Genomic DNA, 57,671 nt, shown 5'->3' with positions numbered 1-57,671 from the left:
GGAGACGGAAAAGTAAAAATTCTTGTTATGGACATTCGGGATGGAGCTACAGCAAACAGTGCTTATGTGGCAGGATACTTTGATCCTATGAACTATTTCCCTGACAATTTATTTTCCCGAGTTCGTTCCAATTATGCAGAAGTATTGTATTTGGATGGCAAAGAACTCATAATCGCTCTCACACGCGACCCAAATGCTTTTGCTTCCACCGCAGCCCATGAATTCCAACACTTACTTCGATACCCAAGAATGCGTGCAGCCAACCAAACTGACGAAATTTGGATCAACGAAGGAACAAGTGAAGTCGCAAGTGATATAGCAGGGTATGGTCCTCAAATCAGTCGATTGGATTGTTATTCGGGAGTGAATGATTCACGCTGTTCTGATGGAATCAATGGAGTTTCACTACTCGACTGGGATAGTAGCGGATCGGACATTCTAAAACAATATTCCTATGCTTATGTATTTATGCGGTATCTCTATGATATCTCAGGAATTACAGAGACAGAAAGGCAAAACTTTTTTAGAAACACAGTGATTGGTGCCGGCGGCACTAGAGCAAACTCCACGGGTAATTTAATCAACTTGTTTAAAACTTCTGCTAATTTTGATTCCACTGCACTAGGCTCTCAAAATTCTGATGTACTCTTTCGATTATTTGCCTTACTCAGTGCCCAAAGTTTTGGAATCGCTAATCTTACTTCAGTAGAACAAGTTACAGCTGATGGAGCATCACCTACAACCATCAACCTTTCTGCTGCTTTTGTAAAATACCCCTTACCTACAAATCTAGCAAGAATTGTCACAAACCCAGTGAATCCAACCACACCAAAGGGCACAATCAAACAAGGATCAACAAACTTCTATTATACGAGTACGCCAACTATCTCTGCAGCAATATCGCGGAAAAACTATGGAAGGATTGTCACAGCTCCTTCGAAAGGAGTGTTTTTTTGGGCTGATTCTCCAGCAGGAATCAATGTTAGCGTTAAGTATGTGCAAACAAACGAAGATGGAACAATGATGATTCCTAAAAAACCTCGTTCGTTAAAATCGGTGATCGAAGGGAACCCTAATTCAGGACCAATCCCCATTTGTGGAATAGAATTTACAGATGATTCGGTTCAAACTTCCGAAAGTAATCCAATAGAATAGAACGCATCAAACTTCGATAACAATCCTTTGCCACATGACCACCATCTGCAAACGCATTACAAGTGTATGATGGGTCATTCTTTAATTTGAGAATGGAAAGATTATGATTTGATGTGATTTCATCGATTTCTTTCTCCCAAGTTTTGACGAGAGGTTCTTTTTCCATCAGTGCTTCAAAGTCAGGTGATGAAAGAGGCCAGATAATCACCGTTTTGATTTTTTCTGTTTGCAGACGATCTAAAATCTTTTCATAAAATCCAAACTGCATGGGACTTCGAACATAGGATGCAAATAACCAATCCAATGTTCTATGGCTCGTCATTTGTAAAGAATTGGAATCCTTTTCCATATAATTGTCGATTGGAGAAAGACCATTTCCATTATGGGTGAGGATATAATCGTAAGTTGCCTGATGCATTCCAATGGCATTATCCAAATATGGATTTTTATAGTTTTTCCACATCTGGTCTAAGTAGGGTTTGTATGTTCCCACAGCAAAAAGTTTGCGACCTAAATAAAAGGACACATGGTCTTTTCCAAATAATCCTAAGTTTGAAAGTACATAAGATAAATCAAAACTATAAGTTAAGTTAGAACTTTTGAAAACCGAGTTCTGGTTAAATTGGTTTGGATCGGTTTCCATAATGACTAAGTCTGGCCTAATCCCCGCATCCAATACCTTTGTCAGTTGGAAGTCATAATAAGCAGGTGTGGTTACAGCAGAAGATAAATTATAAATATCCCAATCTGGATAAAAAGAAACAAGCTCATCATGATCGAAATAAAGGAGCCGGGAAGAGCCCAGAATTAACATGATTTTTTTTGTTTTTGGAGAATGGACCCCTGGTTTTTCAGTAACCAGCTTTTCTAAAAAATCTGATTTTGCTTTATAGTTAACAGCCGTTAAATCTATTTTGGTAATTGTCTGAATATAGGGGATTCGAAATAAAGAATCAACTAAAAACAAAAATAGTAAAAGGATAAGCGGGTAAAAAAGAAACCGTGCCTTGAGCATATCTGAAAGGAGAAAGGAAATGGATTTAATTGTAAAGCGAATTGAGGTGACTCTCCCTTGGTTTCCACCGAGGGAGAGAAAAGTTTAAGCGACTTGTGTACGAGCGAGTTTGCGTTTCTTTTTAAGATTTACAAACCAGTCATCCGCATTACGAACATGGCTTACAAGTTTCTTAACATACTCCCGGTTTTCCGGGTTCAGAATCTCACGTGCTTCTTGAATGATTTCTTCCACAGTTTTTACATGAAAAGTAAAATAACTAGTAAAGAGTTCATAATACTCTCTATCCGTATTCTCCCAATCCTTTGACTGAATGTCAGCAGAAAACTCAGATAACTGTGGTATGTCGATTTCAGGTGTCGCATCAAAATGATTGTTCATCATTGCGATACGGTCTGTTATATCAGTTAATTTCTGGAAATACGTTTCCAATTCGGGATATTCCATCTTCCAACCCTCCTTAACAACCCTTACTTTTACCAGGATTTTAGAAAGGCCTTAGAGATCAAGTCTTTTTAAAAAATTTTGTGATATCTGGATTTTCATTCAGAAAGCCTTTTAAGTGAATGGCTTGCCCATCCCATGCCTCTTTTGCTCCTTCAATCCACACATCCGAACCCTCTCCCTCAGGAAATCCCCCATTAACAATCGTTAATTGAGATTTGTTTGGACCCAAAGATTCAAATAATAATTGTAAATAAATGTTTCCGGTAGGATCTGCAGGATGGTCTTTCCATTCCATAACCAATTCTTTGAGTGGTTCGATTTTTTTATAAACTCCATGAGTAGTGAAATCACCCTCAAGTCCCAGTTTCCATGTCCAAGAGAATTCACCACCAACCTTTGGCCTTCCTCTTACCTCATCGGCCAACCAATGGACTAACACCTCGTAGACGGTGATTCCCGACCACAATCGTTCTATTGGTTCATCAAAGGTAAATACTGACTTCGTTTCTCTCATAGACAGAGTAGTAAAGATTAAGGTTTCCCTTGGCAAGATGTTTTTTGGATAGGAAACTACCAGTTTAACTTCGGCACTGGTAGTTTCCGACTGAATCGATTTAGATTGTTAGGTTGTTTGGCCTAACGTAAACTGATTGAACGACACTGATATTTCTCATCTGGAAAGCAGCGGCACAATATGCTAAGTAGTATCTCCACTTTCTGATAAAAGTTTCGCTATAACCTTGATTTCTTACTTCCGTTAAATTCTCTTCAAAACTCGTTAGCCAAATTCTTAAAGTCTTCGCATAACTTAGACCCATATCTTCTAGATGGAAAAGATACATATCTCCTGTACGATTGATGGCTTGGTTCATTCGGCCAATTGAAGGCAAAAGAGAACCAGGGAAAATATGTTTCTGAATGAAATCGATTCCATTTTTAAAGGAAGTAAATCTAGAATCGGGACAAGTGATGACTTGGAGAGCCATAATTCCATCTCTTGTGAGAAGGTCTTGGCATTTCTGAAAGAAGGTTTCGTAATAAGCGTCCCCTACTGCCTCTAACATCTCCACAGAAACGATCTTAGTAAACTGTCCTTCTATTTTACGATAGTCTTGAATCCGAATTTCGATTTTTTCTGAAAGTCCTTCTTTCTCAATTCTAGCCTTTGCAAAAGCATATTGTTCTTCAGAAAGAGTGACTGTAGTGACACGACATCCATAATTTTTTGCAGCATGAATGGATAAAAAACCCCAACCACTTCCAATTTCTAAAAGATGGTCACCTGGATTTAGTTTCAACTTTTGACAGAGTTTGTCAACTTTTCGAGTTTGTGCCTCTTCGAGTGTGTCCTCAATTGCTTCAAAATAAGCAGAACTATAAGTCATCGTCGGATCTAAAAACAATTTATAAAATTTGTTCCCTAAATCATAATGTTCCACTATATTTTTTTTACTACCTGTTAGGGTGTTTTTACGTAAAAAATGTAGGAATTTATTGCCTAAATTAAACAAATCCAAATGAAATAATTTTTTTTTGGCACCTGATAGACTAGGACTGTCATCCACGTTTAATATAAACCATGAGATCACATTTTCAATAGAGTCAGTATCCCAATCACCAGTTAAATAGGATTCTGAAAACCCAATATCACCATATAACACTGATTTCTTGAAGAAAACAGGATTTTTTATGTGTACAAGTGCCGAATGAAATTTCGGATCAAAGTTAGAATTGGGATCTCCAATGATCACTTGCTCTCCATCCGGAAGAATCATTCTTAATGATCCTCGTTTCATGGAACTCATTGCTTTAAAAAATATTTTCCTATAAATAGGAAACTGTTCGAAGGTAGACTTGTTCTTTAATTCGGTAAAAAGTTCTGAATCAATCGTTTCTTGTAAGAGGGACTGGTTCTGTGATTTTTCCAAGGGGAACTCCTGTTTGTTTCTCTAAGTTTTGGCCTTTCTTTATATACGGAATTTTTTTCATCCATAACTTGAAAGCTTGCCAATGAATCAATGTTATTATTTTGACGGTGATGAATGGAAATTGGGTAAAAAGTTTTAATAAGTATTTAGAATGAAATGGAATTTTTTTTCCAAGAAAGGAAGTTGTCAAAATTCGTTTTCCATTTTCAAAGGAGTCGACACCAATCTGCAATTGATCGTTGGGTACGTTCAATCGAAACTCAAATTCGGAATCTAAAGGAATGAAAGGAGAGACATAAAAATTCTTTTGTTCTCGAATGTACACTTCTGGATTTGCAATTGTACCTTTCATATTCTGAAAGTATCCAAGGTAGGGTTTGATTTCTCCAAACGTGTTTCCTACTTCTGCCATTGATACTAGGGGTTGTCCTGATTTGTCATAACAAAAATAAAAGCTTACCGGATTGAACACATATCCGAGTACCCTTAGGTTGGTTAATAGAAATATCTTTCCAATATTGGTTACCCCCGATGCTTCCAGAAATGCCTTCACATTTTCATAAATGTTCTCTTTTCCAAATTGGAGGTGGTCTTTGTCATAAAACGAAAACAAGTTCCAACGATTTCTTGAGAACCAAAAACTTTTGTAGGACAACTGGTCTATTTCTGACAAATCCAAATAAAAATTGAAAATTCGATATTGGAATTTGTTGGGTGTGGGAGCGGTTCGTGCATGGAACACGTCCGCTTCATATATACAGGAATTTAAGTCCATGGATCCCTTTTTAAAATGCTTCGAGAGACATTGACAGCAGACAAAAACCCATCCTCATGGAACCCATACCGAAAGTAAGCTCCTGCATAGTAGATTGGCCCCGATTCGTTTAACTCTGGCAGACGACTTTGTCCGAGAGAAGCATCGACAGAAAAAAGCGGATGTTCATAACCAATTTTTTTTATGATTTTGTCCTTTGCCACACGGTCCGGGTCATTGATGGTCACAAAATAATTTTGTTTTTTGGATACATTTTGCAATCGGTTCATCCAATAGATGGTATAAGGATCCTGTTTTCCACTTTTCCCTTCGATGATTTTGTAATTCCAACTCGACCAACAAGAAGAAATTTTTGGCATATCACTGGCATCTGTATGAAGGGTTGCGGTATTGTGTTGGTAGCGGTAGAGAGGGAGTAATTCACTTTCCAATTTCGTCGGATTTCCCAGCAATTTTGCAGAAATATGGCCATGAGTGGCTAGTAAAACTTTATCAAAGACCTCTCTCTTCCCTTCGCCAAACACTAGTTCTACCTTACCATCTTGTGTCCGATTTACTTGTTTCACAGCTGTGTTCAGACGGAAACGGTCCTTAATGGGTGCTATGATTCGTTTGCTATATTCATGAGAGCCCCCATCCACTGTATACCATTGGTGTTGGGTATTTAGCCCCAAAAATCCATGGTTGTAAAAAAAACGAATGAGCGACTTAGCCGGAAATGCTAACATCAAATCGGGTGGAGTGGACCAAACTGCCGAACTCATCGGGATTAAATAAAAATTGAGAATGTCTTTTCCATAACCAAAAGTTTCCATATACCGACCCAAATCCCAATCATCATACTTTGGATCTTCCAATATCTTTGGAGCCGATTTGTTGAACCGGTCAATCTCAAGTAACATTTTCAAATACCTAGGTCGAAAAATGTTTTTTTTCTGCGCAAAAAGTCCTGCCAGTCCCGATCCACTAAACTCTAGTTTGGTGGGGTCGTGTTGGACACTAAAGGACATGTCCGATTTTTTTGTAGGGACATTCAATGTTTGGAAAAGTCTAAGTAAGTTTGGATATGTGACATGGTTAAATACAATAAAACCGGTATCAATCGGAATGGATCCTCCATCCTCTTCCACCATGACTGTATTGGTATGACCACCGATATAATCGGCACTATCAAATATGGTTAAATCAAAATCATTTTTTAAGAAGTAAGCAGAACCGAGTCCTGCGATTCCTGTACCTACAATGGCTAATGTTGCTTTCACTTGTTTCCCTGGTGCTGATTAGACAGTCAGAGAAAGAGTTGGTTCATTTGTAAGTGTACTTCCTCTGCTTTCTTTTTTGCGACTTGTCCGAAATTTTCATCCAAAGTACTAAGTGTAATCCCTCTTGAGGAATTGATCAGTGAACGTTTCCCTGATGTTTGGACGATGGAATTTAAATCCCCACCTTGAGCACCAAACCCAGGAATGAGAAAATACATTTCTGGATGCCGTTTCCGTAAGGACTGAATTTCTGATGGATGGGTTCCTCCCACCACAAGCCCCACTTGGTTTGGATACTCTTCGCCGAGCCTTGCCATTTGGTCACTCACCTCTTCATATAGGAAGATATCTTTACCCACTAGTTTCTGTTTTTGAAAGTCAGAAGAGCTGGGATTGGAAGTTAGGCCCAAAACAAAAATGTATCCACCTAAATCCAAATAAGGCACCAAACTATCCCTACCCATGTACGGATTTACTGTCAGAGCATCTACTTGGAGAGTTTGGAAAAAGTATTTTGCATATTCCTTCGAGGTATTGGCAAGATCTCCTCGTTTTGCATCCATTACAATAGGTACGTCAGGAGAAACTTCCTTCATCACTTGTACCATATGTTCTAAGGCAAAGTATCCCTCTGCTCCCAATCGTTCAAAGAAAGCCACATTTGGTTTCCAAGCAGTTGCATAAGAATGGGTGTATCGAATGATGGTTTCTGTAAAATGAACTAATGGTGCCTTCGATTCCAAACTTACCTTGGGTAATTTATCTAATTCGGGATCAAGACCGATACAAAGTAAAGACTGAAGAGAGTCTCTTCTTAAATTGAATTTTTGAATGAACTCGGATCTATGATTCACTTGGGTTCCTTAAATTGGATCTTTTGTTTTCTCTTCTCTATTTCCAGATCAATGTCTCTTTTTTTATAACGACCATAGATATGTCCCGGTATGACTGCTACCGCAGTGATAGGATTGGCCACAACATCCCCAATGGCTCCTCCAACATAAGTAGAATAAGCAGGAGTAAGTAGTTCATAAGAAGATTCCAATTGTTCTTTGTCATCTTTTTCAGCAAAATAATTTAATGCATCATCGGAGGCCCTTGCTTCATGGTAAAGGGCACCTACGACAGGAATGGCGTAAACGGCAGCATAGAAAGTTCTTTTTTCTCTTTGCGCAAAGTCTTTGGCATGCCCACCTTCATGGATGACAACAGGAGGTAAATCAGAGTATACATTGATTGTGTTTGTAAAAGAATTATAATGATCTCCACCAATGGTTCCTGCAAACAACCGACCAGGAAGAAAAGTATAAGCAAGTAATGAAATCGATCCAAAAAAATACCGGACTACAGGATTGATATTTTTATTTTTCGGAAGTCGTTTCCATTCAGAAAGAGGTGCATATTGATTGAAACGTACCTTCACATCACGCAAATTATTTTCTTTAATATAACGGATCAAATAGTCTTTTGTCTCTTTTGAAATGTAATGGTTGTCTGCTTTTAAATTCCAAAGTACTAACTTGGAAGGAAGAGAAAAAATCCAATTTCCTGTTTGGTCCAAAATCCAAACCGGTTCCCCTTCTTCAAATTGTGGGTCGTCTTCTGTAAATTCAGGGCTCGGTAGGTATGGGTTTCCATAATTGTATGGTTTCTCCAAAGAATAACAGTTTGTGAGGTTTAACCCAATCCAAAATAGAATGACAAGAGTTTGGAATTTCATAGACTCTCGAGAATTTCCTTTAGTTTTGGATCCACTGGTTCTTGTTTGGTGGGAATTTGTTTTGGTTTCACAGGTTGTGGTTCTAGCGGTTGATTCTCCTCGATCGGGGAACTACCGTTATACCCTGATAAAACCTCCAACTTAGTAAAAAATTCTGAAAGTGAATTTCTACCCAGTTGATTCAATTGGTCTTCTCTGTTTCCTCGAAATCCGTTGTATGGCACATACCAAAGAAGTGGGACTACCGTTAAGACACTCCCTGTGAGATAACAATTGGTTACCCTAGAATCGATCTCGTCATAGTAAGAAAACTGTTCTTCTCCATTGTTTGCGATTTGGATTCTTACTTTCAATTTAACAAAACTTAAGTTTTTAGAACACCTGTCAAGAGAGACTAATTGAAATTCGTCGACAAAAATCTTCCCTCCTCTATCGAGTAACAAAGGATAACGGTTCCCTCGCATAGAAAGTTCCTTTCGAATCAAATAAGATAAGGGACCATATTCATTGGGAAGTCCTTCTGGGTTAAAAAAATACCCATCATAAACCCCCATTTTCATTCGGTTCTCTTCTTTCACAAAGATTTGAATATGATCCATTTTTTTAACATATTCAAAAGCTGTTTCCTTAGGAAAAGGTCTGTAAACTCGAAGGGAAATCCCACAGCCCAAGGTAAAAAAACAAACCGACAAAAGAGATATCGTAGAAATACAAACTCTAAAATACATAAGTATATCCGATGAAAAAATTCGAAATGGCATAAACCCGAGAAGAACGTTTGTCTGTTCCATCTGCTTCATAGAAAGCCGAACTTAAATAATAATCTCGAACTCCTGAAACAAAGGACTCCTGATTCAAAGCGCGAATGCCGGGAGCCGTAGATTCATTGGCCCTCCAAATGTATTGAATCACCTGAAATCCTAACTGAAATTTATGATGTGTGAGCGGAGTCCAATTGGCTTGTGCCAGAATGTCTAGTCCAACAACAGAAGTCTGTAGTGGTTTTTCTGAAAATAATGAATACGCTTCTCCGGCAGAAACTTGGGATTCTGCGAAACGAGAAAGCCCTCCATTTCCAGTTGCCATATCCCTTCGGTAATTAAGCCTTCCAAGAGGGGTGATAAACATATCCCCTCCTATATCATAAGAAAACTCTTCTTGGACCCTGTGATAAAATCGGAACCCAGCACTTGGAGCTATATACCGCATTGAATCTCGCATAAGACCCGTTTGCCCCAAAGACTGTGAAGTAAATACCGAATTGGTATGAAAAGATCCGGTTCGAATTCCAAAATCCCAACTATAGCCAAAATCTTTTGAATACTCTTCATAGATTTTAACAACTAACTTATGTTCGGCGCTATTAAGTCGATCGGAATGATGAGCAAACTGCAAACCTCCGATAAATCCATAAGAAAGATAATCCGTAGAAGTTTGGAATTGGTAGTATACATACTCTAATCCCCACTTCGCTGATTTATGTTTGTAAGCTACTTTCGGAGAAATCGAACCCGATCCTTGTTGTTTTTCTAAATCATAAGTAAAAGGAAGGGATCGTATATTTTGATAACCTATCGCCGAACGAGGAAAATACGGTGTGCCAGCTTGAAATGCAACTCTACCATTATCGTTTGCCCAATCATTTCCGGAAGTAAAAGCACCACCCTGCCCCATAAGCCTGATTCCAATTTCCCAAGTTCCCTGGTTGAATTCTAAAGAACCTTTATTAGTAGCTGGGAGATTCGAGGTGATGGGATAATTTGGCTCGTGGTTTCGTTCACTAAATTGATCGGAACGAATTCGTTTTACTTTGGCACGAAGTTCTTCCGCTTTTTTTGGATACCCACGTCCCTCATAAGATTCTGCTTCTAATTCCAATTTTGTTGCTCTTGTTTCCCCGGCCCAAAGGGATTCGGGCCTTGTCAGAGAAAAAACTGAGAATAGGAAAAAGAAAACAGAAAACCATTTCACAAAGATTTATCCTTTTCGTTTGATATAAGCTTTTGCAAATTCAGGAAGAACAAAAGCCGCTTTGTGAATTTCTGGACTGTAGTATTTGAGTCCTTTGGGAACACGTTTTGGATCTGGAGTTACCGAATAAGGATCAATCGCATTGGATAAAAAAGTAAATCCAATGATACCCGAAGGATACGTAGGGATGGTAGTGTAATAATATCCATATTCAGGAAAAATTTTTGGAATAAAATCAAAGAGTGAAGAGATCACATCTCCATGATACCAAAAAGATTCCGCTTGTGTGGCAATGATACCTGTTGGTTTTAAAGCACTTGCCATATCACGAAAGAATGGTTCTTTAAAAAGGACTTCGGCAGGTCCCACTGGATCACTGGAATCCACAAGAATCACATCAAAGCGGCCTTTGTTGTCTCGTGCAAATTTTGCCCCGTCATCATAATAATGGATGACCTTAGGGTCTTTCATGGCATCAGCACATTCAGGGAAGTATTTATAACTGATATCTACTACAGCTTTGTCAATCTCGCATAACACAACTTCTTTGACAGAAGGGTGTTTCAAAACTTCTCGAACCGTTCCCCCATCTCCACCTCCGATCACAAGGACGGATTCTGGGTTAGGATGGCTCATCATGGGGATATGGGCAATCATTTCATGATAAGAATGTTCATCCTTGTTTGTAACCATTGTTACACCATCAAGTGTAAACATTCTACCAAAGGATTGTGTTTCAAAAATATCGATTTTTTGGAACGGAGATTGTAGGCTTTCGATTGTTTTTGTTACCCGGTAACTCACAGCGCGGCCTTTTTCTAATTCCAATTTTTCGGTATACCAAATCTCCATTGATTTCTCCTAAGGTTTCTCTCTTTAAACCAGATTTGATACAGGAAGAAGAAGGTGTAGTTTTTTTTGAAAATTTGGGTTTAGTAAAGATTAAAAATTCAACTTGGCGGGAACGAGACCCTTAGGTTCCATTGCCTAGTATGCAGAAATATTCCCGTGTTTTTTACCTAGTTGGTTTTTTATCCATGCCACTTTTTATTTTACTACTCGTATATGGTTATATCAAAATCAACGAAATGGTGAGTGAAGAAATTCATTGGGGCCATAACAAATCCTTCGCATTTGGCCAGGCTTCTCGTGAAGGAAAACTCATTCTCCTTGCAGTGACAAAATCTCGATGTGAGATGTTGCAAGGGCTCGAATGTGGGGAAGGAAAACCAGACCTTGGCACCTATGTCTTACTCAACTATACACCGAGAGAACAGGAATTCCAAACCCTAATTTTGGATGATCGGTTTGCCTCTTTAAAAACAGACCCACTCCCCCAATACTTTCTTCTCAATTCTACAGGGGAGATCCGTCACATGTCAAACCAACTTCCAAGTGTAGAAGAGATGCAAAAACTCCCGAAAAAAGAATGATCTTTTTCAAAACCTAAGTAAAAATCTCTTGCAACTTCGTTTTGACATCTATACCCTATGGGGTATAGGACAACGGAGGATTTATGTTAGGACTAACCGTTCACAGAAAAAAGAGTTTTGAAGAAACCATCACCGACACAACCGAAGCACTCAAAAAAGAGGGTTTCGGAGTTCTTACCACCATCGACGTCAAACAAACCCTCAAAGAAAAAATCGGAGTCGATTTTAAACGTTATACGATCCTCGGAGCATGTAACCCTAGTTTTGCGCACAAAGCGCTCCAAACTGCCGATGAAATTGGACTTTTACTCCCTTGCAACGTAGTTGTCACAGAAGAAAAAAATGGGGAAACCAAAGTGTCTATCTTTGATCCCATGACTATGACAAAATTAGTTCAGAATCCCGAACTCGAAAAAATCGCCAAAGAAGTGCAAGAGAAACTCATCCAAGTCATCCACCACTTACATGAATGATTTAGAATTTTAGAAAATTTCTGGGCGCCTCGCCAATGGATTTTTATATCCGTATTCTATCCATTAGGCGATCCCGCTTTACACTCCAATCCTCTTCACTTACAAAAAGCAGGAGGATTGTATTTAGTTCCTTTAACGCGAGTATAACAAACGGTAGAACTTTGCGTAGTCATTCCGAAAAGATTCAAAGTTCCACCCACGGGATACTGAGCAGTCGATGCTGGGCCTTCTTGCCAATCAATGTTATAATTTCCTTCACTTTGTTTGATTAGGAGCCCCTTCACAACAGAACTAGTGCTTTTATAACAAGACTTGATATCCCGATTGTTACTAATGATAAGCCACGCAGCAGGATTTGGACTCGGGTCTCTGACGCAATTGTTCGTTAACACCCAATTCCCTTCTAAAATCGTCCTTGAATCCTCTAGAGTTGTTTTTTCGCCTGATTGGCAGTGGAAAACAAAGACAGAAACTGCCAAAGCGATGATTAAACTAATTTTTTTCAAAATTTGCTCCTTTGCAGAAATTTATTATTTCTACAAGGAGAGATTAAGAATCAGAAAATAGAATGTATGTCAAACCCTATTCGGAGAATTTTTGTTAGGTTTTGATACAGATTGAATTTGTCAGTGGGAACGACTGTGAAACTGGGAAATCTCAATTCACAGTCTTCCTAAAACGAAATTTTTTTTTCACATCTTTGTCACAACCTTCCCTTTCCTGGGTATCCCTTATCAGAGGGATCCTTCCCTCACTAAAGGAGAAACCCATGTTAGACAGTCTAAAAGACCAAGGCCAAGATTTACTCACCTTGGAAAGTTTACCAAAATCCACCGCGATTGAAATTGCAATCGTTGAATGTGCTAGCGAAGATTCAGAAAAATACCACAAAATGCGTAAGGTAATGTTACCCCTTTTGCAAAAAGAAAAAGGTTTCCTAGCTTGGCGAGCCTTCCAATCCAAAACAAGAGAGGGAATTATGTTGGATCTTTTGTATTGGGAAAACGTTGAGGATTGTCACAAAGCGGGAGAAAATATACAATCTACAGAAATAGGGAAAGAATTTTTCGCCTTGATGAAACAAACATTGGTCTTTGAAATGTTTGAACGGCAATCACTCTAATGAAAACCAATAGCGAAGAAGAACTCACTCGCATCGAAAAGGCACGGACGGGAGACCGCCGTGCTCTCGAGTCCTTACTTTCTGAGATCCAATCTTGGATCTACAATGTGATTCGAAGAGTTTTACTCAATCCGCAAGAATCGGAAGATGCAACCCAGGAAGTACTTTTGAAAATTGCAACGAATCTTGCCGCCTATGATCCAACACGTGCAAGTTTTAGAACTTGGGCCTATCGTATTGCCGTCAACCATGCGTTAAATGGGAAACGAGGGAAACTAGAAGAAATTACCACTGGTTTTTCTGGTTATGCGAAGGAACTAAATGTTATGCCAGACATTGAATTACAGGCAAATGAACTTTCCAATCCAGAAAACATAGTCCTTGTCGAAGAAGCAAAAGCCTCTTGTACTTTGGGAATGTTACTTTGTCTTGACAGAGAACAAAGAATGGCATTGATCCTTGCTGACCTTATGGGACTAAGTGATAAGGAAAGTGCTGATATCATTGGGATTTCGCATGATGCATTTCGCAAACGAGTGAGCCGAGCAAGACAGGATTTGTATCGATTTATGGACAACCAGTGTGGACTTGTTAAAGAAAGTAATCCTTGCCGCTGTTCTAAAAAAATGAAAAGTTTCCAAAGTAGTGGTTGGATTGATCCAAAAAATCCAAGGTTTTTTGCACCACATGTTCGCAGATTAAAAGAACAAGTAGGCGAAATCCAATGCGAATACGAAGATTTTCATAGAAGAGAGTATGAAGATATCTTTCGTGACCATCCATACTTTGAAACACCGTCTAAAATTCTAGAAGAGTTGTTAGTCAAATACAGCCCAAGTGTGTAACCTCACATCGTACTATAGGTAATGAGAGATAAAGAAATTCTTTATGTTAGATTCTCTTTTTCCCTTTTACCACTCTCTGCTTGTTTGCGAAACACTTCGAGGATCGCACAAAACAAAATCACACCACCACCTAACCAAAGCCTTTCGGGTGGCACCTCTCCCAAAAAATACCATGCCGCCAAACTACCGTAAATTGGACTTAAAGTGGACAAAGTTCCAGCTGTAGTCACAGATAAATTCGATAAACTACGAATCCAAATGGTATGAGCAAGCGAAGTGAAGATCCCAGCTAAAACCACTTGGAAAAGTAAATATTTCGGTTCTGCCAGCATCACAAAAAGTCCATCGGCAAAGGGAAGTAAAACAATGGTAGTTGCGATCAGTTGGGTAAAGAGGATTTGCGCACTGGGATAGTGAACATGCATTTCTTTCGTGAGCAAATTGCGAATGGCATACAATACTGCGGATACCACACCCCAAACGACTCCTTGGAACATTTGGTTGTCCCAAGAAAGATCAGGCACAATGAGAAATAGGCCAAAAAAGGAAAATAGTGCCAAAAAGAAAGCAAAAGGATCGGGTCGCTTCCCACCAAACAATGGCTCTAATATGGCAGAAAACACAGGATAGGTGAAAAGAGACAACATCCCCACAGCCACTGTGGATACTTGGATGGAATGAAAATAAGTCACCCAGTGCAGAGCAAAAAGAATCCCTATGCCGAATACAAACAAAAAGTCCTTAAAACTTCGGTAAGAAACCGACTTACCACGAAGCCAAAAGAAAAGGCCAAGAATGATTACGGAAAAAAAGGCTCTACCAGAGATGATGGTAACTGCAGGAAAGGGAAGGAGTTTGGCAAACAAAGTGACGTTCCCCATAATGAGGATCGTCAAATTGAGTTCCAATACAGATCGTAAAAACGTAGGAGAAGAAGACTTCACTTCTTACTTAAGTTTCGACCCCCAGAAATTTGGCGATGGATTTTCTGTCTTTTTCCAAACTGTGTTTGTGAATTTCTTCAATTGCCTTTTCCACAATGGGAGAAACAAATAGAAGACTAGAAACAACATCTACGTCGTAAGACCGTTTGGATTCGGCTCCGTTCGCTTCGTATTTACTTTTCCCTTTGATCACAAATACATTGTCTTTTCCGGGAGGAGAGATTTTAAATTCATGAGTATTGGTAGTAATGTCAAAAGTGGATTCTTCCAAAAGAGAGAGGTCGTTCAGTGCTGCCGAAAGAACAGCAGGCATTGAACCTTCCAAACTCACTTTCCGTTTTTGGCGAATGATATTCCCGTCCTTCGTTTCTTCCAATAGAGTTACATTTTTTAAATCAGGAAACTGATCTAGGTGTTTGTATCTCTCTTCTCTTGCATGTAAGAGTTTATCGAGAGAAACGGGAAATGTATGAGTTACTTGGTATTTCACTATTTTTTCTTACCTTTTTTCTTAGCGGGTTTTGTTTTTGGTTTCGCTGCTGCTTTTTTTACGACTTTTTTGGCTGCCTTTTTCACAGCTTTCTTCGCCGACTTCTTGTTTGCTGGTTTTGCAGGTTTAGAAGTTTTTTTAGCCGATGGTTTTTGTGCTACTTTCACCGTTTTCTGTGCAGGTTTAGAGGCTTTTGGTTTTGCATACGACTTAGTAGGACGATTGACTTCTTCCATGAGAGCTTCATCTTCCCAATAAAACACTTGGTCCGCAGGAGTAGACTGTTCCATTGCCATGGCTTGTGCTTCTAGGAGAGAGTTATTGGACTCGTTGAAGTTGGCTAACTTTTGGAATAACAAATTGATTTTTGGATCTTGGAATTTGTTTCGGATAGTAGCGTAAAAATTACGCGCATCTTCCCCTTCTCTAATTGCAAGTTCCAGTGCTTTTTTTTCATCTGCTTTCACTTCTTCGTTTTTGTTCCGATCTAACCGGTCCATTACCTTTTGGATGGTGGAAGAATGAAATTTTTCAATCTCAGAAAGTTGTTTTAAGTTAGGAAGTTCTTTTCCTTCGGCACTTTTATAAATGTCTTTTATAAATTTAATATGCTCATCACCATCTAACGCGAGTTGGCTGAAAAGTTCTCTAATTTGGCCTTCCGGTAAACTTTCGGAAAGTTTTAAATAAAAATTGAAACATTGAACTTCATGTTCAATTGCGGCAGCAACTGCCTCAATAAAGGATGTTTTTTTTAGTGATTTCATAATCCCATTCCCCGGTTTTTTAAAACCATAAATACGATACTCGTGAGTTTAATGTGAATCAAGTATTTTTCACTGATTGAACATCCAACTCTTCCGACTTTGTGGCAGAATAGATGAGCACTTGAGCAATATAATATGTTATCATAATTCCCATAGAAGCTGTGAATCTGTCCATTTCCGGTTTTAGAAACATAGAATAGGCGATGATAGAGTCCGAAAGGATAAAAACCAAAGCCCCAAACAAACCTAAGTAAAAAGGTTTTGATACAGAATTTCTTGCCGCAGCACGCCAACCCATAAGGCAAATGGCAGAGATGTAAACACCGACAGGAATGAGGAGAGATCCAAGTTTTGGCACGAGCACTAAAAAGAAAGAACTACCAAAAAGTAAAAAAGGGATCGCTAATAGAGGTTTCACTTTTGAGTCTAATGTGAACGCATAAGAATAGATCAATTGTGCTATGAGAAAGGAGCCAAGTCCAAAAACAAAAAATCCTTCTTTGGGAAGTGCAAGAAAGCTATCTCCAAAAAGGGAAAACACAAGGCCTACTGCCACCAATTTTCCCCTCTTTTCTAAACTCGGAAAGTAGCGAAAGAGTGCTACGATGAGAATCAAAATGGGAATGATTTTGGAAGGGAGATAGAGGGCATCCTGTTTTGTGATCGTAGCGATCGCAAAAAGATGCACAACAGAATAGAGAACAAACAAAACAATTTCTTTAGCCATATTTCTTACTTTACAGGGAGATCATTCTCGAGATTTCATCAGATGGAAAGCCCGAGTGATCAGCCTATGAAACAAACACGACCCTTGTCCATCCTTTTCTTAATCTGTCTCCTATGGACCCAGACTTTGTCCGCAAGAGAAGTCCCCTCCGGTGGTGAAATGTTGATTGATTTGATGGTGGCCCGTCCGATGGGACTTGCAGGTACCCTACTCGGAACCGCAGCCTTTATCGTTGCCTCCCCTTTCACACTTTTGTCTGGAACTTTTTTGCAATCTGGAAGACGCCTTGTGGTTTACCCAGCGAAATTCACCTTCACACGTGGGTTAGGCGACTTCCCCGGTTATATGGAAGATTACCAAATCGTAGAGGAATAAATTGAACGAATTTTTATTTTCAGACTTCCCTGAAGTTTCGACTGAGGATTGGAAAAACCAAATCCTTAAAGATTTAAAAGGAAACCCTTGGGACAAAGTCACTTGGGAAACAGAGGAAGGTTTCAAAATTGAACCCTTCTACCGCAAAGAAGATATTACTGACCTACCAAGAGTTTACAAACGATCTTCAGGTTGGAATGTAACGGAAACAGTAACTTCCGAACAGGAATTGACCGACCTCCCCAAAAAAGGCGCTGATGCTGCAGTCCTTATCTCCCATGAAGAAAACGGAAATCTCTTTGGTTTAAAAATCAACACAACCGCTGATTTAGAAAAACTGGCGGGCCTTACCGGAAGCCTTCCCTTAATCTTTTCTCTGGCAACAAGAACTATCAATTTTACTGACTCACTCAAAAAACTTATACCTTCGCATAACACTGTACTTGGTGATTTTGATCCTTATGGCACTGCCCTTTTATGTGGGGAACTTGGATGCGATGAATCAACGATTGGGAAATCATTTTCTAACCTTTCCGGAACCAAAGGATTTGCCGGCGTTGGGATCCACAGTTATACCTTACGAGATGCCGGTGCTTCTATTGGGCAGGAACTGGCCTATTCACTTTCTTGGGGAGTAGATTATTTAAACCGCCACCTGGATGCTGGGGTTTCTATCGAAGACGCAGCAGCTAACCTCTGGTTTTGGATGGGAATTGGTTCCGATTACTTTACAGAAATTGCAAAGTTCCGAGCCATGCGAATTCTCTGGACAGAAATTTTAAATGCCTACAAACCAGGGCTTGGTGAAACAGTTCCGGCACTTCTTGTGGCACGCACCTCCAGCTTTCAATTCACAGCTTACGATCCTTATGTAAACATGTTGCGAGGAACTACCTCGGCTATGTCTGCTGTAATGGGAGGAGCCGATTTTGTTTCCGTATTACCTTTTGATTCTGAATACTCCGCACAACAGGAGTTAGGCAAACGGATTGCAAGAAACTCACAACTCTTACTTCGTTATGAATCCTTCCTCGATAAAGTGGAAGATCCAGCAGCCGGTTCTTATTATCTTGAAGTCCTGACAAAAAAACTAGCAGAAACTGCTTGGTCCAAATTCCAAACTCTGGAAACAGAAGGTGGATTTGGAGAGTCTTTGAAACAAGGAAAGATCCAAAAAGAAATCAGGGAACGGGCCGATAAAAAAAGAAATGCCCTAGCTACCAAAAAAGAAATCCTGCTTGGTACAAACCAATACCCGCTTCCATCGGAAAGACACCCTGAACTCTCGACTTCTTTAGAAGTGACATCCAAACTTAAAAACTTTTCTAGCTCGTCAACTTACGAACGTTTGGCCCCTATTCGCCTTTCCTACGAATTTGACAAATGGAGAAATATCACCGATGTCCACGTGTCTTCTGGCAAAACATTACCAAAGATATTTTTACTCACCATAGGTGATTTAACGATGCGTAAAGCAAGAGCTGGTTTTAGTTCCAACTTCCTTGGTTGCCTCGGTTATGAAATTATAGATTCTTTAGGATTTCCTACGGTAAAAGAAGGAGTTAGTCGGGCAAAAGAACTAGGGGCTGAAATTGTAGTCTTATGTTCGTCTGACGAAGAGTATGCGAACTACCTCCCCGAATTTGCCAATGAGATGAAAGCCCAATTGCCAAACTCTTGGAAGTTACTTGCCGGGTATCCAAAAGATCTCATCACACAAGCCGAGTCCCTCGGAATCGACGACTTCATCCATATGAAACGAAACATCGTGGAATTTATGGAAAAAGCCCAAACCAAATGGATCGGGAGATAAAATGAACAAACCAAATTTTGCAAAACTTCCTCTTTCTTTCGGTTCCAACAAACCTGATCCAAAGGCCATTTCCCTTTGGCAAACTGCGGAAGGAATTTCCATTCAGTCTCGTTATGCGAAAGCAGACTTGGAAGGAATGGAACACTTAAACTATGCAGCAGGGATCCCTCCTTATTTACGAGGGCCCTATTCCACAATGTATGTGAACAAACCCTGGACGGTGCGCCAGTATGCCGGGTTTTCCACAGCCGAAGAATCCAACGCTTTTTATCGTAGAAACTTAGCTGCTGGTCAAAAGGGACTTTCTGTTGCCTTTGACCTTGCCACTCACCGTGGATACGACTCAGACCACGAACGAGTGGTAGGAGATGTAGGAAAGGCCGGTGTGGCGATTGATTCAGTTTTGGATATGAAGATCCTCTTCGACCAAATTCCACTCGACCAAATGTCCGTTTCCATGACGATGAATGGGGCCGTCATTCCTGTTCTTGCCTTTTATATTGTTGCCGCCGAAGAACAAGGTGTCTCGAAAGACAAACTCTCTGGCACAATTCAAAATGATATTTTGAAAGAGTTTATGGTGCGTAACACTTACATTTACCCACCGAAACATTCTATGAAAATCATTGCGGATATCTTTGGTTATACTTCCAAATACATGCCCAAATTTAACTCCATTTCCATCTCTGGATACCATATGCAAGAAGCCGGAGCCACTGCCGATTTAGAACTTGCTTATACTCTAGCGGATGGTTGGGAATACATCAAAACAGGGATTGCTTCTGGCCTTTCCGTCGATGAGTTTGCTCCGCGCCTCTCTTTCTTTTGGGCCATTGGTATGAACCATTTTATGGAAATTGCGAAGATGCGAGCGGGAAGGCTTCTTTGGGCAAAGATCGTCAAACAATTCCAACCAAAGTCTAACAAATCTTTGGCGTTACGAACCCACTGCCAAACCTCAGGTTGGTCACTCACAGAACAGGACCCTTTCAACAATGTGGGAAGAACTTGTATAGAAGCAATGGCCGCGGCACTTGGCCACACTCAGTCTTTACATACCAATGCCCTAGACGAAGCCATTGCCCTTCCCACTGACTTCTCTGCAAGGATTGCAAGAAATACACAAATCTACTTACAAGAAGAAACCAATATCCACAGAGTGATTGATCCATGGGGTGGCTCCTTCTATGTAGAAAAACTCACCAATGACTTAGTACACAAGGCATGGAATCTGATTCTCGAAGTACAAAAGTTAGGTGGCATGGCAGAGGCGATTGAAACTGGAATTCCTAAGATGCGAATTGAAGAAGCATCCGCAAGAAAACAGGCACGCATCGATTCTGGCAAAGATGTGATTGTGGGAGTGAACCGTTTCCGTTTAGATAAGGAAGCACCGATTGATATTTTAGACATTGATAATACTGCGGTTCGGATTGCCCAAATCAAACGTTTGGAACAAATGAAAAAAGACCGCGATAGTTCGGCCGTTGATGCTGCGTTAAATGCCATCACGAAATGTGCTGAAACCGGAGAGGGAAACCTTTTGGAACTGGCAGTGGATGCAGCAAGAAAACGGGCTTCTCTTGGTGAAATTTCTTATGCCATGGAAAAAGTATTCGGGAGGTACAAAGCAGTGATTCGTTCTATCTCAGGAGTGTATTCTTCCGAAATTTCCGAAGACAAAGGGTATCTGGAAGCAAGGTCCCTTGCGGATGAATTTGCCAAACTAGAAGGCCGTCGCCCACGGATCATGGTAGCCAAAATGGGCCAAGATGGACATGACCGTGGTGCCAAAGTGATCTCTACTAGTTTTGCGGACATGGGCTTTGACGTTGATATCGGGCCTCTATTCCAAACACCTGCTGAAGTCGCAAAACAAGTCGTAGAAAACGATTGCCATATCTTAGGTGTGTCTTCTCTTGCTGCCGGTCACAAAACTTTAGTTCCGCAAGTGATTGAGGAATTAAAGAAACTCGGTGCCGAAGATGTGCTCGTAGTGGTGGGGGGAGTGATTCCCGCGCAAGACTACGACTTCCTCTACAAATCGGGAGCTACTGCCATTTTTGGACCAGGGACTGTGATTTCAGAAGCGGCCAAACAAATTCTGAATATCCTTCTTGGCGAAAGAAGAGCCGCTTAAGAATTAAAAAAGGATAAAGCCACCAAACACCGATTTGTCTATTTTGCAATCGGTGTTTTTGGTTTTTTTCCTTAAACAAAGAATCATAAGGCTATTATGGAATCACCAAACGAGGACAGGGGCATAAAGAATCAGAAAGAACCGGACCCAAATCCAAAGTCGGCTCTTTCCGTCAACCCCGGTGTCGCTGATGCCCCGGCCATTTCTCCCTACATTCGTGACCAACGAAAGACCCTCACTCGTAAAGAAACCACTGCAGAAGAACTGGCGGAAGGAATTGTATCAGGGAACCGCACTCACCTTTCCAAAGCCATCACTCTAGTAGAAAGTAATTTAGAAGCTCATAACGACAAGGCCCAAGCCATTTTGGAGCTGGTAATGCCTAAGGTGGGTAATTCCGTTCGGATTGGAATCACTGGAGTCCCCGGTGTTGGGAAATCCACTTTCATCGAAAGTTTTGGAAGTTACCTTCTCGAAAAAAATCATAAACTTGCAGTACTTGCCATTGATCCCAGTAGCCAAAGAACCAAAGGTTCTATTTTGGGAGACAAAACAAGGATGGAAATCCTTTCTAAATCTGCCAATGCCTTCATTCGCCCTTCACCTAGCAGTGGTTCTTTGGGAGGTGTCGCCAGAAAAACTAGGGAATCTATGTATCTCTGTGAAGCCGCAGGTTTTGATACTATCATTATTGAAACAGTAGGTGTTGGACAATCGGAAACCCAAGTCCACTCTATGGTGGATTTCTTTTTACTACTGATGCTCGCAGGGGCTGGGGACGAACTCCAAGGGATCAAACGAGGAATTATGGAGATGGCAGACCTCATTGCAATCAATAAAGCGGATGGGGCAAACGAACCCTTTGCTATGAGAGCAAGGGTCGAATATGAATCGGCCCTTCACCTATTTCCCGCTCCCGAATCCAAGTGGACACCGAGAGCCACCACTTGTAGTGGGATCGGGGGAAAAGGAATTGAAGAAATTTGGAATCTGATTTTGGATTATGTTTCTACAACAAAAACAAACGGGTATTATGCGAAAAATCGAGAAGACCAAACCCGAATGTGGTTTGAAGAAACTCTCAAGGAAGTAGTACTCGAAAAGTATTTTGCTCGCCCTGGCAAAAAAGAATCAATACTAGAATCCGAGAAAAAATTAATGTCCGGTAAGTCCACTTTACTGAAAGAAATCAAACATTTGATGGATACATAAAAAAATACCACCGGGTTTTTGACTCGATGGCATTTGCATGGGCAATGAATTTTTAATGGAAATTGTACGCTAGTCACCAGTCAAAGCGTCAAAGACTGGATTCAACCAACTCATCATAACGAAAATCCATCGGATTGTCTATCTACCAGATGGTATAAAAACCAGGAGAAAGGGGTAATTTAGAAATTCACAAACTTGTTTTTTGGCAGGAAACTTGGCTTAAAAAACCCAGTTCATAAAAAACACGAGGACAAAGTACACTCCAAACCACAAAACCAGTCTTAGTTTTATGATAAGAGCTGAGATCCGATCTACATACTCTAGTCCCGTTTGTTTGTATTTTGGTAAGTCGATCCTTTTAGGATACTAGATTCCCAGCCCTTTGTCCATTTACCAGATGGTATAAATTTGGATGTTCCTATCAATTCAAAAGATTCCGAACTGTCGGGCTTTTTTCAGCATTTGGACTCTAGTATTCACTTGGAGTTTTTTATAGATTGTTTTGATTTGTTGGCGTACGGTCCCTACAGTAGTTCCAAATAAGGAACCAATTTGATGAGGGTTGTCTCCTTCTACAATAAGTTCCAAAATTTGTCTCTCTCGCGGTGTTAATACTTCCACACCCACTCCAAGAGAATCGGCTTTGGCTTGGGGTTTACGAAAAGATAACAATACTTTTGCTGCTATCGAAGGTGAAATCACACTCCCCCCATCGAGTAAAGTTTGGATGGTGTCATGTAAAGAATCCAATTCTGATTTCCAAATATAACCCGAAGCTCCATTCCTAAGGGCCGAAAAGATGGCATCATCTGTTTGTAAGGAAGAGATCACTAGGCTTTTTCTAGATTCAACAGTATGGTAAGTTTTTAATACATCAATTCCACTCATACCTGGAAGTCCAATATCTAAAATCAGTAGGTCCCATTCTTTGGACTTACCACTTGCCCAAAACGCTTCCGCAGAATTCCAAGTAGTTAAATTAAGATTCGGATTTTGTACTAATACTCCAGATAACGATTGCAAAAAATCTAAATTATCTTCGATGATTCCGATGGTAATGGATTTCATAGTTCAAAATGCCCTATCGGAAGTTTGATATTAATTTGGTACGGAGAATCGTGGATCCTAATCTCTCCATTCAACGATTTAATTCTTTGGTGTAACCCTCTTTCACCGATACCTGTTCCAACCTTATCAGATAGTAAAACTTGCGGACCAGTCTTTTCTTTCTCTGATAAAGTTTGGGATTCAGAAGAAAATTGCAAAAACATGTGTTCTTGGTTAAGGTCTATTTTCCATTTTGAAGTTCCTGTACCATAACGTAAGTCATTGGTTGTAACTTCTTTAAAGATTTGTATGAGATGGTGAGCCACTTCTGGTTCGATGATTTTTATAATAGTATCTTCCTCTATAGAATCCCATTCCAATTCTATATTCCGACCCACAAGTTTGTAACGTTTTTTGATTAATAACTTCATACCATCTAACAAAGATTCCTGGAACAAATCTCTTTGGTCTTCTTCTTGTACTTGTGTTCGTAAAGACTGGAGAGCGGACTCTGAAAGCTGTTTTAGTTTTTGTAACTGCGTTGTTGTAATCTCGGTTGGAGTTTTTTCCAACTTTTGGCTGAGTAGGACTAAGTCTGTAAGCTCAGAACCCAAACTGTCGTGGATATCTTGAAAAAATGTTCTACGTTTTTCTTCGAGCAACATACCACGGTAGGCGGCTATGTATCGAGTTCGAAACCACCAGTGGTTTAAAAAGAAGGCTACAAGAAACAATGGGAAAATCGTCGACATTTCTCGCCAAGTTTCAAGCGGAATGACAGTTTGGTTGGCAAAGTAAACACGGAAAATATAAATCAATAAAACCAAAGACCATTCTAAAATGTACTGCCAGACAAGACCTGGATAAAAGAAAGAAGAAGTGGCAAGGAGGGCCGTAATGGTTAGCCAATTCCTGGGATCAAAATAAGGGATGGTAGGATCATGAAATCCTGTTTCTATTTCCACAAGAACCAAAAGAAAAAAAGTCAAACGGACAAGGATGGGTGCAAACTTAAAGATCCGTCTATAAAAAAAAGAAGTGAAAACAAGTATGATGCTAAGCGCAAGTTCTATGGCAGATAAAATACAATTGGTTTCATCAGGAGCGTTCCATTCTAAATACACACTCTGAATGTAAGCTAGACAATAGGCAAAACCAAGGAAGTATAGTTTACTGATGATTTCGGAGTAAACTGCAAGAAGGGAAATTGGATCCAAAGGATTCCCGCGAAAAAAAACAAAAATCCTATGAAACATGGGAATATTCTAATTAAATGCCAATCAATTGTTTAAGAAAGTGGAACATAAAATTCTAAATTTCTAATCGGCTAATGTGTTCTAACAAAAGTTTTTGGTCATCATCAAACATCTGGTTGAATTCAAGACCCACTTCGTAAAAAGCACCCTCTCCAAACTCTTCCAATCGAACGACCTTTGCTTTAGGATACAAAACGTACTTAACATCAGGGAATCTTAATTCTAATTCCAACCTGGTTCCAAGAGACATGGGTTCTTTGGTTCGAAAAAGTAGTCCACCCTCAGAAATATCTTGGGATTCGCCTTCCCCTTTGTCTTTGGGTAAAAACTGAGCCTCACCGGCCCCTGATTGGATCACCCGGTATGTGAGATGGACTTTTTCGGAGATTCGTTTGTAGATTCGGCGTTCGCTGGACATGTAAGCAAGAGAACGCCGAATTCAAAGTTTGGGCAAGTTTAAATTTATGCCGAGGAATCAGTAAGTTTTGTGCTTAGTCCTCTAAATCCTCCGGGCGGATTTCAAAATCAGGGCGGAAGGCACCTTCAATTTTTTCACGAAACCGATCAATGTATCCAAACACCGCAGGCACTACAATCAGAGTGATGAGTGTTGAAAGAACGAGACCCCCAATGATCGCTATCCCCATCGCCGTTCTTGATTTAGATGCTTCTCCTATGCCTAAGGCAATCGGAAGAGTTCCCGCAATCATCGCAAGGGAAGTCATTAAGATCGGTCGAAGTCTTTTGGATCCCGCATCAAAGATAGCTTCATCCCTTGTCATTCCATGTTCTTTCATTGCCAAGATGGCGTGATCCACAAGGAGAATGGAGTTTTTGGCCACAAGTCCCATAAGGAGAATGAGTCCAATCATACTAAAGAGATTGAGCATCTCACCGGTTAGTGCCAGTGCAAAGAAAGCACCGGAAATGGCGGGTGGGATAGCAAATAGAATCGTAATCGGTGTGATAAAAGACTCATAGAGAGAAGCTAACACAAGATAAATGAAAATTAGTGCCATACCAAAAGCAAGGACGATGTTTTGTAAAAGTTCCTTGAAGTCTTCCGATTGGCCTACAAAGGAGTATGTGATTCCTGGAGGGGGAGGCAATTTATCTTTTAAAATTTTTGCTGCTGCTTCAGAGGCCGAAGCGATCGCTCCTCCCGGAGCAAGATTCGCATTGATCGGAACGACTCGAGACCTGTCTTCACGAATGATCCTTGCAGGAGAACTACTTTCCTTTCCCTCCGCAATGGCACTGAGGGGGATAAGCCTGTTTTGGATGTTTGGCACCCTAGTTTCATAGAAGGACTTACGAAGGTTACGTTGTTCTTCTTTTAACCTAAGGCGTACGTCATACTCAATTCCATTTTCCAAATACTTTGCCACTTCCCCACCTTCAATATGGTAACGAAGTTCGGCTCCCATCACACCTGCAACAACTCCCACTGTTTGCATTTTTGCACGGTTTGGCACCACTTGGAATTCTGGTTTTCCTGTTCGGTAGGTCGTATCCACATCGGTTAGGTCTGGAACTTTTCGTAATTCTTCCATCACTTTAAAGGAATATGTTTCGAGGTCTTTTAAGTTTTCCCCTTTGAGATTTAGGTTGAATGGGTATTGTACCCCACCACCTATCGCAGAATAGTCGTTCACCTTTGGTCTTGCATGCGGGTAGGCTTTTAAGAATTCGCGGATTTGGTCTTTTACATCTCCTGTGGTTCGTTTGCGGTATTCCGCAGGAAGGAGAGCAACTCCAATGGTGGCAATATTGGATTCTCCATCATTATTACCGACAACAGTTGCTAGAAGTTCCAATTCAGGAATTGCTTTGATAATTTCGTTTTGAATTTGTTCTACCGTTTCGGATGTTCCCTGTAAGGAAGTTCCCGGTGCCATTTCCACATTCACCATAAACTCACCTTGGTCATTCGCAGGTAAAAAGGTTTTTTTCACAAAGGCTAGCGAGAAAATACTCGTAATCAAAGTAAGGAATGTAAGTAAAATGACTGCCCAAGGTTTTTTTAGGGCAAACTTCATGATGATTCCGTACATTTTGTCCAGAAAATTCTGGAACTTATCAAAGTTACGTAAGACAATGTTTTTCTTTTTATGGATGTCTGTTTTCCCAGCAAAATAAGCAGATAACATAGGAGCAACTGTCAGACCATCAAATAAAGAAATGATCATCGCAAAAACCACAGTCAGACCAAATTGTTTAAAAAACTGACCAACAATTCCTGAAAGAAACCCAATCGGAAGAAACACTGCAATCACAGTTAAGGAAGTTCCGATGACGGCCAGTGTTACTTCTTCTGTTCCTTTTCTTGCTGCTACAATGACAGATTCCCCCTCTTCTAGTTTACGGAAAATATTTTCCCGAACCACAATAGCATCATCCACAAGAAGTCCAACTGCGAGAGAAAGCGCAAGGAGGGTCATCACGTTCATGGTAAAACCCATGGCATACATAATGATAAAGGCACCTAACATAGAGTTGGGGAGAGCCATCCCAGTAATAAGGGTCGAACGAATGTTCCCAAGGAAAAGATACACTACGATAACAGCAAGTAAGATCCCAAGAATAATGGCTATGGTAACGTCTTCAATATTGGCACGGATCCATTTGGATCCATCCCGAATCAAAATGACCTTGGGAGTTCCTTTTAGGTCTTTGATTTGAGCGTTGATGGTGTCAATTTTACCGAGAATTCCATCGGCAACTTCGACGGTGTTGGCTCCTGATTGTTTATATACATCTAAGAATAGAGCCTTCTTTTGTACTCTTTCTTTTTTAGGTGGATCGTATTTGAATAATAATTTTCCAATGATAGAAGGTTCTTCATGTTCTTCTGCACTGATCGGTGCATACAACATACCAAGTGTTTGGCGGTCCTGGAGGGTATCTTTTACTTGGCCGAGATCCTTCACAAGAACCCCACGTCCAAACTCTCCACCAAAAGACACTACCGTATTTTCAATTTGAGATAAGGATTCGTATTTGGCAACAGTTCGAAACGAAGTTTCTTTATCGCCACCTTCTACTTTTCCAGCAGGGATATTGACACCAGAGTTTTTGATTTGGTTTCCAATGGAAATAGCAGGAACTTGGAAGGCATTGATTTTGTTTCGATCAAGCTCAATATGGATTTCTCTGCGAGAACCACCAATGATTTTTACAGCACCGACGTTGTTGACTTGTTCTAGTTTGGTTTTGATTTTTTCTTTTGCTAAATCATAGAGTTCCCCTTCTGGGAGATCAGCAAAAAGCGAGATCCGCATGATGGGTTGATCCGAAGGATCAAACCTCTGCACCAGTGGTTCTTTGGATGATTCAGGAAATACCGGTTTTACACGGGCTGTTTTATCCCGAACTTGTTGTTCAGCATATTTGATGTCTGTAGTTAGGTTGAATTCCGCAAACACCATAGAGATCCCTTCTTGGTTTCGAGAAGTGATCCGTTTGAGACCAGAGATAGAACTAAGTTCTTCTTCCAATGGTTTGGAAATCGAAGTCTCTATCTCTTCAGGTCCAGCCCCAGGATAGACCGTTGAAACTACAACGAAAGGAATGTTGATGTCGGGGAATAAATCGACTCCAATTCGTTTTAAGGAAATAAAACCAGTAATCACCATAATGATGACTAACGAGGATATGAAAATAGGTCGTTTGATGGAAAAGGAAGCAATACTCATAAATCTTTATCTCTATTTGATCAATTTATATTCTTGAAGACAAGCAATACCGGAACTCTCTCTGTAAGTAGACAGTAATGTTGACTTACTATTCAAGATTTTTGTTCGGTTTTCAAATTTTTCTTCAACAAAACTATCAGGACAAACATCGCTTAATAAGAGAACAGAATCAAAATCTGTCCATTCTTTCCATCGGTATTTGTTGTCGTTTCGTACCATCCCTGTTTTATAGGTCTTTAGTTTCATGGCAAGATCGAAATCAGAGGCAAGTACTCGACCACGAGATCCATATTTTTCCTCAAAATGAAATGCATTAATCAAAACATATTTTTTCTCGGGTGATATCTGTTCGGCGATCTCTCTTGCCGGTTGGAAATCACTTGCATTCATTCCTCGGTAACAAAACGTTTTCTTTTCATAAAACTCTCCAGACAAAATTCCTTGGGAATACACTGCATTGGAAAATACAAAAAGGGAAGTAAGTAAAAAAACAGATACAGAAGCCAATCTTTCCATTTTGTTATCAGCAAGATTGTACAAACGCAATATCCAAAGATAACCCACAAGGCCAATGGCAGGAATGAATTGTAAAACATGTCTAGGTTGCTTATTTCCAGTAGTGAGCTCTAAAATGAGAAGTTCTAAAAATAAAATAAGAGTCCCTGCAAGGAGAGGATCTTTTAACTTAGTTTGGAATTTAGTTCCCGATCGAAAGAGAAAGTATACAAGGGATAAAATGGAAAAAAGGATTAGTGTTCGAAATCCCCAGATAAAATCAAAAACTCCCGGTGTTGAAGGATCAAGACCTGGTTCTGTCCAGAGTGTTAAGAAAAAACTACGAGTGTATGCATTCACAATCATTTGGGCATCGATTAGGGCATTCACTCGGTCCGGATTCATAAACAGCCATAAAAATGCCGGGAAAATAGCATAAACCCAAAGGACTACTGCTGTTTTTGGAAAAACTTTTTGGATTGCCTCTCGTTTACGGAAAAAATAAACAGAAAGATCAACAAACAGAACAAAGGTGATTCCAAACATAAATTGTTTGAACCCTTTTTGGTTTAAATTGATTTTTGTAACAACCCGAAGTACAGGTAAAGAAAAAACCATTAACACAACAAAGATTAAGTAAAGTAATCGAATGCCTTTGGCATAATTTTTTATTAGATAGAGTAACGCATCTTTGTATGTGGAAGTGGATCTAAGCAGTTCATAAACAAAACATGCCATAAAAAAAAGAATCCCATAAGGATACTTTGTAAAATAAAACCCAAAGAGAGAGAAGAAAACAAGCCACTTAGTTCCGGAATCTATTTCCGATTCTTTATTGTCCACTTCATACAATCTATAGATGGCATATATGGAAAACAAAAGAAAGAACATGGATTGAGTTTCCAACATCGAAGAAAGAGAATAAGCAGGAACTTCTCCTGTTTGGATCGTGAGAATAAAAATAAGTCCTGAAATGATTCCCGACCAAAGTAGAGACTTTGTTATACGATATGATATGTAAATCAGAGCAGGATAAACCATTACCAAAAACAATAACCCTAAAAATGAATCACGATAGGTTTCATAAGCATCTAGAGGCAAATAGAGAGTAACGAAGGTTAGAATAGAACGAAGGGGTGGCCAAGTAGGACTTTCCAAAAAAGGTAGAATCCCGCGAAACCAGTTTCCGTTACGGAAATCAACATACTGGTCAAGCACCTGATTCAGTCGAATATTCTCATCCCAAGACAAAAAGTCTTTGTTCGGACAGAGACCAAGGAATGTCTCCCATGACTTTGTAGCATAGAATACTACCAACGAAACGCCTAAAACGATGAAAATGAGCCCCAAAAAACTGGGTAGAATGTCTTTTGCCTTCATACCAATCCTTGGAATCATTCTTTCTTTGGGGTCGGCGTGGAATCAACCGAAGTTCTTTTTCCGCAATTTTTCTCTTTGATTGCAGTCCAAGGTAAAGAATTCTGTCCGTTAGAAGGTTCCAAAATGCAAGATTTCGTAGACCTTGGGGAAAAAATCATTTTCCTCGTTATGTTATTTGCGAGTATTCTCGCGATTGCCGTATTTATCGAAAGGTTGATTGTTTATAAACGTAATTTTAACAAAGAATCAGAGTCACTTCTGGATTCGCTCACTCTCCTCGTACGCCACCGAGACCTAAAAGGTACGGAGAAATTATTAGAAACCCATCCTATGGAAAATTCCTATACTCGATTCATGCATTTTGTTTTGGAACGAGAAAAGGAAAACCATAAAGGTTTAGAAGAACTAATGGAAGGGAAAATTCTGAAAGAACGATTGGGTCTCGAAGAAAGACTTCCGATTCTCAACACTCTCGGAAATAACACTCCCTTCATCGGACTATTGGGAACGGTACTTGGTGTCATCAAAGCTTTTTATGGACTAGGAACACTTGGTAACTCAGGGGCAGAAGTGGTGATGCGTAGTATTTCCACTGCGTTACTTGCTACAGCCGCAGGACTTGCGGTTGCGATTCCCGTGGTGATGGCAAACAACTACTTCACTCGTAAAATGAAACTTATCATTGGTCATTTGGAAATCCTTTCGAAAGAAATTCACGCGAGTTTCATCACAAGTGGAAAACACAACCAATCTTCTAGTTCGACACCGAATATCCATCACTAGAAAGTAATATCATGAAATCATTTACCTTGTATCTGCAATACAAACTGAGGCGATTCGGACTCTTCCGGGCTAGTCTATTTGCTTCAGTGGGATTGCATGTATTTTGTTATCTGATTTATTTTATACTTACCCTTCCGAGCAATGCGGCTTTCCAAGAAACTTCGATGGAAGATATGGATGTTTCCTTTGAGGAAATTCCTCCCGAACTAATTGGTGGGACATCCAGCCCAGCTCCGGTAGAAAAACAAGAATGGGTGGAAGGTTCAAACAAGGAAGCAGAAGAAAAACCTGACAATTCCGATTTGAATCCCAACCAACTCTCCGGTAATGGAACTGACAAAGATGGGTATTTATTTTCTTTCAATGGAGACCGACCTCCTACACCTATCATCGATTTTGATTTGAAAGCTTATTTTCCTGAAGCTGCAAAAGCAGCAAACATCAGCCAAAAGACAGTAGTGGTAATGGTACAAGTGGATGAACACGGCGCCCTGCAAGGGGTTAAGATTGTTTCTGGCAGAGCAGGCTACGGATTTGATGAAGCTGCCATTCGGATCATACAAAGAGCCCGGTTTTCTCCAGGATACGACAAAGGAAAACCAACACGAATGGCACATAGACTCCCAATCAGCTTTGATTTAGAAGAGGACTGAAATGTTACGAAACACCAAACATCGAATTGCGATTGGAACCATTTTTATCGCAGTTTCCATAATGATTGCTGGGTTTCAAACCAAACCCATTACCGGAAAAACAGAGTCCAAATCATCGGCAAAAAAACCTGGCCTCATCCCCGATCCCTTCGAACTCTACCAAAGTATCCCTACTTTCCATCCCGAAATGACAAGTTCGGATTTACCAGGAAGTTACGACCTCAGTGCGGAATTTCCACTGCCAGGAGACCAAGGAATCTACAAGGATAATGTTGGTTATACGGTTGGGTATGGACTCATTTCTTATTTGGAAGCGAAAAAAAAAGGGATCCGCAATCTTTCTTCAGTAGGGCCCTCTTCTGCCAGTGGCCAAAAATTAATATACTCACCTAACTTCATTTATAACCAATTAAACAGCGGAAAAGACCAAGCTGTTTCCCTTTTGGATGCTCTGATTCTAGCAGAAAGCAGAGGTTCCGTTACTATGGAACAGATGAACGAATCCTCTTCCAGTTTCCGTACTAGACCAAAGGCGAATATTGTTGAAGCAGGCAGAAAAGCAAGGCTAAGAAGGATTTATAGAATTGAACCTCACGACCTAATTTCCATCAAGCTAGCGTTAGCTGAAAAAAGACCAGTTTTAATTGGATATTTAGTTTATGAAAACTTTAAGGATCCAAAACAAGATTCCATCTTTGAAATAGGAACTGGGGAAGTTTTAGGGGCACAGTCCCTTGTGCTTTTAGGTTATAATGACAAAAAGAAAGCATTTAAAGTTTGGAACTCCTGGGGCCCTACATGGGGTGACCAAGGATATTTGTGGATTTCTTATGAAACATTTCCCAAATACACTAAGTCTGTTTATGTTGCTGATTCAGAAATCGAAAACGAACTCCTAACACAGAATAAACTTAATGATGCATTAGAATCTTTAGAGTATGGAGAACACAACTTATTCCCTCCAAAAGAAGTATTTGCCTCTCGTGGTGATTTTTCCGACCGCATTCGAATCAGTTGGTCGAAAGAAAAACGAGCGATTGGATATGAAGTTTACCGAAAACGGAAAATCGATAGTAAATACCAACTCGTTGGTCTTTCCAAACAGGCTTTCTTTGAAGACTTTGGAATCCAAAAAAATACTGCCTATAATTACCGAGTGGCAAGCTTAGATGAAAATTATCTCTCAAAACCATCACTTGATTCAAACGATGGTTATGCGGTAGAACCAACAAAACCCGCAGGAATCCTTCCTGTTACCAACTTACGTGCATCTGTAGCTCCCACAAATGATAGAATTCTATTAGAATGGGATCCCCAGCCAATTTCTACAACTTATGCAGTTTATAAATGGAATCCAGTTGCGCGAATCTATAGATTTTTGGGCAAAACGGAAAAAACGACCTATGTTGATTTAAAAGCTAGCCGCAACGGTGATAGTGAAATATACCAAGTGATCCCAGAAAGAAACCAATTAGTGGGTGAATCCAGTAGTTATGTTTCTGCTCACTTGGATCCTTCTGAAGTATTGAAACCTAGACCTAAAAATTTAACCGCATCGAAAGGATTGTATGCTGGGGCAACCATCTTACAATGGGAAGGTTCTCCGAGTGCCGTAGCCTATCATATATTCCGCAAAACAAACGGGTTATGGAAACGAATTGCAAAAACAACGGATCTTCAATTCAAAGATGACGAAACTTACGATAAAGAATCTTTTTATGCGGTTGCTTCTGAATTTGAAGGAGAATTGTTTAGCCTTCCATCAGAACCCGACATTGGATTCCCTTCTCTTGTAGCTGGAAGATCTTTGGGACTGAAACCTCCCGAGTTGACTGTTTCTGAAAACCGGAAAACTGGTGAATTTTTATTTAGTTGGAATCTAATACCTAAAGTAACGTCCTATAAAGTTTATATGCGTAAAAAAAATGACCCGGATTGGAGTCTTGTCAAAGAAACTTCCGAATCAAATTTCAAATTACAGAACTTAACAAAAAACCAATTCTATTTTTTTGCCATTCAATCTGTATCCAAAGGAGTTGGTGAGAGTTTGTTTTCCAAACCTGTGACAACAGTAATTTCTGATACTGTAGTTGATGTAAAAAAAGTAAAAACTTTTGGAGAGTCCGCAATACAAAAGTTTATTGGGCCTTGGGCTGCTATGTATTGGGATGGGAAAAATAAAGTGAAACCTGTTCGTTTGACCATTGAAGCTGAAGATGTAGAAGGAAACATCATCATGAAATGGAACGAAAACGAAATCTTTCGAGGTAAAAACATCGTAGATTCTGACTTAATAGAAGAAAAGGGTAAATGGAAAATCAAACTATCACCTAACTACGAATCTTTGTCAGGTGAGTTTGAAGACAAAGGATTGGTACCAGAAAAAAGTCAACTTTCGTTTATTAGAGAATGAACTTCTACTAAATTTTAAGGAAGTTATTGGTTTTGGTTTAGCTTCTCGTCAGCTTTAAACTTTTCAAGAAATGTTTCAGGAATTTTCCAAGGTCTGTTTTTCTCAAAATCAAAAAAGAGAGCCGAAAAAATAGCTTCGCAAACAAGCGCACCATCTGAGATCCGATACATATTTTGAATTACTTTTCCCTTAATTTTTGACATATCTCTAAAACCTGTTTCGATTCTCACTGCGTCGGGGTGGTGCAGGGGTTTGTGGTATGACAACTCTGCTTTGAGCATCACTGGACCAACTTTTTTGTCCCGCATTTCTTGGATGGAAAACCCTTCCTTTTCTAAGGCTTGGATTCTTGCTTCATCAAAATAGGATTGGTAGACTCCATTATTTACGTGTCCGTTGGCATCCATATGGCTCCAGAGGACTGGGATTTCGGTGGTGTGGGGCATAGTGGTGGGCTCCTGGGGGTAGGGATAGGCTCCCACAGACCGTTCTGTCTGTAAACGAAAAAACAGACAGAACGGTCTGCAATGATTGACATTCTCCCCCCTCCTCCTACACTCAAATTCCATGAAAGGTTCTCCCAGATACCGCATCCTTGAAATCGCAAAAAAAAGATTCTACCAACAAGGCTACTACCACACTGGCATCAACCAACTCGTCCGAGAATCCGGAACCGCAAAAGCTTCTTTTTATGACCACTTCCCATCCAAACGAGATTTGGGAATTCGTGTCATCCAGGCCTATGGAGCCGATGTTCTTATTTGGTTTCGCCAAATTCTCCGAGAGTCGAATAGCCCTGATGATTTCATTTCAGAAATGTCCAAGGCTGTTGCAATCCAAATCAACGAAGATGGTTCTTACTATCAAGGTTGCCCAATTGCCATTTTTTCTTGTCAATTTCCTGTCGGCGAACAACCGTTCAGTGACGAATTTAAATCTATAGTATTCCGATGGGAGTCTTTATTTGCAATGTATATAGGAAGGTGGCAATCAAATGGTTTATTGGAAGAAACTACTGATCCAATGGAACTTGCAAGGGACTTGATCAATATCTACGAGGGAGCGCTGATCAACTGGAGAATTTCTTTGAATGAAGTCTACTTAAAACGTATGTTTGTACAAATGAGCCAAAGATTAACAATTGGAGCTAAAAAATAGTTCCACTTTCGCAGTTTTTTTTACAAGTTTTTTCTAAACCCAAACAACTACCCACTAGCGCAGTAAGGTCTTGGGCACTATAATCCGGACTACTTGTCGAAATCTTGTAAAATGCATCGTTCCGTAAAAAACACTGCCCTTCAATCGTAGAACATTTGTTACGTTCATAACATGCTGATCGAAATGAAAATGGAGAACCGCAATGTATAAATCCAGCAAAAAGGAAAAAATAGAAAATTAGTTTCATAAATCGATAGTTTCGTTTTCAAATTCCTTACGGTTCAAAGAGGAAATTTTCTTTAATTCATTCGATTGGTTTTGGAACTTAACTTTTCCTTTGATGGTAACTGGTACATCAAACAAAACTTTTCCAGTGACCACTAACTCTTCGCAATAAAGAAGAGATGGATACTTTTGAAAAAGATCATCAAACTGGTGTATTTTTTTGTAATGAGATTCATCTAAATTAACTAAAACCTCAGTTAATCCAGCAGATTTTCTTTCCTTTGCCATGGTGAGGGAAAAATCAGAATTCAAAACATAAGCATCCGAACGTCGGATGAGATAATCTTCCGTTTTTTTTACCGGCGCAAACCGATCTCTGGGAATGATGATTCCTTTGAATTTGGGAAAATTTCCCACTGCACTTCCCATGGCAGTTTCCAATTGGATAACTGATTTACCATCTACTTGTTTAGGATTTACGATCAGAGATAATGAAAAATTTCCTTGGTTGAATCTTTCTTTCAAAGCACGAAGATTGATCCAAAGGTTGTTTGTGGAAAAAGTTCTAAATTTTCCAAGACCACTAAATTCATTTTCATGTTCTTCCGGAACCTGTGCTGTTTCTAATAACTCATACTTAATGAATTTTCCACCCACAGTTTTTCTGTAGATGGCTCCCCCTTTTTTATCAGCTAAAGTTTTTGGAGTCATCTCCATGGCAAAATGAATGTCTTCTTTTAAAAGATAACTTACGATATGTGGATCTACCGTCGCACCCAAATTGTCTCCATTGGAGAGGAAGGCAATTTCAAAACCCTTAGAGAGTAATTCATCTAAAATCCCTTCTTGTACCATCGTGAAGTAAATATCACCATGACCAGGTGGGCACCAATTTTCTTTTTCATTTTTATTTTGGATAGGAGCAAAGGTTTCTGCATCTAAACGCGGAACTTTGTTTTGCAAAAAACTGGTTCTTAATGTTTGTTTGAATCCATTTTTTTCTAATTCCTTTTGTGAATCCTTTTGTGTGTTATAAGAATCCATAAAAAGAAGTGGAACTTCGACTTTATACTCAGAGCGAATGTATTCTATTTGTTTGGCCATGACAGCAAGAAAAGACATAGAATCTTTAATGGGGATAAGAGACTTTGCTTTATCAAGGCCCATACTAGTTCCCAGGCCTCCATTCAATTTGATCACTACCAATTTCGAGAGTAGACTAAGATCGGTAGGATAAGAAGAATGAATTGATTCTAGGGAAATTTCATCCGTTTTGGGATCCAAATCCCCCACTTCTTCCCAAGCGACTATTCCTGTTTCGCCGTTTCGAACAAGGTCCACCTTTGTAATAAAATCAGTAATGAAAGCATCCGAAAGGCCAGCAGCTTTCATGGTCTCTCTGATCAGTTGGTCCGATTTCTGTTTCTCCATCTTATTTCCCTTCGTGTGGTTCCCCAAGTTCAATCCGGTGGGGTTCGTCTGGTATCCCCGGATTCCATAGTAAAAATACGAGAATATTCCGACCGTCTTCTTTCGGAACGGCAACGGTTTCTTTCCTTTCGTATTTTGGCATAAAAACTTCGAAATTGTACATCCAATACTTTCCCTTCTTACGAGTTACATGCCGAATCCCTTGTTTTAAAGGGTCTTTTTTCGTCAGTTTTCCATAAGGAAGGGGATACTTTGTTTCCCAAATTTGAGGCAATAACTTCGCGGCCTCTTCATAATTTCCCGGATCGGCTGAAAGAACCGCTGGAATCAAACACAGAAGTAAAATAAGAGAGAAACTATGACTCATACGATTCTAAAAGGCAATCCTATGTAAGTACGGTTATCGGTCAATTCAGGAATTCTTCTGACGCTGGAATTGATTTTCATAGACAAGAATTGAGTCTGACAGAATCATTTAATTCATGTTTCGATTCATAGAATATCTGGAACGTTTTTGGGCGTTATTGTCGTTTTATCTTCCCAGCCATTTGTTTGTGGAGAATAATAAGGATAAAAACATATTGATCGTTCCCGGGTTTCTCGCTGGACGTTCCTACTATTCTAGACTCAAATCCAACCTGGACAACTTGGGATTCAAAGTGGGAATCCTTTCTACTCTCCGTGACCCTTTATCATTAGAAGAAGCTGTCCAATATCTGGCCAAACAAATCCTCACGGCACCTAACGAAGTAACTTTGATCGCTCACAACACTGGCGGACTTCTCGTATTAATTTTACCTGACGAAGCAAGAAGAAAAGTCAAACGTCTTATCACTCTCGGAACTCCCTTCCATGGTTCTGACCGATTTACAAACACAAGACAATCCTATTGGGGTTATGAATCTGATTGGGTAAAAACAAATTACAAAAATGCATTGTTCTTTCCCCTCTTCCAACCTCTCTCTGCCATCGAAGACTTTTCCTTTCCTCCACAAGAAAGTACAGAGTTTGGCCAAGGTCGTGACTTGTGGTTTGATATTCCTGGGAATTATAACTTAGTGAGACGAAATGAAAACATTCGCACACTCAGAGAATTTTTAGGTACTCCAAAAGATAACTTTGCCATCCTCCCTTCTCCCAAAGCAAATCCAGAATTTGCTGTCCCCAAAAAGATTGAAGTGGATTTTTCTAAGTATGAACCTTCGGTTTATAAAAAAAACCAGAAGAAATTAGCTGTGAAGAAAAAAACTGGGGCTAAAAAAACGACTCCGGCCAAAAAATCAAAACCGGCAACTAAACCAAAAGCTAAGAAAAAAGTTAAAAAACGTTAGTATTTTTAAAAGAAAAACTGCCCGCCAAACGACGGACAGCTTACGACAAAGTCTTTCTAATTGAATGGTTAGACTTTTTTTAATTCTTTTATGCAAGCAAGACAGCTGTCTCTGCATTCTTTACATACCGTATGGTGGTTGGCATGTTTATCACATTCCTTTGCACAAGCTTCACAAACCTCAATACATAAGTTTGCTAACTTCTTTGTGTAAGCTGAAGACTGGCTTGCTAATTTCACAAAGGAATCACATAAACTAATGACTTCTCTTGTACTAGTAGCACAGGCAGCCAATGACTTTTCCCCTTTTCCAAGTTCTGTGAGGCAATGGCTGAGACAAACCTCAGCAGAAAGTTGGCAGTGAAGTGCCGCCATCATAGCTTTGGAATACTTTGATTTTCCTGCTGTGGGCATTGCCATCGTAGAATGGTCATGGTCTTCTGCGGAAAGTGTAGATAAAATTCCGGAAACAGCAACTGCCAATCCTGCTTTTTGTAATAATTCTTTGCGATTCATATCGTATAACCTCTGTTAAATTTTCATAATCTTGAAATGTACAATTCATTCACCTAAATTAGGTGTGCCATCTCAAATCAGAAGTCGAATTGTTTGGGTAGGGAAATAAGAAGGAGGAGATCGAAGCGATGATACTAACCAAAGTTTGGATTGGCCCTGAATGAATTTTGGTTCGAGAGCTGCAAATACATTCCAAAAAGTAACCTTTACCGGCTTCCAGATGGGAAAATCAGTCGCAGTAGAAGATTGAAGTTCCTCGTGAGCGAGAGGGCATTCACAAGAATCATCTGAATTTTCATTGGATTCTGCCGTTTGGTGGCAAGGCGGAACAGAAGTCCGTTCCACAAACTTTTCTGCGGAAGTACAAAATCCGAAAACCGAGGATTTACATCCCAGGTAAGTTAGGAAAATTAGAATGAATCCAATTGCAAACTTTCGTTTCATACTTTCTTACTTCAGTGATTAGACGAAACTAATCTTATATCCTAAAATAAATTCTTCAAGCCTTTTCCAGCAACAATAATGGTTCCGATGGTAGATCCAAATTGGGGGAGGAAAAAAACAAGAAAGATATGAAGGACACGGTTTTTCCAAAAACCAACAAAGGTTTCTGAATCTTCTGCAATGTGTTCGAAGTCTTCCACTAAAGGTTTACGCAAATACGATTCAGAAAGTGCACTCACCCAACCTGCTTTGAAAATAGGAATAAAAGTTCCAATGGGAGCTGTGATAAAAGCAAGAAGGATGGAAATAGGATGAGCCCAGGCAATGAGGGCACCTAGGGCTGCAAGTCCCCCTTTGATATAAATGAGTTTGGAAAATAAATCCATACCGGCTTCTCCACCTTGGCTCCAAGTGGTGTAACCAATAAGACCTGCAAAAAATACAGGGTATAGAATGATACTAATATTATCCCACCAATTGCGTTTAGGAACTTCATCTAACACAGATAAGTCGTTCGCTGTATGAATATTTCTTTGGATTCCAGCCAAATGCCCTGCACCCACAACCGCCAAAATCTTTTTCGCTGATTTACCATCGGCTGCTTGGCGAATTTTTTCAGCCAAATACACATCTCTTTCATCAATGATGACATGTTTTACGGATTCATATTTTTTTGGAATTTGAGAGAATAAGTCTTTGAGTATGTCATCCGATTTCATCTCTTCGATTTTATCATCCGAAACATCCTCTTTTACCAAAAGAGATGCAAGGAGAGCACTGAAGAGATACATTTTAGAGAAAAATCCAACATTCCCCCAAGACCTTTTCAATGTGGTTTGGATTTCTCTATCCACAGCGACCACTGGTTTTTTTAAAGACCTGGCCATCGTGATTGCCTTACGCATTTCATCACCCGGTTTGATGTCTTTATTGCCGATTTTTTTCTGAAATGAGGAAAGGATGAGGCTGGATAAAAGCAACCACATCTTTCGTTCTTTAAAAACTTTGAATATATCTAATTTTTTTAAATAGTCCGGATCTTCCACAGACTTCATTCGAGACTCACACAACTCGACACAAATGACATCGGGTTTTAAAGTTCGGATCATTTTTTCGACTTCATCTACACTTTGTTTGGAAACATGTGCCGTTCCCAAAATGTGGACTTCCGTTTTTCCGATGGTTTGGAAGAGATAAGGTTCTGTTGTTTTGAAACCTTTTTTGGCAGATTTTCTTGGGGGAGTTGATTTTTTGATTGAACGCATAAGGAAAGGTTACTATCTATAATACCTAAGTAACGGTTCCACTCTCTAGAAACAAGTAGAATGTCTATTAAATCCAAAATCATCAATGTGGGTATTGCCGACATCAAGGTCGGAAAAGATACGGATGTGCTCCGAACTACATTGGGTTCGTGCATAGGAATCGTTCTGTATGATCCTGAACAAAAGGTGGGGGCTATTTCCCACATCATGCTTGCCAAAGATCCTACAGGAAAGGATGCCACCAAGTTTCCGCATAAATACGGAGAAACTGCCCTACCCATCCTCATCGCAATGATGAAACAACAAGGATCCAACATTGGACAATACTCTTGTCGTATGTTTGGTGGTGCCTCCATGTTTAAGGGAATTAATTCCCAATTTTTGCAAAACATTGGGGAACAGAATATCGCTATTGTCAAAAAATTTATGGAAGAGAATAAAATCCCTGTCATTGTGGAAGATGTGGCCGGGAATGAAGGAAGAACTATCAGTCTTTACTGCGACGACGGACGTGTTTTGTTAAAAAAAGCTGGTATGGAAAAATACCTTTATAAGGTGCGTTAGGCGAATATGCTAAAATCAAAGGTTGATGAAGTATTACAAGACGTAAATAAACTACCTGCCATTTCGTCGGTTGTGTCAAAGGTTTTGGAAAAACTCCAAAAACCCGACGTAAATATTGCAGACCTTGCACAGGAAATTTCGAAAGACCCAGCAATCACTGCAAATGTAATTAAACTTTCTAATTCTGCATACTACAGGGCTTCCAAACCCATCCGCACAGTCCAAGAAGCCCTTATGACACTTGGAATCAAAACGGTTAAAGAAATTGTGCTTCTCACTGCTGCCAAAGGAATCCTTTCTCAAGACTTAAATAGCTACCAATTGGAAGCAGCTCAGCTCTGGACTTCTTCTTTGCTTGTGGCAGAGCTCTCAAGTAAAATCGTACAACACAAAAAACTCAAAATCGACAAAGACCTAGCCTTCACCTCTGGCCTACTTTGTAGTGTGGGTAAAATTGTTCTCGCGCAGTTCTTTAGTCCAGTCATGATGCAAATCAAAGCTGACCTAAAAGACAACCAAGAACCTTTCCCTACGTTAGAAAAAAAGTATTTTGGATACACACATATGGAAGTGTCTGAGAATCTTTTGAAACGTTGGAACTTCCCGCAGGAATTGACTGATGTCGTGGCAAACTACCTCACACCAGAAAATTCAAAAAACAATCCTATTCTCACCTCTGTTGTTCATATTGCGAGTATCCTTATTGTCGTTTCCGGAATTGGAATTGATATTGGTGGAGAGTCTGTTCCCATTTCTCCTTTTGCTCTCAGCCAAACGGGTGTTACGGAAGCTGATATTGAAACTTATTTTGTCCATATTCCGGATTTACAAGCCGGCCTTGCTGATTTGTTAAACGTATAGTTTTTTAGTTTTAATCTCACAATAGAGTCAGATTTTATGAACATTATCTTTATTGGCGCAAGAGGCGCTGGAAAATCCAAAGTCTCTCGCACATTGTCCAAAAAAACCGAATTCCCCGTTGTTTCCACAGACTCTATTGCAGTGTATGAAGCAGGCGGTGTTCCGATTCCCCAATTTGTGGAGAAATCAGGCTGGAAGTTATTCAGAGAATTAGAATATTCCATTTTGCAAAAACTACAAGGTGCCGATGGGATCATTCTTGATTGCGGTGGTGGGATTCTATTTGATTTGGACGCGGCCGGAAACGAAGTCCCTAGCCAAAGAAAATTGGACTTACTCCGTAGTATAGGAAGGATCGTGTATTTGGAACGAGGGTTGGAAGAACTCGTGGAAAAAGTAAAAGGAGATTCAACAAGACCCGACCTTTCCAAAGAAACTTCCTACCGTTCCATTCTAGAAAAAAGACTACCTGTCTACCAAGAAGCAGCTCATTTTAAACTGAATCTTTCGAAACTCTCCAAAGAGGAAGCCACCGAACACATCTTAGATTGGCTAGGAATTAAATCTAAATAATTGAACCAAACAAAGTTCGTAATTTTATCTATATAGTCCATTTTCCTTCCTACCAAAACAGTTTTGAAAGGGAAGGGAATCCTACTGTAAAAAATTCAGTATCCTCATTGCAAACTGCCTCAAAACTAACAAACCCACTTCCCGGATTTGCCGAAAAAGGGTGCTGCGATTTAAGCGATCTTCCTATGGAAGTTGCAGTTCGCTTGTTTCCTGTACTCTAAGTTTTTTTAGACAGAATTCAATCAAGTTTTCAAAATAAGCAAAATGTACACAATGTAATCGACTTGTACCAAAAATATACATTTCCGGACGTTTGATTTTGCCTAAAAATAAATCATTTTGCTGAAAACAAAATAATTGGACAGTACATCCAAATTCAAAAACAAGGTACAGTAATTGCTTTAGAGTAGGGTACGTATGTCAAAATCTAACCAACCACCCATCCTTCCGCCGCTCGGCCCACAGGCCCAAGGTATGTATGATCCTGCCATGGACAAAGATTCCTGTGGTGTTGGTTTTATCGCAAATTATAAAGGCAAACGTTCCCGCGACATCGTTGACAAAGGGATCCGCCTGATGTGTAACCTCGAACACCGAGGGGCAGAGGGAGCTGATCCAAAAACCGGAGACGGTGCCGGGATCATGATCAACATTCCCGATGCATTTTTTAGAAAGAATCTTCCCTTCACCCTCCCCAAAGAAGGTGATTATGCTGTTGGATTTCTTTTCCTACCGCAAAACACAGAAGTGAGAACCGCTGTTGAAAACGTGATTGAAAAAATCATCGTTGACGAAGGGGAAGAATTTCTTGGATTCCGAGATGTTCCAGTAAACAAGGAATATGCGGGAGTAGTTGCTTCCAAAACAATTCCTGTATTCAAACAAGTATTCATTGGTAAAAAATCCAAAAAAATCAAAACTTCGGACGATTTCGAAAGAAAACTGTTTCTCATCCGTCGCCTGATAGACAGACGAATCCGTTCGGAAATGAAATTGGATCGTTCACAGTACTACGTTCCTAGTTTTTCCTCACGTACTATCGTATACAAAGGGATGTTACTCGGTGACCAAGTTAAAAAATTCTACGAAGATTTAAAATCCCCTGATTTAACTTCTGCCTTTTGTTTGACTCATACAAGATTTTCGACTAACACCTTCCCTACTTGGGATTTGGCTCACCCTTATCGCCAGATTGCTCACAATGGTGAAATCAATACACTTCGTGGGAACATGAACTGGATGGCTGCTCGCCAAATGGTAATGCAATCACCACTCTATGGGGATGAACTACGTCGAATGCTTCCGATAGTTATGGAAGGTCAGTCTGATACTGCTACTTTTGATACAGTTCTAGAATTATTAGTCATGGGAGGTAGGTCTTTACCTCACTCTGTGATGATGATGATTCCGGAAGCTTGGTCCAAAAACAAAGCTATGGATGCCGACAGACGCGCGTTCTACGAATACCATGCCACTTTTATGGAACCTTGGGATGGACCTGCTGCCATTGCTTTTACTGATGGTCGAATCATCGGTGCCACTCTCGATAGAAATGGACTCCGTCCCGCAAGATTCGTAGTCACTAAAGATGATGAAGTGATCATGTCTTCGGAAGCAGGAGTTCTCAACTTACCACCAGAAGAAATTTTAGTCCAAGACCGTCTTCGTCCAGGCAGAATGCTTCTCATCGATATGGAAAAAGGACAAATCCTTGACGATGAAGAAATCAAAAAACAAATCGCTACTCAAAAACCATATCGTAAATGGGTAGAAGACAATATGATTCGTTTGGGATCATTGCCTGATCCTGAGAACGTAAAACAGCCGCAACACGAAACCATTTTAGAACGTCAAAGAGCATTTGGTTACACTCATGAAGATGTGTTTACCATCATCAAACCGATGGGAGTTTCTGGAGAAGAACCAATTGGCTCTATGGGTGTGGACTCCTCTTTAGCTGTACTCAGTGAAAAACCACAACCTCTATTCCGTTACTTCAAACAAAACTTTGCCCAAGTTACAAACCCACCTATCGATCCAATCCGTGAAGAATTGGTGATGGAACTTACCACATACATTGGGCCAGAAGGGAACCTACTCTCCGAAGAACCGGAACATGCCCACCGTTTGGAGTTGGAACATCCTATTCTCACCAACGAAGATTTTGAAAAGATCAAACAAATCAGTGAAGGGCATTTTAAGGCCAAAACTTTTGAAATCCTTTTTGATCCATCCAAAAAACATGATATGAGAAACTCACTGGATCGTGTTTGTGCCGATGCGGCAAAAGCAGTTCGGGAACAAGGGGTGAACCTCATCATCTTAACTGACCATGGTGTGGGTGAAAAAAAGGCAGCAATTCCTTCCCTACTTGCAGTAGCAGGACTTCATCACTATTTGATCCGAGAGGGACTCAGAACAAAAGCTGGGATCGTATTAGAATCTGGGGAACCGAGAGAAGTCGCGCACTTTGCTTTGTTATGCGGTTATGGTGCCAACGCCATCAATCCATACCTTGCTTTTGAAACCATTGCCGATTTATCGCAACAAGGATTACTTCCAGAAGTTCCTAATTACAAAGATGCCAAAAAGAAATACATAAAATCCATTGGAAAAGGACTTTTCAAAGTGTTCTCCAAAATGGGGATTTCCACATTACAATCGTATTGTGGTGCCCAAATTTTTGAGGCGGTTGGTCTTGATTCTGAGTTAGTCAACACTTACTTTGCGGGAACCCAATCAAGAATTGAAGGTCTTTCTCTGGAGATGTTGGAAGAAGAAACCGTTCGTCGCCACAAAGCTGCTTATGATCCAACCTTCTTCCCAAATAACTTGGAGCCAGGTGGTGTTCATTATTACCGTAAAAATGGCGATAGCCATCTTTATACTCCGATTACTGTACATAAACTCCAGAAAGCAACACAAGATAACGACTACAAAACTTTTAAAGAGTTTTCTAGCCTCATTGATAACCAGAACGAAAAGGCAATCACTCTTAGAAGTTTATTCCATCTCGACTTTGAAGGATCCAAAGCAATCCCGATTGAAGAAGTGGAATCAGTGAAGTCCATTCTCAAACGTTTCCAAACGGGAGCGATGAGCCATGGATCTATTTCTTGGGAAGCACATACTACTCTTGCAATCGCAATGAACCGAATTGGTGCAAAATCCAATACGGGAGAAGGTGGAGAAGATCCTGTCAGGTTCAAAACTCTTCCGAATGGGGATAGCATGCGTTCGGCGATCAAACAAGTGGCATCAGCTAGATTTGGTGTGACAATGGAATACCTAACCAATGCCGATGATATTCAAATCAAAATGGCACAGGGCGCAAAACCAGGAGAAGGTGGACAACTTCCAGGGCACAAAGTAGACAAATACATTGGATGGCTCCGATACTCTACCCCTGGTGTGACACTGATCTCCCCTCCTCCTCACCATGATATTTATTCGATTGAGGATTTAAAACAGCTCATCTTCGATTTAAAAAACTCAAATCCTAGAGCAAGAGTTTCAGTAAAATTAGTTTCTGAATCGGGTGTAGGAACTGTTGCAGCAGGTGTTGCGAAAGCTCATGCGGATCATATCCTGATTGCTGGACATGAAGGGGGAACAGGAGCAAGTCCTATCTCTTCCATCCATCATGCAGGAACTCCTTGGGAACTCGGACTTTCAGAAACTCACCAAACTCTTGTCGCCAATGGACTTCGTGACCGGGTCTATCTCGCTGTCGATGGAAAACTCCTTACCGGAAAAGATGTGGTAGTGGGTGCCCTACTTGGAGCTGAAGAATTTGGATTCTCTACTTCTGCTCTAGTATCCGTAGGTTGTATCATGATGCGTAAATGCCACTTGAATACATGCCCTGTGGGGGTTGCGACTCAAGATGAATTCTTAAGAAGTAAATTTACCGGCAAACCAGAGTATGTTGTAAACTTTATGACTTTCGTTGCAGAAGAAGTGCGCGAGATCATGGCGAAACTTGGATTTAGAACTTTCGAAGAGATGATTGGCCAAGTGGAAAAAATTAAGTTCAAACGACCTCACCACCATTGGAAGGCACGCGGACTAGATTTTACAAAAGTCCTCCATAGGCCAACTCCTGTCTTCCCTACGGGACTCTTCCGTACGAAAGAGCAGAACCACCATTTGGATGAACAAATCGACAACGAACTGATTCGTAAATCACTTCCAGCGATTGACCACAAACAACCGGTCAAAATCAAAACATCCATTGTGAACCTAAATCGTTCCGTAGGAACAATGCTCAGCCACGAAGTAACAAAAAAATATGGAGTGGATGGTCTTTCTGAAGATACGATCGATATCGAATTCACAGGAACCGCAGGACAATCGTTTGGTGCATTTGTTACCAAAGGGATGACACTTCGTTTGGTTGGGGAAGGAAACGACTATGTTGGGAAAGGTCTTTGTGGCGGAAAACTCATCTTCCAAACTCCAAAAACAGCTCCTTATAAAGCAGAAGAAAATATCGTGATCGGTAACACTTGTTTTATTGGAGCGACCAGCGGAAATGCTTATGTCAATGGAATTGCTGGGGAAAGATTCTGTGTTCGTAACTCAGGGGCCCATGTCATTGTCGAAGGAACGGGTGACCATGGTTGTGAATATATGACCGGTGGGCGAGTCGTCATCCTCGGAGACATTGGACGAAACTTTGCTGCGGGTATGTCTGGTGGGATTGCTTACCTTTGGGATCCAAAGACAAACAAAGAAGCTCTCATCAACAAAGAAATGGTCGACTTAGATCCGTTAACTGATGCATCCGAAATTGCCGAAGTGAAAAAGATGGTAGAAGATCATAAAACATACACAGGTTCCAAACGAGCAGAAGAAGTTCTCGCGAAATGGGACATCGTTGTCAAAGAAATGATCAAAGTGATTCCGAGAGATTATAAAAAAGCTCTAGAAAAAATGGCCGAAGAAAATGCATCGGGAAAACAAAACAAAGAGGGGGTAACAGCTCGTGGGTAAACCAACAGGATTTTTAGAATTTAAAAAAGAATACCTTCAGAAAATTGAACCGAAGGAAAGAGTTAAGAACTATAAAGAGTTCGAAAAACCTTTCGCTGAGACTGTTGCCAAAGACCAAGGCGCTCGTTGTATGGATTGTGGGATTCCTTTTTGTCATGGTGATACAGGTTGCCCTGTAGATAACCTCATCCCCGAATTCAATGATTTTGTTTATCGAGGTCGCTGGAAAGAGGCTTGGGAAAATCTTTCCAAAACTAACAACTTCCCTGAATTTACAGGAAGGCTTTGCCCTGCTCCCTGTGAGTCCGCTTGTACTTTAGGTATCATTGAACCACCTGTTTCCATTAAGTCGATTGAAAGAACCATCATTGATCGTGCTTGGGAAGAAGGATGGGTCATCCCGCAACCTTCTGTTTCCAAGTCGGGTAAAAAAGTTGCTGTAGTTGGTTCTGGACCAGCAGGTCTTGCTGCAGGACAACAGTTAGCTCGTGCAGGACATACCGTAACTATCTTTGAAAAAAATGATCGTATAGGTGGCCTACTCCGCTATGGAATTCCAGACTTCAAAATGGAAAAACGTCACATTGACCGACGAATGAAACAAATGGAAGCAGAAGGTGTTACTTTCAAAACCAATGTAAACGTTGGCGTAGACATTACCGCCAAGCAATTATTAGCTGATTTTGATTCCGTGGTTCTCGCTTGTGGATCGGAAGTTCCAAGAGACCTACCTGTCGAAGGTAGAAAGAGCAAGGGTGTTTACTATGCTATGGAGTTTTTGTCCAAAAACAACAAACATGTAGCAGGTGATGCAATCGAGATTATCGATGCAAAAGACAAACATGTCATTGTAATTGGTGGTGGAGATACAGGTTCTGATTGTGTGGGAACATCCAACAGGCATGGTGCAAAATCAGTTACTCAAATTGAACTTTTTCCAGAACCGCCAAAAGAGAGAGATTCCTCCACTCCTTGGCCACTCTACCCTAAAATGCTTCGAACTTCCACCTCACATGAAGAAGGTGTCAGTCGAAAATGGGCCGTTTCTACAATGGGTTTTAAATCCAATGAAAAAGGCGAAGTCACTGCGATTTACGGATCGGAAGTAAAAGAAGAAAACGGGAAATTCAATCCAGTTCCTGGAACTGAATTTGAATGGCCTGCGGATTTAGTATTCTTAGCGATGGGATTTGTGAATCCCGTCAAAGAGGGTTTACTCGCAGATTTGCAAAAAGAAGGACTAGAACTTGATGGTAGGGGGAATGTAAAGGCAGATTTCGGAACAAAACCGGGATCTTTTGCAACTTCTGTACCGAAAGTGTACGCTTGCGGCGACGTAAGACGGGGGCAATCCCTCATTGTATGGGCCATTTCCGAAGGAAGGAAGTGTGCTGACCAAGTACACCACTTCCTAACGCAAGAAGTAGAGGGATAAAACCTCTTATCTTACGAACCACATTTGGAACAGACCTTGTCGTAACAGGGATAATTTCTTTCCAAATGTGGGCTTACTTTCAAACCTTCTTTTGCAAAAAAATTCTTGCCTAACTTCCAAATTGCAAAAATCATTGGAGAGATCAATTGAAACGTAGCTAGTAGCACTATAGAGATTGTTATATAATATTCCAACACTTGAGATACCCTTGAAACTGACTATTACACAATTCATTAAATTCGCAACACTTTTGGTAGTGCTCGCAAGTAACCTATCCGCTGAGAACATCCTTCTCAAAAAAGGGGGAACTCTCCAAGGTAAGGTAATCGAACAAGACCAATATAAGCTAAAAATTCGAAAAGAAGACGGGACTACTGTTGTTCTCAACAAAACCGACATCCTTAAAGTGGTATACAAAGACCACCTAACTGCAGCAGAGGAAGACAAACTCAGAAAAGCAGAAGAAGAAAAAGAAAGGCTTAAAAAAGAAAAAGAAGACGCAGCACGACTCAAAAAAGAGCAAGAAGATGCAGCTAAATTAGAAAAAGAATTAGCTGCAAAAAATGCAACTGCTGAGGCCGAAGCCAAACGCAAACAAGAAGAAGACGCCAAACTCGCAGAAGCCGACCGCAAAAACCTAACAAAAACAGGTGCCGCTTGGCGATCTGCAGTCCTCCCAGGTTGGGGCCAGTGGAAACAAGGTAGAAAGGTACAAGCCTTTGTTTATCCATCGATCATTGCTGTCGGTTTATTTTTCACATACGATAAACATCGAATGTATTTGAATGCGAAACGCGATTACAACAATTTAGAAAATCCTTATACAACAAACGGTTTGATCCGTGCCGCTTTTACCCCACAAGGTACAGCGACTGTGTCTCCTGCAGAAGCAGTGGTGGCAAGCCAACTTGGTCCTTTCAAAGGACAAAGAGAGTCTGTGGAACGCCATTACCAAGAAATGCAATACATCGGTGTGGCAACTCTTCTTGTGTATTTCTGGAATATCTTTGATGCTTACTACTTTCACCCAACAGGTTCTGGACTTAGTGTGGATGATACACGGAAAGAAAAATTCTTTATGCATTCTTCAGTGGAGCGTGTGGGATACCACCCTACTGCAATTGCAGGAGATCGAGGTATCGAACACCGTACTCAATTAGGATATGAATATACTTTCTAACTGCTGTTAGAAAGTAAGTCCTCAGCACCTTCACTTATTAGACTTATTCTAAGTCTCAACTGACCCCTTGACAAATATCAAGGGGTCAGCCGTAGAACACCAATCTGTTTTTCTTTCCTTTCTTCGTCCTTTTATATACAAAGGAATTAGTTCTCTATACAAATGGAACTGATAAAGATTAAGGAGAGAAACATTGGCTACGGAAAAAACTCAATATGACGATTTCATCGTAAAAGGGTTTATCATTTCAGCGTTAGTCTGGGGCGTCGCATCAATGACATTCGGTGTCATTATTGCCTTCCAGCTTGTATATCCACAGCTGAATTTTGAATTACCTTGGACGAGCTTCGGAAGGTTACGACCTCTACATACCAATGCTGCCATTTTTGGATTTGCATTGAGCGTTATCTTCGCCACAGCGTACCATACAGTACAACGACTGTGCCGAACCAGAATGTGGAATGACACACTTTCCAAAATACACCTTGCATTGTATAACCTAACAATTGTTATTGCAGCAATTACCTTACCTCTTGGATACAGCCAATCAAAAGAATATGCCGAATTAGAATGGCCTATCGACTTATTGATTGTTGTATGGTATGTAATCTTCTTTGCAAACTATTTGATGACGGTAATCAAACGAAAAGAAGAACAAATGTATGTAGCAATTTGGTTCTACATCGCTTCCTTCGTAACAGTTCCACTTCTTTTTATCGTAAACAACATTGTGATCCCAGCAGGATTCTTAAAGTCCTACTCGGTATATGCAGGTGTGTTTGATGCCAACATCCAATGGTGGTATGGACACAACGCAGTAGCCTTTGTTCTTACGACTCCTTTTTTGGGACTTATGTATTATTACCTCCCAAAACACATCAAACAACCCATTTACTCTCATAGACTTTCGATCATCCATTTCTGGTCGTTAATCTTTATCTATATTTGGGCAGGTCCTCACCATTTACTATATTCTCCAATTCCAGAATGGTTACAAACAACAGGGATGGTATTCTCCATCATGTTATGGATGCCTTCTTGGGGTGGTATGTTGAATGGATTCCTCACACTGACCCAAGCAAAAGATAAAATCAAAGTGGATGCTACCCTCAAAATGATGTTAGCTGCAGTCACTTTTTACGGTATGTCTACATTTGAAGGTCCACTTCTTTCCATTCGTGCGGTTTCTGCACTTGGACATAACACTGACTGGATCATAGGTCACGTTCACTCCGGAACACTCGGTTGGGTGGGATTTATGTCTGCCGCTGCTTTATACTATCTTGTGCCAAGACTTTGGAATTCCAATCTCTATAGCGAAAAACTTGCCAATGCACACTTCTGGCTCGGAACACTTGGTATCCTACTCTACATTATTTCTATGTGGGTGTCTGGAATTACAGAAGGTTCTATGTGGAGAGCGGTTGGAGAAAACGGTGAACTCGTATATAAAGACTGGGTAGAAATTGTAGAGTTCTTAAAACCATTTAGACTTTTCCGTGCGATCGGTGGAACACTCTATCTAACAGGAATTATACTAATGGTGTATAACTTTATCAAAACCATTCAAAACAAAGATAGTGGGTTTGTAGAACAAGACTTACGTATAGGAGTGAAATCATAATGTTTGGATTTAACAAATTCTTAGATTGGTTTTCAGAAATTGCAGATCATTGGGACACAAAGGGTGTTAAGTTTACTCTCTATACAACGATTGCTGTTGTAATTGGTGGACTTTTTGAACTCATCCCACCGTTTTTTCTAACTAAAACGGTAACTCCAATTTCCACTGTAAAACCTTATTCCGCATTGGAACTTGCAGGCCGTGACACTTACCAAAGAGAAGGTTGTATCGGATGCCATACTCAAATGGTTCGACCTTTTAAATGGGAAGTGGATCGTTTTGACCCAACCAAGGCTTACGGCAGAACTGGATATTCAAAAGGTGGAGAGTATGTTTATGATCACCCTTTTCTTTGGGGATCTAAACGTACAGGTCCGGACTTAGCGCATGAATCTCAAATGTTACGTTCTGATGAGTGGCATAAAAACCATTTGATCAACCCAAGAACTGTAGGTGGGGTACCTAACTCCATTATGCCAGCTTACCCTTGGTTATTTGAAGAATCACATAAGGTTGATGTAGAACAAGTTGTATCTAATATGAAAGCTCTTAAATCCATCGGAGTTCCTTACACTGAAGAAGACTTTGCGAATGCACCTTCTCTTCTAAAGGACAAAACCGAAGGACAAGCACTCGTTGCTTATTTGCAAAAACTGGGAAGAGATTCTGCTGAGTTGCAAAAAGGTATGAAGTAATATCATGAACGATGCAGACATTCTACTCGTTTATAAAAGTTTGAGATTGCCGATACTCGTGATAGCAATCTCTTACATCACCTACTACGTTTATAAAAAACGTACGAAAGACGAAATGGAGAAACCCAAGTATAGAATGCTTGAGGAGGATTAATACGAATGAAAGAACCAAAAGAAGTAGACGGAATCTTCCAAGCCGATAACCCCATGCCCACTTGGTGGAAATTGGTGTGGCTCATCAGTATCATCGTTTCCATAGGTTATGTTGTATACTTTCACTGGTATTCTGAATGGCCACAAGAAGTTGCATTTGAGAAAGAAGTTGCAGAACATGAAGCTCAATTTCCAGCCAAACAAGCAGTTGTTGTGAACGCAGAAGATGGATCCAACCCTTACCGTGACGATGCAGTTGCAATCAAAGAAGGCGAAGGAACATACAAACAAATTTGTTCCGCTTGCCACGGCCCCACTGCAGAAGGTGCTGTAGGACCGAGTCTTGTTGATAAAGATTGGATTCATGGAAACACTGATAAAGAAGTGTTTAACAACATCATGAAAGGAATTGGACCTGAAAGACAAAAACTCAACCGAGGGGGAATGCCTGCTTGGGAAGGTTTAGGTGCTGAAAAAGTCTATGCTGTAATGGCATGGATTGCCACTAAAAATAGTAGTTTGGTAAAGGCTAAATAAAGATGATCATTTCAAGACCACAAACAGGTAAAGTAAGAACACGGAGAAACTTCGTTATGAGTTTTCTCGTAGGATTATTTTTAGGAGCTCCTTGGGTGGTGTTACCGGAAGGTAGCCCACTCATTCGACTGGACATCCCTCACAGGATGTTTCACCTGTTTGGTGGTCTTTTTATCCCACAAGAAGGACTCATCTTATGGTTTTTCCTTCTGACAATGGGTCTCTCTCTTTTCTTTTTCACCTCCGTCATTGGCCGTGTTTGGTGCGGATGGGGGTGTCCTCAAACAATTTATACCGATCTATTCGATAGAATTGGTCGGTTTGTTTTGGATTCAAAATATGGAAAGAAGGATGCGTCTTTTCACGGAAAACTTAGTGTTTATTTTCTTTGGATCGTTGTGTCCTTTATTGCTTCTTTCCATTGGATTGCTTACTTTGTCAGTCCTTATGAAATGTTAGCCGACTATTTAAGTTTTGCTGCATTTTCACAAACTTACTTTTATTTTACATTATTCTTTACAGCGGCTATGTTTATTGACATCGGATTTATCCGAGAGCAGTTCTGTCGTTATGCTTGCCCCTATGCAAGATTCCAAACTCTCCTCATGGATGAACACTCTTGGAATGTGACTTATGATTTCAAACGTGGGGAACCTCGTAGAGATGGAAAAACCAAAATTGGGGATTGTATCTCTTGTAATATGTGTGTGGTGGTTTGTCCCACGGGAATCGATATTCGCGATGGGCTACAAGTAGGCTGCGTTGCCTGCGGGAAGTGTGTAGATGCATGCACATCCATCATGGCAAAAGAAAATAAAAAAACACTGATTGGATACTTCTCACTCAAACAGATTGAAACCGGAGCCAAAATCAAATGGATTCGTCCAAGGACTGTGATCTATGCAATTCTTTTGACAGTGGTCATTTCAGGAGCAATCGTCCAACTCATCACACGTAGCCCTATGTCGATGATTGCCGCTTCCAATAAATCCATGCCTCCGATTCTCATTCCTGAAAATAAAATCAGAGCTTTTGTGGCTCTACGCATTCAAAACATAGCACCGGTTGAAAAAGAATTTCATCTTTCTGCTTTTGATACAAGGCATGGAAAAGAGATTCTGATTCGTTCTGGCGAAGTAAACAACCAATTCAAATTAGGATCAGGCGAAATTAAAAGTATCTCTGTGGTATTAGAGACACAATCTCTCACCGAACAAGAGCTAAACGAAGGATATTTACCAGGTTCCATTGTGTTAAACAACGCACAGGATCCAGATGAACGATTGGAGAAAAAACTCTCCTTAACATTACCAAGGAGGTAATGATGTTTAAAGAATTGCACCCAAGTCTACGAAACGCCATGTATGTGGTACTCTTTAGTTTTACCGCTCTAGTGGCAGCTACGTTTTACACCATCAGACTTACTTACAAAAATTTTGAACCCGTCATGGATAAAAACTATTACGAAATCGGACTTAACTACGAAAAGGCGATCGAAAACCAAAAGGAACTATTGAAACAAGGTTATGTTTTAAAATCTAATTGGGACAATTTATCCATCATTCCGTTTGGGGAATCTGAGATTTCAGTCCAACTCGAAAAGGGCGGAACGATTACAAATGCAAAGTCGCTGATCGTGTATTTAGAACGAAATGCGACTACAAAAAACACAGTCCATTATAACTTAAAACCAAACGCCAATGGATTTAGTGGAAAAATTCCTCTATTGGAAAAGGGCACTTGGAATTTACGACTGGTTGCAGATATTGATGGTAAATCCTTTGAAAGGGAAGGAAAGATTTCCGTTCGATGAATGAAACCATTTCCGACCTAACCAAAACCGAATGTGACCATTGTGGAAATCCGATTCGTTTGGTGCGGATTGAAGCAAAGGTCGGAAATGAACCCAAAGTATTTTGTTGTGAAGGTTGCGAAACTGTATATTCCATCATCAACTCACTCGGTGGAAGTTATTATTATAACTTAAAAGGGAATACAAAACTTGACCCTGTGAACATAGATGAATCTGATTTGGATGTTGAAAACGAACTCGTATATGAGAAGTTTGTTCGCAACTCAGGAGATCATTCCGAAGTTTCTATCCAAATCACAAACATCCATTGTTCTGCCTGTGTTTGGATTAATGAAAAGGTTCTAAATGAAGAGGAAGGAATCCTATCAGCTCAAATCAATTTTGCTTCTGGTCGTGCTCGGGTTCGGTTCGATCGCTCTAAAATCAAAATTTCTCGGATTTTATCTCTCATCCGTGCCATTGGGTACAAACCAATCCTCTTTTCCCCAACAGAGGGAACTCTCGAAAAAACAAAACAACTCAAAACCCTACTCCTTCGCATTGGTGTCGCTGGGTTTTGTTTTGGAAATATTATGATCCTCAGTGTTGCCTTATACTCTGGGTACTTCACTGGAATTGATTTAGAAATCAAACGTCTTTTCCATTATGCTTCTTGGGTTTTTGCCACCCCAGCTTATTTATATTCCGGATATCCGTTTATGTCTGGATTTTTAACAAGCGTCAGGCGACGCACTCTTTCTATGGACTTTCTATTATTTTTAGGAATTTCCATGGCTTATTTTTATTCTGTTTATGTAACTCTCACTGATGTAGGTGAGGTATATTTTGATTCAGTGGCAATGATTTACTTCTTTATTCTCATAGGGAAGTATTTTGAAGAAAAAGCCAGAGTCTTTGCTTCCGATAAATTAGAATCCATTCTATGCAAACTCCCAGAGACTTCTCTTCGAGTGAAAGATTCTGGGGAAGAAACCATTCCCAGTAGTGAAATTAAAATTGGCGATAAAATCCGTGTGGCTCCAGGAAAACGAATTCCGATCGATGCCATCCTTGTTTCCGAACAAACCTATGTAGATGAATCCTTTCTTACTGGTGAGTCCTTACCCATTCGGAAAAAACAAGGAGACAGTATCCTTGCTGGTTCTCTTACAATGGACAATCCTGCCTTAATCGTTGCAGGTTCAGATTACCATGCTTCTACACTTTCTTCTCTCAAACTCAGACTAGAAGAAGCCTTACATCTCAAACCGAAATTACAAATCCTAACAGAAAGGATCGCTTCCTATTTTATTAGCGTTGTCTTTGGACTCGCCTTTCTTTGTTTTTTTGTTTGGTACTTTGTTTCCGGTGGGAACCTAGAACAAAGCCTTGTGACAACAATTTCTGTCCTCATTGTGGCCTGTCCTTGTGCCTTGGGAATATCTGTCCCGACTGCCCTTGTAACCAATCATATTCTGAATGCAGATAAAGGTGTACTTTTAAAAAATCCTTCTGTTGTAGAAGCATTAGCAAAAGCAAATACAATCTTTTTGGACAAAACAGGGACTCTGACAGAAGGTAAATTTTTAGTAAGACAAGTTTCTGTTTCCGATGACCACCTACCACTTGTTTATCGAATAGAAAAAGAGGTAAACCATCCTTTGGCCAAATCACTTGTGAAGTATCTAGAACCACTTAGCTCTGTAACCAAAAGAGCAAACTCCATCCAACTGCTTCATTTAGAAAACATACCTGGGCGTGGTGTGAAAGCTGAACTAAAAATAGATTCCAAAACAATTTCGGTTCTCATAGGAAACAAAAGTTTACTAGAAAAAGAACATGTCCCCATGGAAAAAATTCCCGAAGGGGAAGGATCCTTAATTTTACTTGCAGTGAATGGAACATATATGGGAAGTTTTTTACTTGCCGATGAAATCCGCCCCGGTGCTCGTTCTTTTGTTTCTTTACTCAAACACTTTGTTCCCAACATTTCGATCCTTTCGGGTGATCGTTATGCTGCTGTGAAGTACATTGCAGAATCACTCGGAATTGAAAAATATTCTTCTGATCTTTCTCCTGAAGACAAACGAAATCTCATTACTACTTCTCAAGAAAAAGGGAACGTTGTCATTATGGTGGGAGATGGAATCAATGATAGTTTGTCTTTAGCACAGGCTAATGTTTCCATTTCTCATACAGAAGCAGAAGATCTCTCATTAGAAAAATCAGATGTGGTTTTGACATCTGGAAATTTGAATGGCCTTGTTCATTCCCTACTTTCTGCAAAAAAAACAAGAGAGGTGATTTTACAAAATATCATCATATCTTTCTGTTATAATTCCATCATGTTGCCTCTAGCCATGTTTGGACTTATGTTACCTGTAATCTGTGCTGTGTTTATGGCATGTTCGAGCTTGACAGTTCTTCTCAATTCTCTATCCATTAGATTTAGGATCCCCCAATGGAAGCCCTCTACTTAACCATCCCTATGGCAATGTGTATTGCCGCCTTCTTTCTTTATGTCTTTATCACTGCCTTTCGCAAAGGTCAATTTGA

General features: G+C 40.2%; 56 protein-coding genes (2 of these 56 cut by a window edge). 28 read left to right on the top strand and 28 right to left on the bottom strand.

What is annotated here, in order from left to right:
• Positions 1 to 1,155: the 3' portion of a M30 family metallopeptidase gene (locus tag LEP1GSC203_RS19370; RefSeq protein WP_232225952.1), read on the top strand. Its footprint begins 354 nt before the window's first position; only the last 1,155 of its 1,509 coding nucleotides appear in the window; its start codon lies beyond the left edge, outside the window; it ends in the stop codon at positions 1,153 to 1,155.
• Here LEP1GSC203_RS19370 and LEP1GSC203_RS19365 read toward each other — a convergent pair.
• From LEP1GSC203_RS19365 to speE, 11 genes are all read right to left on the bottom strand, one after another.
• A complete protein-coding gene (locus LEP1GSC203_RS19365) occupies positions 1,109 to 2,170 on the bottom strand; it encodes a DUF1574 domain-containing protein (protein WP_002975593.1) in 1,062 nt (353 codons plus the stop codon). The genes LEP1GSC203_RS19370 and LEP1GSC203_RS19365 overlap by 47 nt on opposite strands.
• An 84-nt stretch (positions 2,171 to 2,254) precedes the next feature.
• Positions 2,255 to 2,617, bottom strand: coding sequence for a PLU-1-like domain protein (locus LEP1GSC203_RS19360; RefSeq protein WP_002975630.1), 363 nt, complete (start codon positions 2,615 to 2,617; stop codon positions 2,255 to 2,257).
• Between the two features lie 58 nt (positions 2,618 to 2,675).
• Positions 2,676 to 3,131 carry an SRPBCC family protein gene (locus tag LEP1GSC203_RS19355; protein WP_002975701.1) on the bottom strand — a complete coding sequence of 152 codons (456 nt, stop codon included), beginning with the start codon at positions 3,129 to 3,131 and terminating at the stop codon, positions 2,676 to 2,678.
• Positions 3,132 to 3,231: 100 nt separating this feature from the next.
• Positions 3,232 to 4,545: an SAM-dependent methyltransferase gene (locus tag LEP1GSC203_RS19350; RefSeq protein ID WP_002975788.1), complete on the bottom strand. Its 1,314-nt coding sequence runs from the start codon at positions 4,543 to 4,545 to the stop codon at positions 3,232 to 3,234.
• On the bottom strand, positions 4,502 to 5,320 hold the full coding sequence (locus LEP1GSC203_RS19345; RefSeq protein ID WP_232225951.1) for a DUF1365 domain-containing protein: 819 nt from the start codon (positions 5,318 to 5,320) through the stop codon (positions 4,502 to 4,504). The genes LEP1GSC203_RS19350 and LEP1GSC203_RS19345 overlap by 44 nt, the downstream gene beginning before the upstream one ends.
• The gene (locus LEP1GSC203_RS19340; RefSeq protein WP_002975787.1) at positions 5,311 to 6,582 is read right to left on the bottom strand and encodes an NAD(P)/FAD-dependent oxidoreductase; all 1,272 of its coding nucleotides are present in this window, start codon (positions 6,580 to 6,582) and stop codon (positions 5,311 to 5,313) included. The genes LEP1GSC203_RS19345 and LEP1GSC203_RS19340 overlap by 10 nt, the downstream gene beginning before the upstream one ends.
• Positions 6,583 to 6,608: 26 nt before the next feature.
• Complete coding sequence (pyrF, locus tag LEP1GSC203_RS19335; RefSeq protein ID WP_002975655.1) at positions 6,609 to 7,436, bottom strand: orotidine-5'-phosphate decarboxylase; 828 nt, start codon at positions 7,434 to 7,436, stop codon at positions 6,609 to 6,611.
• Complete coding sequence (locus LEP1GSC203_RS19330; protein ID WP_002975600.1) at positions 7,433 to 8,302, bottom strand: hypothetical protein; 870 nt, start codon at positions 8,300 to 8,302, stop codon at positions 7,433 to 7,435. Before LEP1GSC203_RS19330 ends, pyrF begins: the two co-directional genes overlap by 4 nt.
• Positions 8,299 to 9,030 carry a hypothetical protein gene (locus LEP1GSC203_RS19325; RefSeq protein WP_002975724.1) on the bottom strand — a complete coding sequence of 244 codons (732 nt, stop codon included), beginning with the start codon at positions 9,028 to 9,030 and terminating at the stop codon, positions 8,299 to 8,301. The genes LEP1GSC203_RS19330 and LEP1GSC203_RS19325 overlap by 4 nt, the downstream gene beginning before the upstream one ends.
• Positions 9,020 to 10,273: a hypothetical protein gene (locus tag LEP1GSC203_RS19320; RefSeq protein WP_002975741.1), complete on the bottom strand. Its 1,254-nt coding sequence runs from the start codon at positions 10,271 to 10,273 to the stop codon at positions 9,020 to 9,022. Before LEP1GSC203_RS19320 ends, LEP1GSC203_RS19325 begins: the two co-directional genes overlap by 11 nt.
• Positions 10,274 to 10,279: 6 nt before the next feature.
• The gene (speE, locus tag LEP1GSC203_RS19315) at positions 10,280 to 11,125 is read right to left on the bottom strand and encodes a polyamine aminopropyltransferase (protein ID WP_002975754.1); all 846 of its coding nucleotides are present in this window, start codon (positions 11,123 to 11,125) and stop codon (positions 10,280 to 10,282) included.
• A gap of 140 nt (positions 11,126 to 11,265) precedes the next feature.
• Between speE and LEP1GSC203_RS19310 the strand changes: the two genes are divergently transcribed.
• Both LEP1GSC203_RS19310 and LEP1GSC203_RS19305 read left to right on the top strand, forming a co-directional pair.
• Positions 11,266 to 11,706 (top strand): hypothetical protein, encoded by a 441-nt coding sequence (locus LEP1GSC203_RS19310; RefSeq protein ID WP_002975625.1) that lies wholly within the window; start codon positions 11,266 to 11,268, stop codon positions 11,704 to 11,706.
• An 83-nt stretch (positions 11,707 to 11,789) separates the two neighbouring features.
• Positions 11,790 to 12,179, top strand: coding sequence for a DUF302 domain-containing protein (locus tag LEP1GSC203_RS19305; RefSeq protein ID WP_002975768.1), 390 nt, complete (start codon positions 11,790 to 11,792; stop codon positions 12,177 to 12,179).
• Between the two features lie 95 nt (positions 12,180 to 12,274).
• On the opposite strand, the gene LEP1GSC203_RS19300 is transcribed toward LEP1GSC203_RS19305, so the two are convergent.
• Positions 12,275 to 12,685 carry a hypothetical protein gene (locus LEP1GSC203_RS19300; protein WP_002975715.1) on the bottom strand — a complete coding sequence of 137 codons (411 nt, stop codon included), beginning with the start codon at positions 12,683 to 12,685 and terminating at the stop codon, positions 12,275 to 12,277.
• Between the two features lie 263 nt (positions 12,686 to 12,948).
• On the opposite strand from LEP1GSC203_RS19300, the gene LEP1GSC203_RS19295 reads away from it, so the two are divergent.
• Together LEP1GSC203_RS19295 and LEP1GSC203_RS19290 are read left to right on the top strand one after the other, a co-directional pair.
• A complete protein-coding gene (locus tag LEP1GSC203_RS19295; RefSeq protein WP_002975783.1) occupies positions 12,949 to 13,302 on the top strand; it encodes an antibiotic biosynthesis monooxygenase family protein in 354 nt (117 codons plus the stop codon).
• Entirely contained in the window at positions 13,302 to 14,147 is an 846-nt protein-coding gene (locus LEP1GSC203_RS19290) for an RNA polymerase sigma factor (protein ID WP_002975671.1), read from the top strand. The genes LEP1GSC203_RS19295 and LEP1GSC203_RS19290 overlap by 1 nt, the downstream gene beginning before the upstream one ends.
• Positions 14,148 to 14,188: 41 nt before the next feature.
• Here the strand turns inward: LEP1GSC203_RS19290 and LEP1GSC203_RS19285 are convergent, their stop codons facing one another.
• The 4 genes from LEP1GSC203_RS19285 to LEP1GSC203_RS19270 are packed head-to-tail and all read right to left on the bottom strand — an operon-like array spanning position 14,189 to position 17,075.
• Positions 14,189 to 15,043 carry a DMT family transporter gene (locus LEP1GSC203_RS19285; protein WP_332248543.1) on the bottom strand — a complete coding sequence of 285 codons (855 nt, stop codon included), beginning with the start codon at positions 15,041 to 15,043 and terminating at the stop codon, positions 14,189 to 14,191.
• 55 nt (positions 15,044 to 15,098) lie between these two features.
• A complete protein-coding gene (locus LEP1GSC203_RS19280) occupies positions 15,099 to 15,581 on the bottom strand; it encodes a DUF2505 family protein (RefSeq protein WP_002975648.1) in 483 nt (160 codons plus the stop codon).
• A complete protein-coding gene (locus tag LEP1GSC203_RS19275) occupies positions 15,581 to 16,348 on the bottom strand; it encodes a ferritin-like domain-containing protein (protein ID WP_002975644.1) in 768 nt (255 codons plus the stop codon). The genes LEP1GSC203_RS19280 and LEP1GSC203_RS19275 overlap by 1 nt, the downstream gene beginning before the upstream one ends.
• 58 nt (positions 16,349 to 16,406) lie before the next feature.
• A complete protein-coding gene (locus LEP1GSC203_RS19270; RefSeq protein WP_002975657.1) occupies positions 16,407 to 17,075 on the bottom strand; it encodes a lysoplasmalogenase in 669 nt (222 codons plus the stop codon).
• Positions 17,076 to 17,141: 66 nt separating this feature from the next.
• Between LEP1GSC203_RS19270 and LEP1GSC203_RS19265 the strand changes: the two genes are divergently transcribed.
• From LEP1GSC203_RS19265 to meaB, 4 genes are all read left to right on the top strand, one after another.
• Entirely contained in the window at positions 17,142 to 17,450 is a 309-nt protein-coding gene (locus LEP1GSC203_RS19265; RefSeq protein ID WP_232225950.1) for a hypothetical protein, read from the top strand.
• A 1-nt stretch (position 17,451) separates the two neighbouring features.
• Positions 17,452 to 19,263 carry a methylmalonyl-CoA mutase family protein gene (locus tag LEP1GSC203_RS19260; RefSeq protein ID WP_002975680.1) on the top strand — a complete coding sequence of 604 codons (1,812 nt, stop codon included), beginning with the start codon at positions 17,452 to 17,454 and terminating at the stop codon, positions 19,261 to 19,263.
• A 1-nt stretch (position 19,264) separates the two neighbouring features.
• Positions 19,265 to 21,403, top strand: a complete 2,139-nt coding sequence (gene scpA / locus LEP1GSC203_RS19255) for a methylmalonyl-CoA mutase (RefSeq protein WP_002975608.1) — start codon at positions 19,265 to 19,267, stop codon at positions 21,401 to 21,403.
• Positions 21,404 to 21,499: 96 nt separating this feature from the next.
• Positions 21,500 to 22,615 (top strand): methylmalonyl Co-A mutase-associated GTPase MeaB, encoded by a 1,116-nt coding sequence (meaB, locus tag LEP1GSC203_RS19250; RefSeq protein ID WP_002975674.1) that lies wholly within the window; start codon positions 21,500 to 21,502, stop codon positions 22,613 to 22,615.
• A 426-nt stretch (positions 22,616 to 23,041) separates the two neighbouring features.
• Here meaB and LEP1GSC203_RS19245 read toward each other — a convergent pair whose 3' ends face one another.
• The 5 genes from LEP1GSC203_RS19245 to LEP1GSC203_RS19225 all read right to left on the bottom strand — a co-directional run bounded on the left by LEP1GSC203_RS19245 (position 23,042) and on the right by LEP1GSC203_RS19225 (position 30,506).
• Entirely contained in the window at positions 23,042 to 23,683 is a 642-nt protein-coding gene (locus LEP1GSC203_RS19245) for a response regulator (protein WP_002975578.1), read from the bottom strand.
• Positions 23,680 to 24,918 carry a sensor histidine kinase gene (locus LEP1GSC203_RS19240; RefSeq protein WP_002975656.1) on the bottom strand — a complete coding sequence of 413 codons (1,239 nt, stop codon included), beginning with the start codon at positions 24,916 to 24,918 and terminating at the stop codon, positions 23,680 to 23,682. The genes LEP1GSC203_RS19245 and LEP1GSC203_RS19240 overlap by 4 nt, the downstream gene beginning before the upstream one ends.
• Before the next feature lie 55 nt (positions 24,919 to 24,973).
• Complete coding sequence (locus tag LEP1GSC203_RS19235; protein WP_002975627.1) at positions 24,974 to 25,336, bottom strand: PilZ domain-containing protein; 363 nt, start codon at positions 25,334 to 25,336, stop codon at positions 24,974 to 24,976.
• Between the two features lie 73 nt (positions 25,337 to 25,409).
• Positions 25,410 to 28,613 carry an efflux RND transporter permease subunit gene (locus tag LEP1GSC203_RS19230; protein ID WP_002975752.1) on the bottom strand — a complete coding sequence of 1,068 codons (3,204 nt, stop codon included), beginning with the start codon at positions 28,611 to 28,613 and terminating at the stop codon, positions 25,410 to 25,412.
• 12 nt (positions 28,614 to 28,625) lie between these two features.
• Positions 28,626 to 30,506: a hypothetical protein gene (locus LEP1GSC203_RS19225; protein ID WP_039938514.1), complete on the bottom strand. Its 1,881-nt coding sequence runs from the start codon at positions 30,504 to 30,506 to the stop codon at positions 28,626 to 28,628.
• Between the two features lie 105 nt (positions 30,507 to 30,611).
• Between LEP1GSC203_RS19225 and LEP1GSC203_RS19220 the strand changes: the two genes are divergently transcribed.
• Genes LEP1GSC203_RS19220 through LEP1GSC203_RS19210 form a run of 3 tightly spaced genes read left to right on the top strand, consistent with a single transcriptional unit; the run spans position 30,612 to position 34,337 of the window.
• Entirely contained in the window at positions 30,612 to 31,271 is a 660-nt protein-coding gene (locus tag LEP1GSC203_RS19220; protein ID WP_015682892.1) for a MotA/TolQ/ExbB proton channel family protein, read from the top strand.
• Between the two features lie 11 nt (positions 31,272 to 31,282).
• A complete protein-coding gene (locus LEP1GSC203_RS19215) occupies positions 31,283 to 31,924 on the top strand; it encodes an energy transducer TonB (protein ID WP_002975767.1) in 642 nt (213 codons plus the stop codon).
• Between the two features lies 1 nt (position 31,925).
• Positions 31,926 to 34,337 carry a fibronectin type III domain-containing protein gene (locus tag LEP1GSC203_RS19210; protein WP_002975670.1) on the top strand — a complete coding sequence of 804 codons (2,412 nt, stop codon included), beginning with the start codon at positions 31,926 to 31,928 and terminating at the stop codon, positions 34,335 to 34,337.
• Positions 34,338 to 34,360: 23 nt separating this feature from the next.
• On the opposite strand, the gene LEP1GSC203_RS19205 is transcribed toward LEP1GSC203_RS19210, so the two are convergent.
• Positions 34,361 to 34,783 (bottom strand): acyl-CoA thioesterase, encoded by a 423-nt coding sequence (locus LEP1GSC203_RS19205; RefSeq protein WP_039938513.1) that lies wholly within the window; start codon positions 34,781 to 34,783, stop codon positions 34,361 to 34,363.
• 121 nt (positions 34,784 to 34,904) lie between these two features.
• Between LEP1GSC203_RS19205 and LEP1GSC203_RS19200 the strand changes: the two genes are divergently transcribed.
• Positions 34,905 to 35,495 (top strand): TetR/AcrR family transcriptional regulator, encoded by a 591-nt coding sequence (locus LEP1GSC203_RS19200; RefSeq protein WP_002975771.1) that lies wholly within the window; start codon positions 34,905 to 34,907, stop codon positions 35,493 to 35,495.
• Here the strand turns inward: LEP1GSC203_RS19200 and LEP1GSC203_RS20165 are convergent.
• Genes LEP1GSC203_RS20165 through LEP1GSC203_RS19185 form a run of 3 tightly spaced genes read right to left on the bottom strand, consistent with a single transcriptional unit; the run spans position 35,485 to position 37,518 of the window.
• A complete protein-coding gene (locus tag LEP1GSC203_RS20165) occupies positions 35,485 to 35,742 on the bottom strand; it encodes an LA_0364 family Cys-rich lipoprotein (RefSeq protein ID WP_051064195.1) in 258 nt (85 codons plus the stop codon). The two genes, LEP1GSC203_RS19200 and LEP1GSC203_RS20165, sit on opposite strands and share 11 nt — an antisense overlap.
• The gene (locus LEP1GSC203_RS19190; protein WP_002975616.1) at positions 35,739 to 37,151 is read right to left on the bottom strand and encodes a UTP--glucose-1-phosphate uridylyltransferase; all 1,413 of its coding nucleotides are present in this window, start codon (positions 37,149 to 37,151) and stop codon (positions 35,739 to 35,741) included. Before LEP1GSC203_RS19190 ends, LEP1GSC203_RS20165 begins: the two co-directional genes overlap by 4 nt.
• A 1-nt stretch (position 37,152) precedes the next feature.
• Positions 37,153 to 37,518, bottom strand: a complete 366-nt coding sequence (locus tag LEP1GSC203_RS19185; protein WP_002975774.1) for a hypothetical protein — start codon at positions 37,516 to 37,518, stop codon at positions 37,153 to 37,155.
• A 115-nt stretch (positions 37,519 to 37,633) separates the two neighbouring features.
• On the opposite strand from LEP1GSC203_RS19185, the gene LEP1GSC203_RS19180 reads away from it, so the two are divergent.
• Positions 37,634 to 38,482 (top strand): esterase/lipase family protein, encoded by an 849-nt coding sequence (locus tag LEP1GSC203_RS19180; RefSeq protein WP_039938510.1) that lies wholly within the window; start codon positions 37,634 to 37,636, stop codon positions 38,480 to 38,482.
• Between the two features lie 68 nt (positions 38,483 to 38,550).
• Here LEP1GSC203_RS19180 and LEP1GSC203_RS19175 read toward each other — a convergent pair whose 3' ends face one another.
• The 3 genes from LEP1GSC203_RS19175 to LEP1GSC203_RS19165 form a co-directional block, all read right to left on the bottom strand.
• Positions 38,551 to 38,997 (bottom strand): four-helix bundle copper-binding protein, encoded by a 447-nt coding sequence (locus tag LEP1GSC203_RS19175; protein WP_002975601.1) that lies wholly within the window; start codon positions 38,995 to 38,997, stop codon positions 38,551 to 38,553.
• A gap of 72 nt (positions 38,998 to 39,069) precedes the next feature.
• Positions 39,070 to 39,441 carry a hypothetical protein gene (locus tag LEP1GSC203_RS19170; RefSeq protein WP_002975667.1) on the bottom strand — a complete coding sequence of 124 codons (372 nt, stop codon included), beginning with the start codon at positions 39,439 to 39,441 and terminating at the stop codon, positions 39,070 to 39,072.
• A 41-nt stretch (positions 39,442 to 39,482) separates the two neighbouring features.
• Positions 39,483 to 40,706, bottom strand: a complete 1,224-nt coding sequence (locus LEP1GSC203_RS19165; RefSeq protein WP_039938508.1) for a TraB/GumN family protein — start codon at positions 40,704 to 40,706, stop codon at positions 39,483 to 39,485.
• A gap of 60 nt (positions 40,707 to 40,766) precedes the next feature.
• Here LEP1GSC203_RS19165 and LEP1GSC203_RS19160 point away from each other — a divergent pair, with 60 nt between their 5' ends.
• From LEP1GSC203_RS19160 to LEP1GSC203_RS19100, 14 genes are all read left to right on the top strand, one after another.
• Complete coding sequence (locus LEP1GSC203_RS19160) at positions 40,767 to 41,270, top strand: chemotaxis protein CheD (protein ID WP_039938505.1); 504 nt, start codon at positions 40,767 to 40,769, stop codon at positions 41,268 to 41,270.
• A gap of 6 nt (positions 41,271 to 41,276) precedes the next feature.
• A complete protein-coding gene (locus tag LEP1GSC203_RS19155; protein WP_002975690.1) occupies positions 41,277 to 42,131 on the top strand; it encodes an HDOD domain-containing protein in 855 nt (284 codons plus the stop codon).
• Between the two features lie 36 nt (positions 42,132 to 42,167).
• Positions 42,168 to 42,704, top strand: a complete 537-nt coding sequence (locus LEP1GSC203_RS19150) for a shikimate kinase (protein WP_002975709.1) — start codon at positions 42,168 to 42,170, stop codon at positions 42,702 to 42,704.
• Between the two features lie 417 nt (positions 42,705 to 43,121).
• Entirely contained in the window at positions 43,122 to 47,699 is a 4,578-nt protein-coding gene (gene gltB, locus LEP1GSC203_RS19145; protein WP_002975665.1) for a glutamate synthase large subunit, read from the top strand.
• A complete protein-coding gene (locus LEP1GSC203_RS19140; RefSeq protein WP_002975730.1) occupies positions 47,692 to 49,134 on the top strand; it encodes a glutamate synthase subunit beta in 1,443 nt (480 codons plus the stop codon). The genes gltB and LEP1GSC203_RS19140 overlap by 8 nt, the downstream gene beginning before the upstream one ends.
• Positions 49,135 to 49,342: 208 nt before the next feature.
• Entirely contained in the window at positions 49,343 to 50,314 is a 972-nt protein-coding gene (locus tag LEP1GSC203_RS19135; protein ID WP_039938503.1) for an LA_0442/LA_0875 N-terminal domain-containing protein, read from the top strand.
• Between the two features lie 193 nt (positions 50,315 to 50,507).
• On the top strand, positions 50,508 to 51,938 hold the full coding sequence (ccoN, locus tag LEP1GSC203_RS19130) for a cytochrome-c oxidase, cbb3-type subunit I (protein ID WP_039938502.1): 1,431 nt from the start codon (positions 50,508 to 50,510) through the stop codon (positions 51,936 to 51,938).
• Positions 51,938 to 52,633: a cytochrome-c oxidase, cbb3-type subunit II gene (ccoO, locus tag LEP1GSC203_RS19125; RefSeq protein WP_002975765.1), complete on the top strand. Its 696-nt coding sequence runs from the start codon at positions 51,938 to 51,940 to the stop codon at positions 52,631 to 52,633. The genes ccoN and ccoO overlap by 1 nt, the downstream gene beginning before the upstream one ends.
• A 4-nt stretch (positions 52,634 to 52,637) precedes the next feature.
• Entirely contained in the window at positions 52,638 to 52,787 is a 150-nt protein-coding gene (locus LEP1GSC203_RS19715; RefSeq protein ID WP_002991638.1) for a hypothetical protein, read from the top strand.
• A gap of 5 nt (positions 52,788 to 52,792) precedes the next feature.
• Positions 52,793 to 53,323 (top strand): c-type cytochrome, encoded by a 531-nt coding sequence (locus tag LEP1GSC203_RS19120; RefSeq protein WP_002975696.1) that lies wholly within the window; start codon positions 52,793 to 52,795, stop codon positions 53,321 to 53,323.
• Between the two features lie 2 nt (positions 53,324 to 53,325).
• A complete protein-coding gene (ccoG, locus tag LEP1GSC203_RS19115; protein ID WP_039938500.1) occupies positions 53,326 to 54,645 on the top strand; it encodes a cytochrome c oxidase accessory protein CcoG in 1,320 nt (439 codons plus the stop codon).
• On the top strand, positions 54,645 to 55,136 hold the full coding sequence (locus tag LEP1GSC203_RS19110) for a FixH family protein (protein WP_232225949.1): 492 nt from the start codon (positions 54,645 to 54,647) through the stop codon (positions 55,134 to 55,136). Before ccoG ends, LEP1GSC203_RS19110 begins: the two co-directional genes overlap by 1 nt.
• Entirely contained in the window at positions 55,133 to 57,595 is a 2,463-nt protein-coding gene (locus LEP1GSC203_RS19105) for a heavy metal translocating P-type ATPase (protein ID WP_002975653.1), read from the top strand. The genes LEP1GSC203_RS19110 and LEP1GSC203_RS19105 overlap by 4 nt, the downstream gene beginning before the upstream one ends.
• A protein-coding gene (locus tag LEP1GSC203_RS19100; protein WP_002975779.1) for a cbb3-type cytochrome oxidase assembly protein crosses the window boundary here: on the top strand, positions 57,577 to 57,671 show its start. The gene runs 103 nt beyond the window's last position; the window shows 95 of its 198 coding nt (coding positions 1–95); its start codon is at positions 57,577 to 57,579; its stop codon lies off the right edge, out of view. The genes LEP1GSC203_RS19105 and LEP1GSC203_RS19100 overlap by 19 nt, the downstream gene beginning before the upstream one ends.

The organism is Leptospira terpstrae serovar Hualin str. LT 11-33 = ATCC 700639 (assembly GCF_000332495.1).
GTDB lineage: Bacteria > Spirochaetota > Leptospiria > Leptospirales > Leptospiraceae > Leptospira_A > Leptospira_A terpstrae.
Note: the sequence above shows the minus strand (reverse complement) of the source record. Positions and strands in the feature narration are given on the sequence as shown.

Excerpts from the sequence above, each read along its gene's own strand:
- LEP1GSC203_RS19105 (WP_002975653.1), top strand. The coding sequence starts at position 55,133 with ATGAATGAAACCATTTCCGACCTAACCAAAACCGAATGTGACCATTGT.
- LEP1GSC203_RS19225 (WP_039938514.1), bottom strand. The coding sequence starts at position 30,506 with ATGATTCCAAGGATTGGTATGAAGGCAAAAGACATTCTACCCAGTTTT.
- LEP1GSC203_RS19330 (WP_002975600.1), bottom strand. The coding sequence starts at position 8,302 with ATGAAATTCCAAACTCTTGTCATTCTATTTTGGATTGGGTTAAACCTC.
- LEP1GSC203_RS19155 (WP_002975690.1), top strand. The coding sequence starts at position 41,277 with ATGCTAAAATCAAAGGTTGATGAAGTATTACAAGACGTAAATAAACTA.
- LEP1GSC203_RS19180 (WP_039938510.1), top strand. The coding sequence starts at position 37,634 with ATGTTTCGATTCATAGAATATCTGGAACGTTTTTGGGCGTTATTGTCG.
- LEP1GSC203_RS19205 (WP_039938513.1), bottom strand. The coding sequence starts at position 34,783 with ATGCCCCACACCACCGAAATCCCAGTCCTCTGGAGCCATATGGATGCC.
- ccoG (WP_039938500.1), top strand. The coding sequence starts at position 53,326 with ATGATCATTTCAAGACCACAAACAGGTAAAGTAAGAACACGGAGAAAC.
- LEP1GSC203_RS19190 (WP_002975616.1), bottom strand. The coding sequence starts at position 37,151 with ATGGAGAAACAGAAATCGGACCAACTGATCAGAGAGACCATGAAAGCT.
- LEP1GSC203_RS19295 (WP_002975783.1), top strand. The coding sequence starts at position 12,949 with ATGTTAGACAGTCTAAAAGACCAAGGCCAAGATTTACTCACCTTGGAA.
- LEP1GSC203_RS19230 (WP_002975752.1), bottom strand. The coding sequence starts at position 28,613 with ATGAGTATTGCTTCCTTTTCCATCAAACGACCTATTTTCATATCCTCG.
- LEP1GSC203_RS19275 (WP_002975644.1), bottom strand. The coding sequence starts at position 16,348 with ATGAAATCACTAAAAAAAACATCCTTTATTGAGGCAGTTGCTGCCGCA.
- LEP1GSC203_RS19235 (WP_002975627.1), bottom strand. The coding sequence starts at position 25,336 with ATGTCCAGCGAACGCCGAATCTACAAACGAATCTCCGAAAAAGTCCAT.
- speE (WP_002975754.1), bottom strand. The coding sequence starts at position 11,125 with ATGGAGATTTGGTATACCGAAAAATTGGAATTAGAAAAAGGCCGCGCT.
- LEP1GSC203_RS19270 (WP_002975657.1), bottom strand. The coding sequence starts at position 17,075 with ATGGCTAAAGAAATTGTTTTGTTTGTTCTCTATTCTGTTGTGCATCTT.
- LEP1GSC203_RS19715 (WP_002991638.1), top strand. The coding sequence starts at position 52,638 with ATGAACGATGCAGACATTCTACTCGTTTATAAAAGTTTGAGATTGCCG.
- LEP1GSC203_RS19360 (WP_002975630.1), bottom strand. The coding sequence starts at position 2,617 with ATGGAATATCCCGAATTGGAAACGTATTTCCAGAAATTAACTGATATA.
- LEP1GSC203_RS19325 (WP_002975724.1), bottom strand. The coding sequence starts at position 9,030 with ATGTATTTTAGAGTTTGTATTTCTACGATATCTCTTTTGTCGGTTTGT.
- LEP1GSC203_RS19185 (WP_002975774.1), bottom strand. The coding sequence starts at position 37,518 with ATGAGTCATAGTTTCTCTCTTATTTTACTTCTGTGTTTGATTCCAGCG.
- LEP1GSC203_RS19175 (WP_002975601.1), bottom strand. The coding sequence starts at position 38,997 with ATGAATCGCAAAGAATTATTACAAAAAGCAGGATTGGCAGTTGCTGTT.
- LEP1GSC203_RS19200 (WP_002975771.1), top strand. The coding sequence starts at position 34,905 with ATGAAAGGTTCTCCCAGATACCGCATCCTTGAAATCGCAAAAAAAAGA.
- LEP1GSC203_RS19215 (WP_002975767.1), top strand. The coding sequence starts at position 31,283 with ATGAAATCATTTACCTTGTATCTGCAATACAAACTGAGGCGATTCGGA.
- LEP1GSC203_RS19160 (WP_039938505.1), top strand. The coding sequence starts at position 40,767 with ATGTCTATTAAATCCAAAATCATCAATGTGGGTATTGCCGACATCAAG.
- LEP1GSC203_RS19355 (WP_002975701.1), bottom strand. The coding sequence starts at position 3,131 with ATGAGAGAAACGAAGTCAGTATTTACCTTTGATGAACCAATAGAACGA.
- LEP1GSC203_RS19345 (WP_232225951.1), bottom strand. The coding sequence starts at position 5,320 with ATGGACTTAAATTCCTGTATATATGAAGCGGACGTGTTCCATGCACGA.
- LEP1GSC203_RS19310 (WP_002975625.1), top strand. The coding sequence starts at position 11,266 with ATGCAGAAATATTCCCGTGTTTTTTACCTAGTTGGTTTTTTATCCATG.
- LEP1GSC203_RS19305 (WP_002975768.1), top strand. The coding sequence starts at position 11,790 with ATGTTAGGACTAACCGTTCACAGAAAAAAGAGTTTTGAAGAAACCATC.
- LEP1GSC203_RS19240 (WP_002975656.1), bottom strand. The coding sequence starts at position 24,918 with ATGTTTCATAGGATTTTTGTTTTTTTTCGCGGGAATCCTTTGGATCCA.
- LEP1GSC203_RS19165 (WP_039938508.1), bottom strand. The coding sequence starts at position 40,706 with ATGCGTTCAATCAAAAAATCAACTCCCCCAAGAAAATCTGCCAAAAAA.
- LEP1GSC203_RS19210 (WP_002975670.1), top strand. The coding sequence starts at position 31,926 with ATGTTACGAAACACCAAACATCGAATTGCGATTGGAACCATTTTTATC.
- LEP1GSC203_RS19110 (WP_232225949.1), top strand. The coding sequence starts at position 54,645 with ATGATGTTTAAAGAATTGCACCCAAGTCTACGAAACGCCATGTATGTG.
- gltB (WP_002975665.1), top strand. The coding sequence starts at position 43,122 with ATGTCAAAATCTAACCAACCACCCATCCTTCCGCCGCTCGGCCCACAG.
- LEP1GSC203_RS19245 (WP_002975578.1), bottom strand. The coding sequence starts at position 23,683 with ATGAAATCCATTACCATCGGAATCATCGAAGATAATTTAGATTTTTTG.
- scpA (WP_002975608.1), top strand. The coding sequence starts at position 19,265 with ATGAACAAACCAAATTTTGCAAAACTTCCTCTTTCTTTCGGTTCCAAC.
- LEP1GSC203_RS19150 (WP_002975709.1), top strand. The coding sequence starts at position 42,168 with ATGAACATTATCTTTATTGGCGCAAGAGGCGCTGGAAAATCCAAAGTC.
- LEP1GSC203_RS20165 (WP_051064195.1), bottom strand. The coding sequence starts at position 35,742 with ATGAAACTAATTTTCTATTTTTTCCTTTTTGCTGGATTTATACATTGC.
- meaB (WP_002975674.1), top strand. The coding sequence starts at position 21,500 with ATGGAATCACCAAACGAGGACAGGGGCATAAAGAATCAGAAAGAACCG.
- LEP1GSC203_RS19365 (WP_002975593.1), bottom strand. The coding sequence starts at position 2,170 with ATGCTCAAGGCACGGTTTCTTTTTTACCCGCTTATCCTTTTACTATTT.
- LEP1GSC203_RS19220 (WP_015682892.1), top strand. The coding sequence starts at position 30,612 with ATGCAAGATTTCGTAGACCTTGGGGAAAAAATCATTTTCCTCGTTATG.
- LEP1GSC203_RS19120 (WP_002975696.1), top strand. The coding sequence starts at position 52,793 with ATGAAAGAACCAAAAGAAGTAGACGGAATCTTCCAAGCCGATAACCCC.
- LEP1GSC203_RS19170 (WP_002975667.1), bottom strand. The coding sequence starts at position 39,441 with ATGAAACGAAAGTTTGCAATTGGATTCATTCTAATTTTCCTAACTTAC.
- LEP1GSC203_RS19290 (WP_002975671.1), top strand. The coding sequence starts at position 13,302 with ATGAAAACCAATAGCGAAGAAGAACTCACTCGCATCGAAAAGGCACGG.
- ccoO (WP_002975765.1), top strand. The coding sequence starts at position 51,938 with ATGTTTGGATTTAACAAATTCTTAGATTGGTTTTCAGAAATTGCAGAT.
- LEP1GSC203_RS19265 (WP_232225950.1), top strand. The coding sequence starts at position 17,142 with ATGAAACAAACACGACCCTTGTCCATCCTTTTCTTAATCTGTCTCCTA.